Raw genomic sequence first — 57,671 nt, 5'->3', positions numbered from 1 at the left:
ACATCGATCGGCTTTTAGTGCTGCAAAGGTGGGGTTAGTGTCACTAACGAAATCGATTAGTATAGAAGAAGCAGAGTTTGGAATAACAGCTAATATGATATGCCCAGGTAATATAATAGGCGAAATGAAAGAAGCAACCATAGATCATTCTAGAAGAATAAGCGATATCCAAACACCTATTGGACGTTCAGGAACTGGTGAAGATATAGCTAGAACAATTTCCTTTTTATGTGAAGAAAACTCTGATATGATAACTGGTTCAATAATCGAGGTAACAGGAGGTGCTAATGTTATACATCGTTATAATGTTTAATTAGCTTACTATGGGAAAGATCTAAGGGATATTTTTTGAGAAGAACATCCTTTTTCCACTATAGATTTAAGTAGACTTTAAGCAACTATCAATTTTTTTATAAATTTTAATAAAACTCCTCGGACCTGTCTGTTTTCGTAATCATATAATAAATTACGGCAATACTGATAAGGATTAATAGTTTGAAACGATTGCTAAGGAGGAGTTATTATGAAAATTGGCATTCCTGCAGAAATTAAAAATAATGAAAATCGTGTTGCTATGACCCCTGCAGGTGCTTTTCATCTCGTAAACTCTGGACATGAAGTATATATTGAAAAAAATGCAGGGGTAGGTTCAGGGTTTACAGATGAACAGTATATTGAAGCTGGTGCGCAAATTGTTGAAACAGCTCAACAAGCATGGGCGATGGATATGGTTATGAAGGTAAAGGAACCTTTAAAAGAAGAATTCCGTTATTTCCGAGAAGGGCTCATTTTATTTACGTATTTACATCTTGCACCTGAGCCTGAGTTAACTGTTGCTTTAATTGATCATAAAGTAATTGCGATTGCTTATGAGACAGTTCAGCTTCCAAACGGTACTCTCCCACTGCTAACACCGATGAGCGAAGTTGCTGGTAGAATGGCCTCGCAAATTGGTGCGCAATTTTTAGAAAAGCCAAAGGGAGGTAAGGGGATATTATTAGCAGGAGTTCCTGGGACAAGGAGAGGAAAGGTTTCCATTATTGGTGGTGGTGTTGCTGGAACAAATGCGGCGAAGATTGCAATTGGACTAGGTGCAGAGGTAACAATCTTAGATGTGAATTCTGAGCGATTAAGACAGCTTGATGATATTTTTGGTAGTGACATTTCAACATTAATGTCAAATCCTCTTAATATTGCAGAAGCTGTTCGTGAATCTGATTTGGTTATAGGAGCAGTGTTAATTCCTGGTGCAAAAGCTCCAAAGCTTGTAACAGAGGATGTTGTAAGTTCTATGTCAGATGGATCTGTTATTGTTGATATTGCGATTGATCAAGGTGGGATTTTTGAAACAACTGATAAAATAACAACTCATGATAATCCAACGTATGAGAAACATGGGGTATTACATTATGCTGTTGCTAATATGCCAGGCGCTGTTCCACGCACTTCAACATTCGCTCTAACAAATGTAACTGTCCCTTATGCTGTTCAAATTGCTTCCAAGGGCTACAAAAAAGCATGCTTGGAAAATGAAGCTCTATTAAAAGGTATCAATACATTAGATGGATATGTCACTTACGAAGCGGTAGCAGCAGCACACGGCTTATCCTACTCAGATGCACGTACTCTGTTACTTGGGGTTTAAATACGTTACTCCAACAAAAGAGGCTGAACCATTTTTATTTTGTCAGCCTCTTTTGAGTATAACGTTTAAAAAAACGGTGAAAAAGGGTAAAACGAATTATAGATACTGATTACCATTTTCGTGTAAATATAAAGAAAGCAGGTGAATAGAATGCATGTATCTTATCATGGTCATTCAGTCGTACAAATTTCAACAGGGAATAAAAAGATTATTATTGATCCATTTATTAATGGTAATGGTTTAACCGATTTAAAAGTAACTGACCTTGAAGTTGATGTGATTATTTTAACACATGGTCATAATGATCATGTCGGTGATACAGTCGAAATTGCTAAGAAAAACAATGCATTAGTTATTGCTCCGTATGAGTTAGCGGTTTACATAGGTAAAAATGATATTGACATTCATCCAATGAATATTGGTGGAGCTTATAAATTTGACTTTGGTACAGTCAAACTAACACAGGCTTTTCATGGATCAAGTTATGAAGAAGCAGACGGAACTGTTGTATATACAGGGATGCCTTCAGGAGTTCTGTTAACAGCTAATGGCCAAACGATCTATCATGCCGGGGATACTGCGTTGTTTTCTGATATGAAGATGATTGGGAATAGAAATACTATTGATCTAGCATTTTTACCAATAGGGGATAATTTAACAATGGGTCCAGAGGATGCAGTAGCTGCAGCTGATTGGCTAAAAGCTAAAAGGGTCGTTCCTATTCATTACAATACGTTTCCTGCAATAAAACAGGATCCTAAAGAATTTACAAACATGCTGCCAAAAGGGATAGGCTATCCATTAAAGGTTGGAGAAAAACTAGAATTATAAGGTAAAATATCATTTAATGTGATTGTTTTAAAACCCCACTAATTAATATTGAAACATCTGATTTTAATACGAATGGGCAATCAATAGATGGAAGTAGATGATTCATATCAACTACTTCTTTTTTTTATGGTACATGCATAAAATAGAGCAATAATTAATTTGAAAGGGTGATTTGATTGAAAAATTTAATTTATACATTAGTTACTCTTGCAATGCTCTATTACGGACTTCAGCAAATTACTTTATCTGGTGATCAATTACAAACTGTGTTTGCTATGAGTTGGTTGTGTCTAGCGATATTTGTAATTGGTGGGAACTTTGCATATTATCTATATCGTCCTAAGAAACAGGTTCAAGCAAAACAAATTAAATCCTACAAAACAAAAAGAACCTATGCACGTCAACGTTTGAAATGAAGAGATAAAGCAGTTCTAAACCATGCGTTGATATATATATGCACCACCCTTATAATAAAAGAAGATAAGACGAATAACGTACTATTAGATTGTTATATATAAAGGGTGATGCAGCTTGGCTACGAAGCACGAGCAAATTTTACAATATATTAATTCACTTCCTGTCGGTGAAAAAATTTCAGTTCGTCAAATTGCTAAGGATATTAATGTTAGTGAAGGAACAGCCTATAGGGCGATTAAAGAAGCCGAAAATAAAGGGTATGTTAGTACGATTGAACGAGTAGGAACAATTAGAATTGAAACAAAAAAGAAGGAAAACTTCGAGAAATTAACCTATGCAGAGGTTGTTAACATTGTTGATGGGCAGGTTTTAGGTGGACGAGCTGGTTTACATAAAACGTTAAATAAGTTTGTAATCGGTGCAATGAAGCTAGAGGCAATGATGCGTTATACCGGTGCAGGTAACTTATTAATAGTTGGAAACCGTACAAATGCTCATCAATACGCTTTAGAGGCTGGTGCAGCTGTTTTAATAACAGGTGGCTTTGATACAGAAGATAGTGTGAAGAAATTAGCAGATGAGCTTGAATTGCCGATTATCTCTACTAGCTATGATACGTTTACTGTTGGTACAATGATTAATCGTGCTATCTATGATCAGCTTATCAAAAAGGAAATTGTTCAAGTTGAGGATATATTAACACCTCTTGAAAAAACAATTTACTTAAAAACAACAGATACTGTAGCAACCTGGTATCAGAATAACTATGAAACAGGACATGGACGATTTCCTGTTATTGACCAAAATATTAAGGTGCATGGAATCGTAACATCAAAGGATATAATGGGACATGATCATTCTACAATAATTGAAAAGGTAATGACAAAAAGTCCAGTTACAGTTATGGGCAAAACGTCAGTTGCATCTGCTGCCCAAATGATGGTTTGGGAAGGGATTGAAGTGCTTCCGGTAGTTGATCAACATAATCGTTTACAAGGGATGATTAGTCGTCAGGACGTTTTAAAAGCATTGCAAATGATCCAGCGTCAGCCGCAAATTGGTGAGAAACTTGACGATATTGTGACCAATCAGTTTATAACGATTGAAGATGAATCAAAGCGGAGTAGTATTTTTAGATGTGAAGTAAGTCCGCAAATGACAAACCATCTTGGAACAATTTCTTATGGTGTGTTTACGACACTTGTTACAGAATCAGTAAATCGATATTTAAGAGCGCAAAAAAAAGGTGATATCATTGTCGAAAATATCACGATTTACTTCATTAAGCCAGTGCAAATGGAATCAATGCTTGAACTTCACCCGAAAATACTAGAAGTAGGGAGAAAGTTTGGAAAGATTGATATTGAAGCATACAGTGAAGGTATGGTAGTAGGGAAGGCGATGATGATGGTTCAATTGATAGAAAGATAACCTCGAAGCTACTTTATTAGTATCGATCAAATGGGCAACGTCTTTTCACAAAGTTGGACTGTTGAAGTAAATTACAAAAACTAAATAAAAAAACGATATTTAACTTTAAAAATAAGAAGAGGAAGACACAATCCCCTTCTTATTTTTGTTCTTGAGCTTCTTTTACTACTTGTGGTAAATAATGCTTATAGGCACGGAATCCTGCCCAACTACTACTTATTCCAATAAGTACAAAGATTATTCCCACGATTAACGACAAGGTGGAACGATATAGGAATAATTGGTTAAGGCCAAAAGATGCAACAAATAATCCTAATGCAATACTAGATTTTGCAGCTATCCACCGTTTTTCGATCGACTTAGTGGATCTAAATGCTTTTACCTTAAAATATGCATAAAAAGCTAAAGAAATAACGATGATCACAACTAACACTGGCATATTTAAAAACCTCCACAATAAATCATATTTCAGCTGTTATTTTAAAATTGACCATAAAGATCTGAAAAGTCTCGCTTTATTTTAACATGACTTTCATTAAATTGTACTTATTTCCTATTTGCTGATTATTCTTTCTTTTTAAATACATGTATTTATGATTTAATAACTAATAAAGAACTTTAAAGGAGATTCAAATGAAACAGCAGATCTTAGAAGAAATACATCAAAATAATACGATTATTATTCATCGCCATGTTCGTCCAGATCCAGACGCTTATGGATCACAATGTGGGTTAGCTGAAGTGTTGAAGGCATCTTATCCAGAAAAGAATATCTTTGTTGTTGGTGAAAGTGAGCCATCTTTGGAATTTCTTTATAAAATGGATCTAGTAGATGATGACGTTTACCAGGAAGCGTTAGTTATTGTCTGTGATACTGCGAACCAAGCTCGTGTAAGTGATCAACGCTATAAAAATGGTAAAAAACTGATAAAGATTGATCATCATCCGAATGAGGACAAGTATGGAGATCTGCTATGGGTTGATACAACAGCAGCTGCAACAAGTGAAATGATTTATGAATTATTTTTAGAAGGTAAAGAACAGGGGCTTGTACTTTCTAAAAAAGCTGCACAGTTATTATATGCCGGTATTGTTGGTGATACTGGGCGCTTCCTTTTCCCTAGTACAACTGAAAAGACTTTTGGTTACGCTAGTGCACTAATATCTGAAGGAATTGAGTTTACTCCATTATATAATGAACTTTACAAAACAAAGCGGAATGTTGCAAAGCTAAGTGGCTATGTGCTGCAAAACTTTACGTTAACTTCATCAGGTGCTGCAAGTATGAATATTTCAAGGGAGATCTTAACTGAGTATGAAGTAACGCCCTCAGAAGCATCTCAGTTGGTTGGTATTCTCGGAAATATTGAGGGAGTTATATCTTGGGTGTTTTTCGTTGAAGAGGAAAATCAAATTCGAGTCAGATTGCGATCAAAAGGGCCTGTGATAAATGAATTAGCAAGGAAATATAATGGTGGTGGACATCCTTTAGCATCAGGAGCATCCATTTATAACTGGGAAGAAGCTGTTCAGGTGCTTAAAGATTTGGAAGAGCTTTGTCAAGATTATTAAATAGTTATGAAAAAGGTTATGTAGTGGTTCGGAATTGTGATAGGGTTCCGAACCTTTTTTTATAGGGTATGGACTTTTTGAAGATTTCAAGAAAAAAAGAATAGTAATGTCTCATACAATAAAGAAATTATAAAGTTGAGGGGGTATGATAACGCTTACTAATCTCTGTTTGGGATAAACCAAACCCCGATATCAGTGGCATCCTCATATACATCGAGATTTAATACTTGTATTTCTTTTTTTATTAACTTTGCTAGTTCGGCAGATTCAACATATGCTGAAAAGCCATTTTTAATATGCTCTAATTTTTCTTGAGCAATTTTTTTTGAATTAAAAATGTCCATTTTAATCCCTCCATTAATATGTCATTACAAAATCAATATTGACGAGTGTGACATTTCCTTTTTTTGTCAGTTTCGTCTTAAAATGATTTGTGAAACATTGAACGGAATGTCATGATGGTAAAAGGTAAAATAAATATTTTGCTTTTTGCCATCAAACTGTTTGTGCATTACACTTACTTTAGGTAGTTGATATAGAATCAGTAGGCAGGTGTTTATCAAAAAAGATATCATAGGATTTCACAAGTTTTTTACCCTTGAGGTGAGTAGAGAGAGGTGAACATTGTAGTAATTCTTGATGAAAGTAAAAAATAAATCATTTACTTGTTTTTCCTATTTCTATTTTATCGGATATTTGAGTTAAATGCGATTCATTTTTGCATATTCCATAAAATTTTTTATTCTAAGGCTCTGTTATACTTGTTTCTTTATTTCCGCTGCAGGTGAATGCTTTCCGGGGCGGTCCTGGAGCCTCGTCGGTGCTATGCACCTGCATGAGTCTCTCATATCCGTTCCAATCAACAAAGTACAAAAATCACCAGTGAGCTTTAACAGAGCCTATTCTAAAAATGAGATCTCAACCTCAATATAAATAGTTGTTAGTAACATGAATTTTGTCATCTCAAGTTTATATTCTTTTCCATCTCTCTTAAAAACCTTATTCTCAATCGTTCTTTCGATTAATAAATGACTTGAAGAAACGCTCTCGATATCTTTTGCAATTAAATCAGATAAATCTTTTTCTACCTCATCCTCTATATTTTTTATCATAAAATCCTTAAAAAGATATTTGTCACCGTTTGTTAGATGGATATTTATTTCTTGAACAGTAATTTTTTGTTGCGCTTCTTTATTTAATTTTATATATTCTTCTTGATAAATTTCTTTGTCTTTTCTTAACTTTTGAATAGTTAACTCTTGTTCATCGATAATGGTCTTATGCTTTTCTTGGATCACTCCAAAGATAAATAAAAAAACGCCCCAGCTAATAATTGCCCCAATCGCTGCACCGGCAAAAAAACGCTGCCATGAAGGTTGTTGATAATGTGGTGGAATTCTCATGAAATATGCTCCTGTGTTAACCAATGAATTAGAAGCCAGCCTGTTTGTGCTCCACCCATTCCAGAAATAATTAGTAATACTTGTTTTATGATGTCTCTTGTTTCTCCTTGGAAAATACCACGTTCAAAACTGTAGAAAGCATCAAATGTTCCACCTATTGCAGCAACAAGTGCCCATATTTTTAAGCGATTTGCAAACTCAAACATTTTCGTTAAAGGAGGCTCACCTGCCAAGAAAGCTCCAATTGCACCTATAAGTGTACCACCTAAAATAACCCCTAATGCAATAAAATAGCTATGAATAAAAGCCGGTATAAAGGCTTCGTTGTCCATAAACATCATCCTCCTCTATATAATGTATATGGACGACCCTTTTTAAGTATGTTTTGTTTTACATGTAAAATAGAAAATAGATTAGCTTTATACATCTTATGAACAGAGCATGTATCTTTCTATTTGTATCGAAAATAATCTCGGAATATAATGAAGGATATACATTAGTGAATTTAAATAATAGAAATTTACATAAATTAGTTCAAGAAAGGAGGAATTTGTTTGCCTTTCGTACATCTACAAGTAAAAAGTGCATACAGCCTGTTAACGAGTGCTGCAAGGTTGGACAGGCTTGTAAATAAAGCGAAAACACTTAAATTTAAAGCATTGGCATTAACCGATGATCAAGTCATGTATGGTACTGTTGCGTTTTATAAGCTATGCAAACAACATGGTATTAAGCCAATTATCGGTTTAACAATAAACATTCTAGATGAACAAGGAGAGGGAGAGTCTACCTCACTTATTTTATTAGCAGAAAATAATAATGGATATCGAAATTTATTAAAGATTAGTAGTGCACTGCAGACGAAAACTCCTGAAGGATTACCTGAAAGGTGGCTTAAGAGCTATAGTCAGGGTCTAATCGCCATTAGCCCAGGAATGGACGGAATCATTGAGAAAAATTTATTAGAAGGAAATCGTGTAAAAGCAAAAGAGCTAACGAAAAAATATGAAACTATATTTGGTCAAAAATCTTTTTATCTGGGGCTCCAAAATCACTTGTTAGAGCAGGAAAAGCATTTATTAACCGAACTAGTCTCTTTGAGCGAAGAAACGAAGGTACCCGTTGTTGCAACTAATAATGTTGCCTACCTAGAGCAAGACGACTATATGGCTTATAAATGTTTATCAGCAATAAAAAACGGTGATAAGCTTTCAGATGAGCACATTGATTTACACACACCGAATGAATATTATTTAAAATCGCAGGAGGACATGGTCTCACTATTTGATCAATATCCTGATGCGTTAGAAAATACTTTGTTAATAGCGGAGCGGTGTCAAGTTGATCTTGAACTTGGAGTTACACATTTACCAAAATTCCCAACACCAAACAGTGAAAGTGCGAATGAATATTTAGAACAACTTTGTATGGAAGGATTAAAAGACCGTTTTGAGGAACCTAAGAAAAGCTATCTAGATAGACTTACATATGAACTAAGTGTCATAAAGAAGATGAATTTTAGCGATTATTTTTTAATTGTTTGGGATTTTATGAAATATGCACATGAAAATAGCATTCTTACGGGTCCGGGGCGTGGATCGGCAGCAGGATCACTAGTTTCTTATGTGTTAAAAATTACCGATGTTGATCCGATTAAACACCGCCTCCTTTTTGAACGTTTTTTAAATCCAGAACGAATTACAATGCCTGATATTGATATTGATTTTCCAGATACAAGACGAGATGAAGTCATTCATTATGTTGCGAACAAATATGGGAAAATTCATGTAGCGCAAATTATCACGTTTGGAACTTTGGCTGCAAAAGCTGCAATCCGTGATATTGGTAGAGTAATGGGAGCTTCACCGAAGGAAACCGAATTACTTTCTAAACAAATTCCAACACGTCCTGGTATTACTCTTACAAAAGCCATAACAGAATCGCATGTTTTACAAAAAATGATTCGTGAAAATGAGTTATATAAAAAGATAATCGATACAGCATTAAAAATAGAAGGGCTTCCAAGACACGCGTCAACACATGCAGCAGGTGTTGTTCTAAGTGACCAACCTTTAACTAATATTGTCCCGATTCAAAATGGGCAGCATGAAGTATATTTAACTCAGTTTTCAATGGATTATTTAGAGGATCTAGGCTTATTGAAAATGGACTTTTTAGGTCTAAGGAATTTATCATTGATAGAAAATATAACAAAATTAATCCAGCGTGAAGAAGGATATTCTGTTAACTTACCGAAAATATCTTATCAGGACGAAAAAACATTTTCTCTACTTTCAAGTGGGGATACAACAGGTGTATTTCAGTTAGAGTCTGAAGGTATGAGAAGTGTTTTAAAACGACTTAAACCAACAAGCCTTGAAGATATCGTTGCAGTTAATGCATTGTATCGTCCGGGCCCAATGGAAAATATCCCTCTCTATATTGAAAGAAAACATCAGAAAAGCTCTGTGCATTACCTCCACCCTGCGCTTGAGCCCATCTTACATTCGACCTATGGAGTCATTGTTTATCAAGAACAAATCATTGAAATTGCCTCGACTATTGCTGGATTTACTTTAGGTGAAGCTGATTTATTAAGAAGAGCTGTAGGTAAGAAGAAGAAAGATGTACTTGATAAAGAGCGGGAGCATTTCGTGAAGGGTTGTAAGTCTAATGGTTATAATGAACAAGTTGCAAATAATGTTTATGATTTAATTGTGAAATTCGCCGATTATGGCTTTAATCGAAGTCATGCAGTGGCATACAGCATGATTGCTTATCAATTAGCATATCTTAAGGCGAATTACCCACTTTATTTTATGACGGCTCTATTGACAAGTGCGAGTGGAAATGACGATAAGGTTTCACAGTATATACGTGAAGCAAAACAGAAGGGAGTTACAATTTTACCTCCTTCTGTAAATTATAGTGCATACCCATTCTTAGTTGAGAATGGTAATATTCGATATAGCTTAACTGCAATAAAAAATGTTGGGATTGCAGCGATAAAAGAAATATTCCATGCCCGCAAAAAGAAACCATTTACAGACTTATTTGATTTTTGCATAAGGGTATCAATGAAGATTATTAATCGTCGGATAATGGAACAGTTAATTTTTTCAGGAGCTATGGATGATTTTGGAGTGGAGAGAGCAACCTTGCTAGCCAGCTTAGATGTTGCTATTGAGCATGCAGAATTGCTTACACCGACTGATGAGAATCAGATTGATTTTTTTGAGGAAGAAGCCTTTGCACTCAAGCCTAAATACATCGAGGTAGAACCATTCAAAATTGAAGAAAAGTTGAAATTTGAAAAAGAAACACTTGGCTTCTACTTTTCTTCCCATCCAGTCGAACTGTATCGGGAAAAATTTCAATCAGTTAATGCAAGTAATATATCAGATATGGGTTTGAAAATAGATAAAAAAGCCATGATAGGTGCAATGATCGTGAGTATTCGAACAATCCGCACGAAAAAAGGTGACGTAATGGCATTTTTAGTCATTGCTGATGAGACAGGTGATATTGATGCTGTTATGTTTCCACAAATTTATACTAAATTTAGTGAAAAGATATCAATTGGTGACACCTTCCTTTTAGATGGGAAAGTAGAGAGACGTCAAGATAAGGTCCAATTTATTATCCAAAAAGTCGTATCACCAGAAGAACTATCTAGTCTTGATGACAAATCAAAGCTTTTTATAAAAATTGAAAGACAATCTATGGAACCAAAAAGATTATTTGAAGTGAAGAATTACCTTAAAGAGTTCAGTGGGGATACTCCAGTATTTCTCTATTATGAATCTGAAAAAAGAACTGTTCAACTTCCATCAGAATTCTTTATTTCTCCAACTGAAGAATGTATGGATGCATTAATTAAATTACTTGGTAAAGAAAATGTTGTTTTAAGGAACCATCAATAATTATGAAAATTACTTTTTTACAATAATTAATTAGACATAAACAGTCAATTACTTATGAATGGAAGGAATAAACTCATAATTTGTCGTTAAATATGTCTTATCAGACACCCAAAGATAAAAATAACGATAGGACTAATTAAAAGTAACCTGTTTTCCTTCCAACCTACGACAAGTCCTACTTTACAAACAGATGAATTATGTTATCATTTAATAATGATTATTAGTGGTCAGACCACTGGGGGATTGTAAAGAATATTTTTTTATAGGTCTTAAAACTTTACAAGGTACAAAGGGGATGTTAATGATGTCATTAAGAGAAGAAGCTTTACATATTCACCGAGTAAATAAGGGAAAGCTTGAGTCAAAATCTAAAATACCTGTGAGAAATGCACACGATCTTAGTCTCGCTTATTCACCTGGTGTTGCTGAACCTTGTAAAGATATATATGATGATAAAAACAAAGTATACGACTATACAATGAAAGGTAATATGGTTGCAGTTGTTTCCGATGGAACTGCAGTTTTAGGTCTAGGAAATATTGGTCCAGAGGCTGCTCTGCCTGTAATGGAAGGAAAAGCGGTCTTATTTAAAAGCTTTGCAGGAGTAGATGCTTTTCCAATTTGTTTAAATACAACAGATGTTGACCAAATCGTAAATACAGTTAAGCTTCTTGAACCAACCTTTGGTGGTGTAAACCTCGAGGACATTGCAGCTCCGAACTGCTTTGTTATAGAAGAGCGTTTAAAAAAGGAAACGAATATTCCTATTTTTCATGATGACCAACACGGAACAGCAATTGTAACAGTTGCAGGACTTGTTAATGCCTTAAAATTGGTTGGGAAAAGCATGTCAAATATTCGTGTTGTTGCTAATGGCGCTGGTGCAGCTGGCATTGCAATTATTAAGTTGCTTTATACTTACGGTGTTAGAAATATTATTATGTGTGATTCTAAAGGGGCTATTTACGAAAATCGTAAAGCAGGTATGAATGAGGTAAAATCAGAAGTAGCGAAATTTACGAATAGAGATCAATTAGAAGGCTCGCTTGCTGATGTAATAAAAGAAGCAGATGTGTTTATTGGAGTTTCAGTTGAAGGTGCACTAACAAAAGAAATGGTTCAGTCAATGAACCCCGAACCAATCATATTTGCGATGGCAAATCCAGTCCCAGAAATTATGCCAGAAGATGCAAGAGAAGCTGGTGCAAAGGTTATTGGAACAGGTCGTTCAGATTTTCCGAACCAAGTTAATAATGTACTAGCTTTCCCTGGAATCTTCCGAGGCGCATTAGATGTTCGAGCAACTCACATTAATGAAAAGATGAAAATAGCTGCAGTAGAAGCAATTGCATCACTTGTTTCGGAAAGTGAATTAACTTCAGATTATGTTATTCCAGCTCCATTTGATCCACGTGTTGCCCCAGCAGTAGCATCAGCAGTGGCAAAGGCTGCTATGGAAACTGGTGTGGCTAGAATAAAAGTTGACCCAGAAGAAGTTGCAGAAAAAACGAGGCAGCTTGCTATTATTGAGTAGAAGTGAGTGATTTGTCTTTGACAACCGCACAATCAAAAGTTTATATAGAAATTCTTCGTCATATTAGAGCTTATATTGCAGAAAAGCAGCTTTCATATGGTGATAAAATCCCTTCCGAAAGAGAATTTGCAGAAAAGCTTAAGGTTGGTAGATCATCTGTAAGAGAAGCATTGCGTGCCCTTGAGCTTTTAGGGATGATTGAAACGCGAAGAGGAGAAGGCACATTTCTTAAAGATTTTCGAGAGCATAATCTTATTGAACTTTTAGGAACGTTTATATTAGAGGATTCAAAAGCGGTTGTTGATATTATCCAAATGAATTCTCTATTGGAATATAATGCATTGCAATTGGTTTTGCAAAACAATCCTGAAGCAGAACTTAAATTGATAGCAGAAAAACTTTCAAAGAATACAGTAACAAGATATGAATGTATGAGGGAGATTATTCAACTCTCTAATAACCATCTTCTTTTTCGTATATGGATGGTGTTAAATGATTATGTTACCTTTGTTTGTAAGAGTGATCAAGTGAAGGTTTATTCAAATGAAAAATTAGAAATGCTAGTTAATGCCTTATTAAACAAGGAACAAGAAAAGGTTTTTGCTGCTTACGAAGAGGTATCACTTAAGGAATATGTCGAATAGATACTGACAAGCTTCAACAACATGCTTATTCATCATTCTATAAAGTATAGATAACTGATAAATAATAGTATTCTTGATGATAGTTTTACTAGTAAATTAGCTTAGTTCAACCTCAATACTTTCAATATGAAAAAGAAGAATTGTAGAGAAACAGCTTTAGAAAAGGGGAGGTACCGTTTTGTTAAAAGATTTGTTTACGAAACCGAAACCGAAGAAAAAAAAATATGCACAGGTTCCGTCTGAGCAAGCAAAACAAGATGTTCCTGAAGGAATTGTCATTAAATGTCCGAGTTGTAAAAAAATTATGTATACAAAAGAATTAATAAAAAATGAGAAGGTTTGTATGAATTGTGGTTACCATCATCAAATGAACGCTATGGAACGCATTAAGAGCTTATTTGATGAGCATAGTTTTATTGAATATGATAAAGAAATGATTTCAGAAAATCCACTGCAATTTCCAGGCTACGAAGAAAAGCTAGAAAAGGACCGTCAAAAAACACAACAAAATGAAGCTGTTGTTACAGGTGAAGGTACCATAAATGGCTTTAAAACAACATTTGCCATCATGGATGCTAGCTTTAGAATGGGAAGTATGGGGTCAGTTGTTGGTGAAAAAATTACTCGTACAATTGAAAAAGCTAATGAAAAGAACTTACCCTTTATTATTCTAACTGCATCAGGTGGTGCAAGAATGCAAGAGGGTGTATTAAGTTTAATGCAAATGGCTAAAACTAGCTCTGCACTTAAGCTTTATAGTGATAATCAAGGCTTAATTATTTCTGTTATGACACATCCTACAACAGGTGGGGTGTCAGCAAGCTTCGCATCGTTAGGTGATTATAATTTTGCTGAGCCAGGAGCACTTATTGGGTTTGCTGGAAGAAGAATTATCGAGCAAACAATTAGAGAAGAACTTCCTGAAGATTTTCAAACTGCTGAATTTTTATTAAAACATGGTCAGCTTGATGCTGTTATAAATCGTCAAGAGTTAAAGGAAACGCTAAGTAATATTCTTGACATTCATCAATCAGGAGGTGAATTAACATGGTAGGCGAATTAGAGTTTGAAAAGCCTGTAACCGAGCTTAGAAAAAAAATTAGTGAATTAAAAGAATTTACAATAGGTTCAGATGTTGATTTATCATCCGAAATTGAAAAGCTTGAAGCAAGATTAGAAAAGCTAGAAAATGAGATTTATACAAATATAAAGCCTTGGGACAGAGTTCAAATTGCAAGACATCCTAGTAGACCCACAACTTTAGATTATATCGAACACATTTTTACTAATTTCTTTGAATGTCACGGTGACCGTTATTATGGTGATGACGATGCGATTGTAAGTGGAATTGCAAAGTTTAAAGGTCTTCCTGTTACTGTTATTGGGCATCAACGAGGTAAGGATACGAAGGAAAACATTCGTAGAAATTTCGGTATGCCTCATCCTGAAGGCTATCGTAAAGCTTTAAGATTAATGAAGCAAGCGGATAAATTTAATCGTCCAATTATTTGCTTTATTGATACAAAAGGTGCTTACCCTGGAAAAGCTGCAGAAGAGCGTGGTCAAAGCGAAGCAATTGCTAAAAATTTGTTTGAAATGGCTGGGTTGTCAGTACCAGTAATTTGTATAGTGATTGGTGAAGGTGGGAGTGGAGGTGCACTTGCTCTAGGTGTGGGTAACTATATTCACATGCTAGAAAACTCTACTTACTCTGTTATCTCACCAGAAGGTGCTGCAGCATTATTGTGGAAGGATGCTGGATTAGCAAAAAAAGCAGCAGAAACAATGAAAATAACTGCACCAGACCTAAAAGAACTTGGTGTTGTTGATGAAATAATCCCTGAAGTGAAGGGTGGAGCACATAAAGATATCCCTCAACAAGCAGGTTATATTGAAGAAATATTAGCAACCTCTTTAAAAACTCTATCAGCAATGACTGGTGAAGAACTCATTCACCATCGTTACGAAAAGTTTAAAAGAATCGGGCAAGTATCATTTACAAATGAATTACTTGGGGTAAAATAAGAACGTGTGGCCTTCAAGGTCCACGTTTCTTTTGGTGGTAATGAAAAATATGGTTTGTTTAGACTTAATTTGGGTATCTTGCTTTCTATGGACTAGTCACTATGGAAGGTAATGAAGGTTTTATTTTCAATAGAGGCTAATTAGCTTAGAGGCACTCATGCACTGCTGCTTTACTAGCATGCAAGGAAAGACAATAATTTTGCAAAATTATATAATTCTTTAAACACAGAGGTTAATTTATTGTATAATGATAGAGGCTCTTAAAAAAGGTTATTCGACAAAAGTTGCACGTTTGATCTTGTTGTTTTGACTTTTCTTTCATGTTATTTTTAAAGTAAATCAATGTGCTATATTATTATAGTGGGGTGAAGAAATTTGAAAAAAATTGGTGTTCTAACAAGTGGAGGAGACGCTCCAGGTATGAATGCTGCTGTACGAGCAGTTGTACGTAAGGCAATTTTTCATAATGTTGAAATTTATGGTATCTATCATGGATATACGGGTTTAATTGAAGGTCAAATTGAAAAATTAGAATTAGGATCTGTAGGAGATATTATTCACCGTGGTGGTACGAAACTATATTCAGCAAGATGTCCTGAATTTAAGACAATTGAAGGACAGAAAAAAGGGATTGAACAACTAAAAAAGCATGGTATTGAAGGGTTAGTAGTAATTGGTGGAGACGGCTCATATATGGGAGCTAAAAAACTAACTGAACATGGATTTCCATGTGTTGGAGTACCTGGCACGATAGATAATGATATTCCAGGAACTGATTTTACAATTGGATTTGATACTGCACTTAACACAGTAATTGATGCGATTGATAAAATTCGTGATACAGCTACATCACATGAACGTACATATGTAATTGAAGTAATGGGTAGACATGCAGGTGATATCGCTTTATGGTCAGGTTTGGCAGGCGGAGCAGAAACAATATTAATTCCAGAAGAAAATTATGATATGGACGATATTGTTGCACGCTTAAAGCGAGGGAATGAGCGAGGCAAAAAACACAGTATAATTATTGTGGCAGAAGGTGTTGGAAGTGGAGTAGACTTTGCAAAACAAATTGAAGAAGCTACTACTTTTGAAACACGTGTATCTGTGTTAGGTCACGTTCAACGCGGTGGATCACCAACTGCATCTGACCGTGTATTAGCTAGTCGATTAGGTGCTTTTGCTGTAGAATTACTTCTAGAAGGTAAAGGCGGACGCTGTGTAGGTATTCAAAAGAATGAACTCGTTCATCATGACATCATTGAAATACTAGATCAACCACATACAATTGACAATGATATGTACCGCTTATCAAAAGAATTATCAATCTAATATATAAATGTTGGGATCGTTTTCATACAGGATGCCTACGCACTAATTGGGGTGTTTCAACCCTTGATGTGCTGTATTCAAATGCATTACCCTGATATGAAGTTGCGGGGAATTAGCTAAGATTATAAAAAACCATAATAGTTGTGGAATCTAAAGGAAGACAATCTTTAATTTAGATCTGTCCCCTTTTCCACAAAAATGGTAGGAGGAACGTAAATGCGTAAAACTAAGATTGTATGTACAATTGGACCAGCTAGTGAATCGATTGAAAAATTAACAGAGTTAATGGAAGCAGGTATGAATGTTTCCCGTTTGAATTTTTCTCATGGTGACTTCGAAGAACATGGTGCTAGAATTATAAACATCAGAGAAGCTTCAGCAAAGTTAAATAAAAATGTTGCAATTTTATTGGATACTAAAGGTCCTGAAATTCGCACAAACACAATGGAAAATGGAGCAATTGAGCTTGTTGCTGGAAATGAAATTATTATTTCTATGACTGAAGTTGTAGGTACATTAGATAAATTTTCTGTCACATATGATGGCTTAATAGATGATGTACATATCGGCTCAACTATTCTTTTAGATGATGGCCTTATCGAACTTGAAGTAATTGGTTTAGACCATTCAAATGGTGAAATAAAAACAAAAATTAAAAACAGTGGTACATTGAAAAATAAAAAAGGTGTTAACGTACCAGGTGTGAGTGTTAAACTTCCGGGTATTACCGAAAAAGATGCGAAAGACATCGTATTTGGTATTGAGCAAGATGTTGACTTTATTGCAGCATCATTTGTTCGCCGTGCATCAGACGTTCTTGAAATTCGCGAGCTACTTGAAGAACATAATGCTAGCCACATTCAAATCATTCCTAAAATTGAAAATCAAGAAGGCGTAGACAATATCGATGAAATTCTTGAGGTTTCAGATGGTTTAATGGTTGCACGTGGTGATTTAGGTGTTGAAATTCCTGCTGAAGAAGTACCTTTAGTTCAAAAGGAATTAATCAGAAAATGTAATGCATTAGGAAAACCTGTTATTACAGCAACACAAATGCTCGATAGTATGCAACGTAATCCTAGACCAACACGTGCAGAAGCAAGTGACGTAGCCAATGCCATTTTTGATGGTACAGATGCAATCATGCTTTCAGGTGAAACTGCTGCGGGATCATATCCAGTGGAAGCGGTTAAAACAATGCATAACATTGCTTCAAGAGCTGAAGAAGCACTTGATTATAAATCAATTCTTTCAAAGCGTAGTGCACAAGTAGGTACTACAATTACTGATGCAATTGGTCAATCAACATCATATACGGCATTGAATTTAGGTGTATCAGCAATTGTTACACCAACAGAGAGTGGACATACTGCAAGAATGATATCAAAATATCGTCCAAAAGCTCCGATTGTAGCTGTAACGGTTTCTGATTCAATTTCTCGTAAATTAGCTCTAGTATGGGGTGTTTATCCAAGAAGTGGAAACCACTCAACGTCGACAGATGAAATGCTAGATAACTCTGTTGAAGAAGCAATAAACAGTGGTTTTGTTTCACATGGTGACTTAATTGTCATTACTGCAGGAGTACCTGTTGGTGAAGCAGGAACAACAAACTTAATGAAAGTACATGTAATTGGTGATGTACTTGCAAAAGGACAAGGGATTGGACGTAAATCTGCCTTCGGTAAGGTTGTTGTAGCAAGCACAGCTAGAGACGCTAAAGAAAAGATGACAAAAGGCGCTATTCTAGTTGCTCAAAGCACAGATCGCGATATGATGGGGGCACTTGAATTAGCTTCGGCTCTTATAACTGAAGAGGGTGGATTAACTAGTCATGCTGCAGTCGTTGGATTAAGCCTTGGAATCCCTGTTATTGTCGGAGTAGAAGGTGTAACAACTCTATTAAAGGATGGTCAAGATATTACTGTGGATTCTGTTCGTGGCGTCATTTATGAAGGCCACGCGAGTGTACTGTAATAAATAGGCTAGGGTTAATTATTCTTGTTTAAAATTAATTTTTCTTGTCTCAGACTTTATCAATTTGAAGTTTGAGGTGAGATGTGAGGGAATCGGGGACCACCGATTCCTTTTTGTTTATCCACTAAAAAGGGGGAAGAAGGGAATTCCTTCTCTTTTTTTAATCAATCGAATAAAATAGAAGAAAGTACACAGTGAGAACAAAGCTTTTCATGCCTATATTTTAAAGAGGTGAGATAATGAGGTTATTAGTATTTTTGATTATTGTCATACCAGCATTAGAAATTGGGTTTCTACTTCTTTCTGGAAAAACGATAGGTGTACTTCCAACTATTTTACTGATTGTTTTAACTGGTGTGGTTGGGGCGTGGCTTGCAAAAAAACAAGGAACCGAAGCATTAAGAAAAGCACAGCAACAAATGCAATACGGACAAATTCCTAATGAGGCTATATTAGATGGATTATGTATTTTAGTTGGTGGCCTATTGCTACTTACACCGGGTTTTATAACGGATGTAACGGGATTTTTATTGTTATTTCCGATAAGTAGGAATAAAATTAAACCGATTCTTTTATCCATTATTCGAAAAATGATAGACAAGAATCAATTTACAATTATTCGTTAATTTTTCTTGGAAAGACGAAGGAGCTAGATGTTAAAGTGGTATCCACAGTTCAATAATTTTTTATTTTCAAAAAAGTACAAAGGCTGATTCTTCGAAATGGAGTCAGCCGATTTACTTTTCTTTCCCAACAATAAACTTCCACAAACCCATATATACACCTGCGCTGTGTAAGGTTTTTAAAATTACCAGAACAACGGGCCCTGCAATAAGTCCTAAAAATCCAATTAACTTATAGCCGATAAAAAGAGACACTAGGGTGGCGAGAGGATCTAATCCAATACTTGAAGAAAGTACTTTAGGCTCCATTATTTGTCTTTGCAATAATACGATGAGATACAGAACGCCAATCCCAATTGCGAGTGGGAGACTGCCGCTAAACGCTAAGTAAACAATCCAAGGAACAAATACTAACCCTGTACCTAGATATGGTAGGATATCAACTAATCCAATTAGCAAAGCAATTGTTATCGCATAATCAACACGTAGAATCAGAAGGCCGATTAATACAATCGTCGTTGTAATGGATATAAGTGTCGCTTGCGCCCGAATAAACCCAATAAGCGCTTTTTTTAGTTCTTCAAAAATTGTTTTCCCACTTTTCCTTGCTTTAGGAGGAAGGATTTTTTTAAGTGTGGTCTTAAATTTATACCAATCTTTACTGATGAAGAATGTAGATAATAAGGAAAAGATAATAACAGTAGCTGCATTTGGGAGCCAACTAATCATCATTGGTATATTTTCTAAAAAGCTTTTTATGAAATTTCCCACGCTTGAAGATACCTGCTCACCTATGTTTTGGATATTTATAATAATGGATTGTTGTTGATTTGATTCAAGATTATTAAAAAGATAGGTTAATTGGTTGTATAAAGGCATGATCTTCTCGACAAAAAATGTTTCAATATACATAGCTAGCAATGTTAAATGCCCTGGTAAAACCTTAGCTAAGTATGTTGTACCTGTGACTATTTCGGCAACTAATAGGATAAGTATCCCGGCAATGATACAGATTAATAATAAAATTGCGATGATCACGGATAAACCTCTAGGGACTCTGCCTTTTTTCTCCATAAAATTAACAAATGGGTTAATTAGCAGTGAGATGAAAATGGCAATAATAAAAGGATATGTCAAAGTAGATAAATAATAAGTGAAAAAGATACCGAGGATTGATAAGCTAACAATTATTAAAAGTCTTAACATGCTATAAACATAATACAAATTCAACTTGTCTCCTCCCGTAATAGTATCGCGTCTTATAGATGTTTATTACACCACAGGCTTGTTTATACTATCTGAATTTATATTATAAGGATGTAGGATCTAGAAATGGTCAGTTTGGAGGTTAACAACATGTTCAGTCAACCAATGTTATTTTTACTTATATTGCTAGGTATCGGAGTGTTAGCAAAAAATCAATCATTAATTATCGCTGTTTCATGCTTAATTATCATTAAGGTAATTGGTTTGGATTCAAAAATACTTCCAACAGTCGGATCAAAAGGGATAAATTGGGGAGTTACGATAATTACAATAGCTGTACTTGTTCCAATTGCCACAGGGGATATCGGGTTTAAACAGCTTTTAGAAGCAGTAAAATCTGCTTATGCATGGATTGCTTTAGGAGCGGGCATTGCTGTGGCCTTAATCGCTAAAAATGGTTTAACTCTATTAGCTGAAGATCCTCATATTACTACTGCACTTGTTTTTGGAACGATTTTAGCTGTGGCATTATTTAATGGAGTTGCTGTTGGTCCACTAATAGGTGCAGGTATTGCTTATATCGCAATGCAGATTGTTAAGCTTTTTAGTTCATAATCTGTAAACAAGTATATTAATTATTGTTAAACCAAAACTATTATATCTTCAAACTATTTTATAGACATAATAACTAGTAAAAGTGAGCTAAATTCCCTTTTCTTTATCTAGATATCAGGTAATATTTACAAGTGGAAATATACACTAATATAACAATTTTATTGTATAGTTCTATATGTGTGGTAGAATGAAGTGGAATAATTCCTAAAAAAACATTTTTCTAACAAATTTTTGTCCTTATTGAATTGTTTTCATTCACAAAAGTCTGATAATTGTTTATAATAGGAATAGGTACTTTTATAATGCCTACAATAGGAAGTCAGTAATGAAAGAAAGATCATTTTGACTTTTCTCTAAACATGAAAAATGTAAGCATTTTCTTTTTTTGTGCTTCAATGTGAGCAAGCGCTCAATCGTCTAAAAGTTTAAAAGAAAGAGCATTTTGTATTTTAACATAGATAGAAGAATCTACATTTTTTTGCTCATACTATAAAGAAATATCTCTTTCCTCAGATATTTTTCTTACATATTTCAAACGATGAGAAAAATGGTGATGCTTTTTTAGACTTTTTTGAGGTTTAAACTTTTAAACTTTTAAGATGAATGGGGAATAAAAGGTAAAGGAGAGGTTTTTTATGACAGCAACACGCGGTCTTGAAGGAATCGTAGCGACTACTTCATCTGTAAGTTCGATTATTGATGATACATTAACATATGCGGGCTTTAACATCGATGATTTAGCAGAAAACGCTAGCTTTGAAGAAGTGGTATATTTACTATGGCACCGAAAGTTACCAAATGCAGAACAACTCAATGAAATTAAGAAACAACTTGCGGAAAATGCAAAAATTCCACAGCAAGTAATTGACCACTTCAAAACATATCCTATCAATAGTGTGCACCCAATGGCAGCTCTTCGTACAGCTGTATCATTACTTGGCTTATTTGACGCAGAAGCTGATGTGATGGATACTGAAGCTAACTATAGAAAAGCAATCCGTCTACAAGCACAGCTTCCAATCGTCGTAACTTCTTTTGCGCGAATTCGTAAAGGTTTAGAGCCAGTAGAACCAAGAACAGACTTATCAATGGCTGCAAACTTCCTATATACATTATCTGGTGAAGAGCCAAATGAAGTAGCAGTTGAGGCAATTAATAAAGCGTTAGTTTTACATGCCGATCATGAATTAAATGCGTCAACTTTTACTGCACGTGTTTGCGTTGCAACATTATCTGACGTTTATTCTGGTGTAACAGCAGCAATTGGAGCTTTAAAAGGTCCATTACATGGTGGAGCAAATGAAGCTGTTATGAAGATGCTTTCTGAAATTGGTGAAGTAGATAATGCGGAAAGCTATATCAATGAAAAATTAGCAAACAAAGAAAAGATTATGGGCTTTGGTCACCGTGTATATCGACAAGGTGATCCAAGAGCTAAACACTTAAAGAAGATGTCTGAAAAGCTTTCGAAATTAACTGGTGAACCAAAATGGTATGAAATGTCTCTAAAAGTTGAAGAGTTAGTGAGATCACAAAAGCCATTACCACCAAATGTTGATTTCTATTCTGCGTCAATGTACCACAGTTTAGGAATCGACCATGACCTGTTTACACCGATTTTTGCGGTTAGTCGTGTATCAGGATGGTTAGCTCATATTCTAGAGCAATATGAAAATAATCGTTTAATTCGTCCACGTGCTGATTATATTGGTCCTGATAAGCAAGCTTATATCCCATTAGAACAACGTGGTTAATTATTTATAATTTGGAAATGGTATAAATAGAACTCTATTCTTATCATGTGATCCTCCCTGTTAAATCGGGAGGATTGCTGTGCGAATTTTTTATATTCATAAAAATCTTAAAAATTTTATGTAATTCTCTGCAAAAAAGTTAGAAAACTACTATACTAAATAGTGAGCATATCTATCCTTTGGATAAATATAGATAATACATAATCTGGGAGGTTATTTTTTTGACACAAGGTGAAAAAATTTCAGTAACAAATGGAGTATTAAACGTACCAAGCAATCCAGTTATCCCATTTATTGAAGGAGACGGAATTGGTCCAGATATTTGGGCTGCAGCTTCACGTGTATTAGAAGCAGCTGTCGAAAAAGCATACAATGGTGAAAAAGGTATCGTTTGGAAAGAAGTATTAGCTGGTGAGAAAGCATTTAACCAAACTGGCGAATGGTTACCAAATGAAACATTAGATGTTATCCGTGAGTACTTAATTGCAATTAAAGGACCTTTGACAACACCAATCGGTGGAGGTATTCGTTCCCTTAACGTTGCGCTTCGTCAAGAGTTAGATTTATTTACTTGCTTACGTCCTGTACGTTATTTCCAAGGTGTACCTTCACCAGTTAAGCGTCCAGAAGACACAGACATGGTTATCTTCCGTGAAAATACTGAAGATATTTACGCTGGTATTGAATATGCAAAAGGTTCTGAAGAAGTAGAAAAGCTAATCAACTTCTTGAAAAATGAATTAGGTGTTAATAAAATCCGTTTCCCAGAAACATCAGGTATCGGTATCAAACCAGTTTCTGAAGAAGGTACAAGCCGTCTTGTAAGAGCTGCAATCAATTATGCAATTGAGCATGGTCGTAAATCTGTAACACTTGTTCATAAAGGTAACATTATGAAATTCACTGAAGGTGCCTTCAAAAACTGGGGTTATGAGCTTGCTGAAAAAGAATTCGGTGATAAAGTATTTACTTGGGCAGAGTACGATCGCCTAGTAGAAACAGAAGGAAAAGATGCTGCAAACAAAGCACAAGCTGATGCAGAAGCTGCTGGAAAAATTATTGTAAAAGATTCAATTGCTGATATCTTCTTACAACAAATTTTAACACGTCCTCGTGAATTTGACGTTGTTGCAACGATGAACTTAAATGGTGATTACATTTCTGACGCGTTAGCTGCACAAGTTGGAGGAATTGGAATTGCACCTGGAGCAAACATCAATTATGAGACAGGACATGCAATTTTTGAAGCAACTCATGGTACAGCTCCTAAATATGCTGGTCTTGACAAAGTAAATCCTTCTTCAGTGCTTCTTTCAGGTGTACTTATGCTTGAACATTTAGGATGGACTGAAGCGGCTAATTTGATTACGAATTCAGTTGAAAAAACAATTGCTTCTAAAGTTGTAACATACGACTTTGCTCGTTTAATGGATGGAGCTACAGAAGTGAAATGTTCTGAATTTGCTGATGAGCTTATTAAAAACCTGGGTTAATTACTAGTCATAAACTGAATTTTACTGACCTTACATGCTATTAAATTTAACTAGTTGGTAGAAGGAACTTCTCCTTCTACCAATCCTATACATATTAAGGGGATGTTAATATGGCAATTAAGCGTAAAAAGGTTTCTGTCATTGGTAGTGGATTTACTGGTGCTACTACAGCTTTTCTATTAGGTCAAAAGGAACTTTCAGATGTCGTATTAGTAGATATTCCGCAAATGGAAAACCCTACTAAAGGAAAAGCTTTAGATATGCTAGAAGCAAGTCCTGTTCAAGGATTTGATGCAAATATTATTGGTACATCAAACTACGAGGATACAGCAAATTCAGATATCGTTGTTATTACTGCAGGTATAGCTAGAAAGCCCGGGATGAGCCGTGATGATCTTGTTTCTACAAATGCTGGAATTATGAAAAGTGTTACAAGGGAAGTTGTTAAGTATTCTCCTGAGTGCACAATTATTGTGTTAACAAACCCTGTTGATGCAATGTCATATACAGTATTTAAAGAATCTGGTTTCCCAAAACATCGTGTAATTGGACAATCAGGTGTACTAGATACAGCTCGTTTCCGTACATTTGTTGCTCAAGAACTTAATCTTTCAGTTAAGGATATAACAGGATTTGTATTAGGTGGACATGGCGATGACATGGTACCTCTAGTACGTTATTCGTATGCTGGAGGTATCCCATTAGAGACGTTAATCCCTAAGGATCGTTTAGATGCAATTGTTGAAAGAACGCGTAAAGGCGGCGGAGAAATCGTTAACCTATTAGGAAACGGAAGTGCATACTATGCACCAGCTGCATCTTTAGTAGAGATGGTTGAGGCAATCTTAAAGGACCAACGTCGTGTGCTTCCAACAATTGTATACTTAGAAGGTGAATATGGATTCAACGGTATTTACCTAGGTGTTCCAACTGTTCTCGGTGGCAATGGTTTAGAGCAAATCATCGAACTAGAACTAACTGAGGAAGAAAAAGCAGCATTACAAAAGTCTGCAGACTCTGTTAGAAATGTAATGAAGGTCTTATCATAAGAGTAACAATTTTATAATAAATAACGATATAAACAAAAAGAAAGTTGGGGATATCCTCAATTTTCTTTTTTATACTATCAAAATTATAACTTTTCTTACTCAGTTTTGGTGTCTAGCTCCAGCGCCTAGCCCCTCTTAGGCCAACAGCCACTCAGGAATTGAAGACAAAGAACGTCTTCTATTCCTGAGCGTCTTATGCCTGTCGGGTCTATTCAAGGCGCCCTGAGCTTTTCTTATATTCTTCTTCAAATAAATGAAGGTGGTGCAAAGATGCTCCTTGGTAAAAAGAGAAAGCTAGGTAGGCTTATTAATGAGATTACAGTTGGAGAAAAATTATCATTAACTGAAAAAATTGAAGATAAAGATCTATTGCTTTATCTTGGATTAACAAATGACGCCAATCCGCTCTATATACAGCATGATTATGCATCACAAACTCCATATGAAAAACCGCTCGTTCCTAGTTTAATGCTAACAGGGATTATTACTTCTGCAGTTTCTAAATATTTACCAGGTCCAGGTAGTCACATTGTTAAGCAAGATATAACCTTCCTTAAGCCACTTTATCATTATAGTATCGTACAATTCCTATTTGAAGTTAGTGAGATATTTGTTTCAGAAAATAAAATTGTCGTGGAAGTCCATGCAGTTAATGCCGAAGAAGAGGTTGTCTTAGAAGGAAGGATTACTGTTTGTCCACCTAGTAAACTGACACCTATTGAAGGGAAAGCTTTAGATAATTTTTAATCATCACCATTTTAACGATAGTTAAAAAAACTGACTCAATTTGAGTCAGTTTTTTTTGATTATCAGAATTTATATTCTAATGAGGTATAATAGAAGGGAGTCTAAGGGTAATAAATACATTTTCAGGAGCAGTTTGAACATTTAATAAAGCAATAGTTGCCCTTTTTCACTACTATTCGCTAGAATAGAAACAATAGAGAAAATTCATTTATAATGAATAAAATAAAAAATTGGTTCAATTGAAGGGAAATACAATCCTTGGAGGCTTATATGAGTAAGAAGATATTAGTAGTAGATGACGAGCAATCGATTTCAACATTGTTAAAGTATAATCTAGAACAAGCAGGTTATAGTGTGATAACGGCAATGGATGGGGAAGAGGGATTGCACAGTTGTTTAAATGAAGAGCCAGATTTACTTGTTCTTGACCTGATGCTACCTAAAATGGATGGTATCGAAGTGTGTAAGCAGCTTCGTCAAAGAAAGATCATGGTACCTATTTTGATGTTAACTGCAAAAGATGATGAATTTGATAAAGTACTAGGACTTGAACTAGGGGCTGACGATTATATGACAAAGCCATTTAGTCCAAGAGAGGTAGTAGCAAGGGTAAAGGCAATTCTCAGAAGAACACAATCACATACAGAAGTTGAAATTAAGGAATCTGATGAATCAGAGCAGGTAATGATCGGTGATTTGAAAGTATTACCTGAACATTATGAAGCGTATTATGGAAAGGAACGTTTAGACTTAACACCTAAGGAATTTGAGTTGCTTGTTTATTTAGCTAAACATAAAGGGCGTGTCCTTACACGTGATCAGCTACTTAGTGCAGTTTGGAATTATGATTTTGCAGGTGATACAAGAATAGTAGATGTTCATATAAGTCATTTGCGTGAAAAAATTGAAAGAAACACAAAAAAACCTTTATATATTAAAACAATTAGGGGATTAGGATATAAGCTCGAGGAGCCAAAAGTGAATGAATAGGTTTCGTTCACGATTACTTTTTGCGTTAATTACTTTAGTAATAACAGTCCTTGTTGGATTAGGGTTATTACTTGGACAAATTTTTAATAGTTATTATATCAATTCTTATAAGGATATTATGCAAAGAGAAACAAAATTAATGAAAACATTATTATTTGAGAGAGGGTTAACTGCTGAGGAGTCGTCAGATCTTGTTTTTGAACTAAGTAGCTCCTTTAAAACACATATTACTGTTTTAAATGCAGAAGATCAGATTATTTATGATGAAGGTGAAATATCAAAAAAGCATAATCATGACCATATGGTAGAAGACGTACTTCCAATTATGAAAAATAAGTCAGATGGTTACTTTTTTATTGATCAAAAGGAACAATTAGCATATTACGGGCTCCCTATTAGTGAAGGTGATTCATATAAAGGTATTGTTCTTGTCAACTCATCAATTGAACAAGTAAAAAAGGTAAACCAACAAACTTGGATGGTACTAATTGTTAGTTTAAGTTTGGCTTTTATTATTATGGTTTTTATAGGAATTAGGATAACATCTCGATATACACGTCCTATTGAATCAGCCACCAAAGTAGCGATGGAGCTTGCGAAAGGAAATTATAAGGCTCGAACATATGAAGAGCATATAGATGAAAGTGGAATGCTTAGTCAATCTATTAATATACTAGCGAGAAATCTCCAAGATATGACTAGAGCACAGGAAATGCAGCAGGACCGCCTCCAAACATTAATTGAAAATATGGGAAGTGGTTTAATCCTTATTGATGGACGGGGCTATATTAATTTAGTGAATCGAGCTTATAAGGAGCTTTTTGAGGTAGACTCTGCTGAATTTCTATACCAGTTATATTATGATGCTTTTACACATAAAGAGATTATTGAACTTGTTGAAGAAATTTTTATGACAGAGGTAAAGGTAAGGAAGCAGCTGCACTTACCGCTGAAAATAGAACGAAGACATTTTGAGGTTTATGGTGCACCGATTATCGGCACAAATGATGAATGGAAGGGTATTGTCCTTGTATTTCATGATATTACTGAACTAAAAAAGCTAGAGCAAATGAGAAAAGATTTTGTAGCAAATGTATCCCATGAATTAAAAACACCGATAACTTCAATAAAAGGGTTTAGTGAAACTCTTTTAGATGGAGCCCTAAATGACAAACAGACAGCAGAGTATTTTTTATCGATCATTCTTAAGGAAAGTGATCGTCTTCAGTCATTAATTCAAGATCTGCTTGATCTATCTAAAATTGAACAGCAAGGATTTCAATTGTCTATACAGCCGTGTGATGTAAAAGAGCTTTTAGAGGATATTGGTGTCATCCTTCAAGGTAAATCAATAGAAAAAGAAGTAGAGTTATCACTAGCTATCCCAGACGGGTTGTTATTAATAGAAGGTGACTTATATCGCTTAAAGCAGATTTTCATAAATTTAATTAACAATGCATTAACCTATACTCCTAAGGGTGGATCTGTTCAAGTAACCGTAGAAAAGCATGAACAGTATCTACTTATCGTTGTGTCTGATACTGGAATTGGTATTAAGACTGAAGAAATTCCAAGGATTTTTGAACGGTTTTATCGAGTTGATCGAGCAAGAAGTAGAAATTCTGGGGGAACTGGACTTGGATTGGCAATTGTAAAACATTTAGTTGAAGCGCACAAGGGGCAAATAAGTGTTTCGAGTAAACTAGGAGAAGGGACATCTTTTACTGTAAAGTTAAATAAAAAGTATCAAGATGGCCATATTACATAAAAAAGATAAAGAAATTTTAGTAATTTCGACATACTTTACAATTAATTTACATCTAATTTATTCTATCTTAATAAAAAGTTGATATGATACTAAGTGAAAACCCCTTCATCCAAGGAGCCAATCTTTTGGACGAGAGCATAACGCTCTCGTCCCTTTTTTTGTTTTCCTGAATACGGTTGCGAATAAAAGAGAAATAACTATGAAACCTTTTCGTAACAAAACCGTATTAAAGGTAGATCAAAAATTTTACATTTACAAATGATCTTGTTGAGTTCAAAAGGAGGTAGGGGATTAGATGTTAAGCATGAAAAGAGTTTTTACCATTATCGGTTTTTCCTTTTTAATTTCAATTTTGGCGATTGTTGCTTTTACATCTTGGTACACTGTTGATGAGTCAGAACAAGCTGTCATGATTACTCTTGGAGAGGTTGAGGAAGGTGTTAGTGAACCAGGACTACATTTTAAATACCCGTGGCCAATTCAATCCGTAGAGGTTCTTTCCAAGGAAACATTTAGCTTACAGTTTGGATACGAGGAATCAGAAGATGGAGATGTTAAGGATTTTCCTAAAGAAACAAAAATGATTACAGGTGATGAGAATATTGTTTTAGCGGATATGGTAGTCCAGTGGAAGATTATAGATCCTGGTAAATACTTATTTAATGCAGAAAATCCAACGGAAATGTTAGAAGATGCAACTTCCGCAAGTTTAAGAAGTATTATAGGAAGTTCGACAATTGATGATGCATTAACTTCAGGTAAAGTTGAAATTGAAAAGCAAGTACAAGAATTATTATCAACTCTAATTGGAGAATATGATATTGGAATCTCTATTTTAGCGGTTAAATTACAGGATGTGGATCTTCCAAATGAAGAGGTTAGAAAAGCATTCACAAATGTTACAGATGCCCGTGAAACGATGAACACAAGAAAAAATGAAGCAAATAAATACAGAAACAAACGTACGGAGGAAGCACAAGGGGAGAAGGATGCGATTATGTCTGCTGCCCAAGGAGACAAAGCTGCGCGTATGGAAGTAGCACGTGGCGATGTAGCCCAGTTTAATGCCATTTATAATGAGTATAAAAATGCAAAAGACATTACACAAAAGCGTTTAGTATTAGAAACGATCGATCAAGTGCTACCAAATGCAGAGATTTATATTATGGAGGATAACGGTAATACAATGAAGTATTTACCGATTAAGGATGCTACAACCAAGCCTGTAGCACCAGTAGAACAAGAAGGCAATGAAGGGGAAGGGAGTGAAACAAATGGACAATGATAATGTAGTGAATATGGAGGAGAAAAAGCCTGCATTTTCATTCAAAGGCTACCTTCGTGGAGGTATCATTTTACTTATTACGATCCTATTACTAGTACTTGTCTTAACAAACTTGTTTATTGTAAAAGAAAACGAATACAAAGTTGTCCGCCAATTTGGCGAAGTCGTTAGAATAATTGAAGAACCTGGACTAAATTATAAAATCCCTTTTATTCAATCTGTAACAACTCTGCCAAATTATCAAATGACATACAATGTTCAAGAGGCAGAAATTAATACAAAAGATAAAAAAAGGCTAATTATTGATAACTACACAGTTTGGAGAATTGAAGATCCAAAAAAAATGATCACAAATGCACGAACCATGGTAAGTGCTGAGACAAGAATGGCGGAGTTTGTTTTTTCAACTGTGCGCTCTGAACTCGGTCAATTAAATTATGATGAAATTATCAATGATGAGAAATCCTCTCGAGGAAGCTTAAACGACAAGGTTACAAATATCGTAAATGATTTATTAGAAAAAGACGATTACGGTATCGTCGTAACTGATGTCCGCATGAAACGGACAGATTTACCAGCAGAAAATGAACAATCTGTTTTTACGCGAATGATTTCTGAACGGGAATCAACTGCACAAGGTTATTTATCTAAAGGTGATGCCGAAAAAAATAGAATTATTGCTGAGACAGATAGAGAAGTAAAAGAGATGCTAGCAAAGGCTAAAGGAGATGCAGAGGTTATTCGAAGTGAAGGTGAGAAGGAAGCAGCTAAAATGTATAATACAGCTTATTCAAAGGATCCTGAATTTTATGAACTGTATCGAACATTACAATCATATAAGCAAACGATTGATGAAGAAACGGTTATAATTATTCCATTTGATTCTCCATATGCAAGTCTACTTAAAGGGGAACGCTAGGAGTTTACAATCGCGGCTTTTGAAGATATAACCTATAAAATCAAAGAACCAGAGTTTTCCTTTCTATTTGTAGTCGTGATAGAATAGAGAAGGAACTTATGGTTCTTTTTTTTGAATTTTGACTTCGTTTAGTGTCTAGTTCCGAGATCCATTGGTCTAGGCCAACTTTGTTTGCATGGGCTGTTACAGCGATAAACGTTAAGATCGTATGCACCTATAAGGTCTAGATTACCAAAAGGCTAAAACAAAAGCTTGTTCGTTAGGCTATGAGCTAAAGATAGGTGCTATTAATAGATGTAGGAGGAAGAAATAGTGACTAAAAAGATCGTTTTAATTGATGGAAATAGTATTGCCTATCGAGCATTTTTTGCGCTTCCATTATTGAATAATGATAAAGGTGTACATACGAATGCGATTTATGGTTTTACAATGATTTTAATGAAAATATTAGAAGATGAAAATCCATCACATATGATTGTTGCATTTGATGCAGGAAAGACAACATTTAGACATGAAACGTTCCAGGAGTATAAAGGGGGACGCCAAAAAACTCCACCTGAATTATCAGAGCAATTTCCTTTTATAAGAGAGCTTCTTGATGCTTATCAGGTATCACGCTATGAGCTTGAAAATTATGAAGCAGATGATATTATTGGTACGCTTTCTAAACAGGCTGAAAAGGACGGCTATGAAGTCAAGGTCATCTCAGGTGATAAAGATTTAACACAGCTAGTGACAGATAAAATTACTGTTGATATCACTCGAAAAGGAATAACAGATGTAGATTCCTACACACCTGATTTTGTTAATGAAAAATACGGCTTAACACCAGAACAAATTATTGATATGAAGGGTTTAATGGGGGATGCGTCAGATAATATCCCAGGAGTACCAGGGGTAGGCGAGAAAACTGCCATTAAGCTTTTGAAAGAATTTCAAACTTTAGAGAATGTGTTAGATTCTATTGATCAAGTGAGTGGTAAAAAACTAAAAGAAAAATTAGAGGAAAACCGTGATCAGGCGCTAATGAGTAAAAAGCTTGCCACAATTGATTGCAATGCACCAATAACAATTTCAGTTGATGATGTTCATTATGAAGGCTTTGATATAAAAAAGGTTACAGATATCTTTAAAGAGCTAGGATTTAACACATTATTAGAAAAGCTTGGTGAAGAAGTCGTTCAAGAAGAAGTGGTTGTTGAAGACATTAGCTTTGAAAAAGTCTCTGAACTTACAAGTGAACTATTGACTGACGAAGCAGCGTTATATGTAGAGGTTCTTGAAGAAAGCTATCATAACGCAGATATTATCGGATTCTCTATAACTAATGAGAATGGTCAATATTACATCCCTGTTGAAGTTGCGTTAGCATCAGAGCAATTTAAAAAATGGGCTGCTGATGAAACGAAACAAAAGATTGTTTATGATGGAAAGAAAACAAGTGTTGCGCTTAGCTGGAAAGGGATCACTTTAAAAGGGGTCGACTTTGATGTACTTATCGCCGCTTATTTATTAAATCCTTCACAAGACTTCGATGATGTTGCAAGTGTTGCGAGAACAAATGGTTTATCAATTGTTCAATCAGATGAGTTAGTGTACGGTAAGGGAGCGAAGCGAGCAATCCCTGATGAAGAAAAGCTTAGTGATCATATTGTTCGAAAAGGACAAGCGATATTCGCTTTAAAAGAAAAGCTAGTGAATCAACTGGAGAAAAATGATCAAACATCATTATTTTATGATTTAGAGCTACCACTTTCGGTCATTCTTGCTGAAATGGAAGCAACAGGTGTGAAAGTTGATGTTGATCGCTTAAAAGATATGGGTAAGAATTTAGCAGAACAATTAAAATCGCTTGAGGAGAATATATATGAGCATGCTGGAGAAGAGTTCAATATTAATTCACCGAAACAACTAGGAGTAATATTATTCGAAAAATTAGGTTTACCAGTGATAAAAAAAACGAAGACAGGTTTTTCAACCTCTGCAGACGTATTGGAAAAGCTTGAAGAAAAGCATGAAATTGTAAGAGGAATTCTTCATTATCGTCAGCTCGGAAAATTACAATCAACCTATATTGAAGGATTATTAAAGGTTGTACATGAAGACACACATAAAATCCATACCCGTTTTAATCAAGTTTTAACAACAACCGGACGACTTAGTTCAATTGATCCAAATCTACAAAACATCCCGATTAGACTTGAGGAAGGTAGGAAAATTCGCCAAGCATTTGTTCCATCAAAAAATGATTGGGTCATGTTTGCAGCTGACTACTCGCAAATTGAATTAAGGGTCTTAGCTCATATTGCAAATGATAAAAACTTAGTAGAAGCATTCCGTAATGATTTAGATATTCACACGAAAACGGCAATGGATGTTTTTCATGTTGCAAAAGAAGATGTTACATCGAATATGAGAAGACAAGCAAAGGCGGTTAATTTTGGTATTGTCTACGGAATAAGTGATTACGGACTTTCACAAAACCTAGGAATCACTCGTAAGGAAGCAGGAGAATTTATTAAACGTTATTTGGAGACTTTTGTCGGTGTTCAAGAATATATGGATGACATTGTCGCTGATGCGCGGGAAAAAGGGTATGTGAAAACACTTCTACATAGAAGAAGATATATTCCAGAAATCACAAGCCGTAACTTTAATTTACGTAGCTTTGCAGAACGAACAGCAATGAATACTCCAATTCAGGGAAGTGCTGCAGATATTATTAAGAAGGCAATGATCGATATGGCTGATCGATTAAAACAGGAAAATGTTCAAGCGAAATTATTATTACAAGTACACGATGAACTAATTTTTGAGGCACCAAAAGAAGAAATTTCAATTCTTGAAAAAATTGTTCCTGAAGTCATGGAAAATGCTGTAGAGTTAAACGTTCCATTAAAGGTGGATTACTCTTATGGTGCTTCTTGGTATGACGCGAAATAAACCCCATCAAGTGGCCTGTTTTGAAGCTCACTTAAGAGTTACCGTTAAACCGAATAAAAAGGAAGTGATGGAATGCCAGAGCTACCAGAGGTTGAAACAGTACGCCGTACATTGCTTCAGCTAGTACAAGGAAAAAAGATACAAAAGGTAACAATTCATTGGCCTAAAATAATTAAAAAACCTGAAGAAAGTGAACAATTTCAGGATGCCTTAGTTGGGCAAACAATACAAGATGTAAACCGTAGAGGGAAATTTTTGAAATTTATCCTTGACGATTATGTTCTAGTTTCACATTTACGAATGGAAGGTCGATATGGATTGTATAATCCAGAAGAAGAGTATGATAAGCATACACATGTTATTTTTTCCTTTGTAGATGGCACTGAATTGCGCTACCGAGATGTAAGAAAGTTTGGTACTATGCACTTATTTTCAAAGGGTGAAGAAGATAATGAGCTGCCACTTTCTCAGCTAGGACCTGAACCTTTCTCTAAAAGCTTTACAGTAGATTATTTACGTGAACGTTTAAAAAAAACGTCACGAAAAATTAAAGCCGCTTTATTAGATCAAACCGTTGTGGTTGGTCTTGGAAATATATATGTTGATGAAGCATTGTTCCGGGCTGGGATAAACCCAGAGCGCATTGCAAATCAAATAACATTAGCAGAATGCAGGGTTTTACATAAGGAAATCATTGCAACTCTTGGGGAAGCTGTCGAAAAAGGCGGTAGCACTATTCGATCCTATGTAAATACTCAAGGTGAAATGGGGATGTTCCAACTTCAATTATTTGTATACGGAAGAACAAATGAGCCTTGTAAAAAATGTGGAACAACTTTAACAAAATCAGTCGTTGGTGGAAGAGGAACACACTTTTGTGATAAATGTCAAAAGTAATCCAAAAGGTAAAGAGTACTTTATGTGCTTTTTACCTTTTTTTATTTGCATTAAATCCTTAATTTTTAGTACTATTCGAATTCCTTAAAGCCACTCTATGCCAATTATTTAAAATTGAGTGATTTACTTTCCCAAGGTTTCAAGAATACAAGAAGTCAGCAAAACTTTTATAAAATTTTTCATCGATCTTTAACACTAACTAGGCGACTATCATACACTATGTTAGCAATCAGAAGGAAGGGGCTAGGCTTTTATGTTTCAATTTGCATCACTATTATTATTAGCGCTCGCAGTAAGCTTAGATAGCTTTTCTGTAGGTTTTACGTATGGTATGAGAAAAATGAGAATCCCTTTTAAGTCAATATTTATTATTGCTTGCTGTTCTGCCGCAACATTGTTAGTGGCAATGCTAGTTGGCGATTTGCTGACAAGAATTTTTCCGGTGTATGTAACAGAAAAGCTTGGAGGATTCATTTTGGTCCTAATTGGTGCATGGGTGTTATATCAATTTTTTAGACCTGAAAAGGAAACGTCTGAGGATGAGATGGAGTCAGAAAAAACATTAATTAATTTTGAGATAAAAACACTTGGAATTGTTATCAATATCCTTAGAAAACCAATGTCAGCAGATATTGATAAGTCAGGAACGATCACAGGAGTGGAGGCATTTTTACTTGGTGTTGCATTGTCATTAGATGCCTTCGGTGCTGGGATTGGTGCTGCATTATTAGGGTATTCGCCAGTTATTATGAGTATTTTAGTAGCGTGTATGAGCTCATTATTTGTATTTGTTGGGATTAAATCAGGGAATATTTTTTCGAAATTTACTTGGATAGATAAATTTTCTTGCCTACCGGGGATCATTCTAATTATGATAGGTATATGGAAACTATAAACTGAGACTTCATTCAGTGGTCAAATTCTTAAGAAATAATGGGGGCAAGTCATTGTGACAGTGGTAATTGGTTTAACAGGTGGTATTGCAAGTGGAAAAAGTACAGTTTCTGATATGTTACGCAAACAAGGAATCCGAGTGATTGACGCTGATCAAATTGCAAGAGAGGTAGTTGAGATCGGAAAACCAGCATATGAGCAAATTGTTAAAACGTTTGGCCAGGATATTTTACATGAAGATAAAACAATTAATCGCGAAAAGCTAGGAACGCTAATTTTTTCTGAGGAAAATAAACGTCAGCAATTAAATAAAATTGTCCATCCTGCTGTTCGAAAGGAAATGTTAAAACAAACTGAGGAAGAAAAAGCACATCAAGCTAAAATAGTTGTGTTAGATATTCCTTTATTATTTGAAAGTAAATTAACGTATATGGTGGATGAAATAATAGTAGTGTATGTTGATGAAGAAACACAATTGAAGCGGTTAATGAAAAGAAATAGTTATAGTGAAGAGGAAGCGAAAATAAGAATTGGCTCACAGCTTCCTTTGAAGGAAAAAGCTGAGCTCGCAGATGAAATCATTCATAATCAGGGTTCAATAGAAGAAACAAGAGCACAGGTACACGAGTTGATCAGTAAGTTGATAGGAAATGAGGAGACTAATTAAATTGGTCTCTTTTTTTTGTGATCGAAAAAAATATTCTGTGCTCTAAGCGGTATATATGGAACAAGCCAAGTTAAACCCAGCATAAAAATAAATGAAATATGCCTAAATTAAAAAAATGTAATAATATATATCGCTTTTAAAAATAAATGTGTTATACTAAATTAAAATAAATAATTAATTAGTATGACATATATAAAACGAGAGGGGAAATATGATGAGAGCCAATATTGCGATAAATGGTTTTGGTCGTATTGGGAGAATGGTATTTCGGAAAGCGATTAATGAGGACTTGAATATAAAGGCCATAAATGCAAGTTATCCTGCCGAAACACTAGCACATTTGATTAAATATGATACAAATCACGGTAAATTTGATGGTGAAGTGATAGCACATGATGATCATTTAATTGTAAACGGAAACAAAGTTTTACTTATAAATGAACGTGACCCTAAAGAATTACCCTGGAAATCTCTAGGGGTGGATATTGTAATTGAAGCAACAGGGAAGTTTAATCAAAGAGAAAAAGCGATGTTGCACATTGAAGCTGGAGCAAAAAAAGTGATACTAACAGCACCTGGTAAAAATGAAGATGTTACAATTGTTATGGGGGTTAATGAGGAGCAATACGATCCTGAAAAACATACGATTATTTCAAATGCCTCATGTACAACAAATTGTCTTGCACCTGTTATCAAAGTTCTTGACGAATCATTTCGAATTAAAAATGGCTTAATGACAACAGTTCACGCCTATACAAATGATCAAAAAAACATAGATAATCCACATAAGGATTTACGTAGAGCTAGAGCTTGTGGCCAATCGATTATTCCGACAACTACAGGAGCTGCAAAGGCGCTATCATTGGTATTGCCTCATCTAAAAGGTAAACTACACGGCATGGCATTACGAGTTCCAACTCCGAATGTATCGTTAGTAGATTTAGTAGTCGATGTTGAGGAGAAGGTAACTGTTGAAGAAATCAATATGTCGTTTAAACTAGCTGCAAATAGCTCTTTAAGTGGCATACTCGATTATACAACTGAACCTTTAGTATCAATCGATTTCAATACAAACCCTTATTCTGCAATAATTGATGGATTATCTACGATGGTAATTGGTAGTCATAAAGTAAAGGTGTTAGCGTGGTATGATAATGAATGGGGTTATTCATGTAGAGTAACAGAATTAACGAAGTTTGTTGCTGAAAAAATGACAAATTTATTAGAGGTATAAAATGTAACGTTAATTCGGGATATTAAATAATGCAAAGGAAATAATAAACCGTGTATCACCACATTAAAACTCCACCCTTTAACTATTAACAAACTTTTTTGAAAAAGTTTGTTGCAAAACATAAATAAACAAAGTATACTATTTTTCGTGAACTTCTTATAAAAGCCATGGTGTTAAGGCTACTTAAAGGGTTAGGACCTCTCTGGACTAACTTTCCCCCGTGGTAGTTGTTATATATCACCTGAGCGAAGAATTCATGTGAAAAAATAGTTAAAGGGGGATCCATGAATATGGAAACAATGGGTAGACACGTAATCCAAGAATTATGGGGTTGCGATTTTGATAAGTTAAATGATATGGATTACATTGAAAAAACATTCGTAAATGCTGCGTTAAAATCTGGTGCTGAAATTAGAGAGGTTGCTTTTCACAAATTTGCTCCTCAAGGAGTAAGTGGTGTAGTCATCATTTCTGAATCACATTTAACGATCCACAGCTTTCCAGAGCATGGCTATGCAAGTATTGATGTTTACACGTGCGGTGATTTAGATCCTAATATTGCTGCAGATCACATTGCAGAATCTTTAGGTGCTCAAACTCGTGAAAATATTGAAATTCCAAGAGGAATGGGACCAGTACAAGTAAAGCAAGCTCAAGCAAAAGCTCTTTAATATTAAAACAAATATCCCGAGGTGCTGATTATTTAATCTGCACCTCTTTTTATTATCGGGAATTTTCAGTATGATAGAGATAGAATAACATTGGACACTTTCCGATAAAATATAACAAAAGGGGAAAAGAGCGCATGAGTTTTATAAATAAGTTAAAAGATTTCTTTAGTACACACCAAGAAACACGTGAAAATCATTATAATCCAGATTTGAAAAGTCATTATTATAAAACTACATATAAGAATGCTTTACAATCAGTAAATTCATTGATTGAACAAATACCTGGTATGACGGTAACTTCGATTTCAGAAGAACGTGGTGAAATGAGTGTAACGATTGACAAACCGAGAAAAGGTTTTTTAATCGTAACCGTAATTTCTGTTCGTCCATATGAAACAGCCGTTGATTTTACAGCAACAACAAATACTTTTTTACCAACAGACTTTGGGTTTAGTAAAAAAATTATCCTTCAGCTTTATAAAAAGCTTGATGAGAAAGAAACGTTAGTTGGTACAGGGAAAAGTGGAAGATAAGGTCGGTCTTCATTAATTGTGCGGAAGGCTATTACAGCCCGTTATAAACGTGATTAATAGCCTTATTCATATGAATTTGACGTTTTGATTGGAGTTGGTTATATGAAATGTCCTTCGTGTCAGCATAATGGTACAAGAGTTCTTGACTCAAGACCTGTAGATGACCTCAGATCGATAAGAAGACGTCGTGAATGTGAGGAATGTCAATACCGTTTTACAACGTTTGAAAAGGTGGAGGAATTCCCTTTAATTGTTGTGAAAAAAGAAGGAACAAGGGAAGAGTTTAGTCGGGATAAAATATTAAGAGGACTAATCAAGGCCTGTGAAAAGCGTCCCGTACCCTTGCAAAAATTAGAGGATATTGTTCATGAAATCGAAAAAGAACTAAGAAATCAAGGAGTCTCAGAAGTAAATAGCGAGCTTGTAGGAGAAATGGTGATGGACAGGCTTGCCAGAATTGATGAGGTTGCTTATGTTCGATTTGCGTCCGTTTATCGCCAATTCAAAGATATTAATGTTTTTATTGAAGAACTAACTGATTTAATAAAAAAAGTACGATAAGTATGGAAAAGAGAGCTAATGAAGAAACATTTCTTCAAGCTCTTTTTTCATCGTTTAGGATAAAATTCTTAAACTGTGGATAAGCGCACGACATCCAGCTCCAGCGCCTAGCCCCTCTAGGGTCTAGCTAATTTAGAATTGAAGGCAAAGAACGCTTTCTATTCTATATCATCTTATTTGCCTGAGGCTGTTCAAGGCGCTTGCGCTTTTGTTTTTGAAATGGCAGTATCTCAAATGCTATGAAAAATGTGCATTAGATTTAGTGTCCAGTTACAGCGTCTCCTGAGCAAGGCGCTTCCGCATTTTTAAATGGAAGGTTTGAAAGGGATGGATCAGCAGCATTGGAAGGAATTACTAGCAATTGATCGTTATACAGTAAAAAGCAGCTCTGTTCTACAGGACTTAGATAGAAAAATCCTAACTTTACTTTATCAGCCGTTAATTGGTACTAAATGCTTTAGCCTTTATATGACATTGTGGGGGGAGCTAGAGCAAAGTCGGTTATGGGGTGAGGAAACGACACATCATAGTTTACTGACGATCATGCAAAGTAATTTACGTGATATTTATCGAGAACGTTTAAAACTTGAAGGGCTTGGACTATTAAAAACCTTTGTTATTGAAACAGAAGAGTTTAAACGATATGTATATGAACTACAAGCGCCACTCCGACCAGATGAGTTTTTTCAAGATGGTGTGTTGAATATTTATCTCTACAATCGAGTAGGTAAAAATAAATTTTTACAATTAAAACGATTTTTCTCAGACAAGCAAATGGATGAAGGGATGAAGGATATTACGAGATCTTTTAATGATATCTTTGATTCTGGACAATCCGCTGATATGATTGCCAGAGTAAATCATGAAACATTAGAAGATTTATCTTTAGTATCTAATCGGGAGTATATGCAAACGAATAATCGTGCAACGATGGAAATATCGGATAATGTATTTGACTTCGACTTGTTTATTACAGGACTTTCTGATGCCATTATTCCAACAAAGGCAATTACGCCAACTGTACGCGAAGTAATTAAAAAGCTTTCTTATTTGTACGGAATAAGTGCGATAGATATGAAAAATGTCTTAATGAACAGTATTGATCAGGATGATAATATTGACATCGAGCTACTCAGGAAATCTGCAAGAGATTGGTATCAATTTCAACATGGTGATGAATTACCTGGTTTGCTAGATAAGATTCAACCACTTTCATTGCGTTCAGTCACAGACAAAAAACAACTTACACAAGAAGAAGAACTTATTTATCAATTAGAAACCATCTCACCAAGACAATTTTTAACTGATGTTTCCGGAGGGGTTCCACCAAGTGCTGGTGATTTACAAATCATCGAAGAAGTGATGCTTCAGCAAAAGCTTGAGCCAGGAGTCGTGAATGTACTTATTTATTATGTTATGTTAAAAACCGATATGAAGCTTACTAGAGCCTATGTACAAAAGATTGCAAGTCATTGGATAAGAAAACAAATCTCAACAGTGAAGGCTGCAATGGATCTAGCAAAACACGAACACAGACAATACCAACAATGGGCCGAGGAAAAAACAACGAAAAAATCCTCAACCTATAAAAAAGCCCCTATTCGTAAAGAAATGCTGCCTTCTTGGTTAAATGAAGATGAGAACAATAAGCTAAACAATGATGAACAAGAGCAAACAGATGGTCAATCAACACTTGATCGTGAACAATTTGAGTTGGAAAAAAAGAAATTATTTGATCGAATAAAAAAATACAAGGATAATAAAACAAATGACTAGTTCAATCTAAATAGGGGGTGAAAACAAATGGAACATATGAAGAATTCTTTTAAGAATCTTACAAGCAGACCTGACTTTAACGATAGATTTAACGACTTAAAAAATCAGGTGTTAAATCACCCGGAAATAAAAGCCTTTATTACAAATCACGCTTCAGAGATTGAAGATGGTATGGTTGAAAGAAGTCTTGGGAAGCTTTTTGAGTTTATGAATCAAAGTAAAAACTGTGAGCAATGTCCAACCTTATCAGAATGCAAAAATCTTCTGGAGGGTTACCATCCACGCTTAGTGATTCAAGGACGAATCATTGATCTTCAATATGACAAATGTCCAACGAAGGAAGCGCATGATGAACGAAAAAAACATGAGTCACTTATTAAAAGCATGTATATACCAAAGGATATTTTAGCAGCTCAGTTTGATCAAATTGATGTTGAAATGGATGAAGCGAGCCGCTTTAAGGCAATAAGTCTAGCTCAGGATTTTGTTGAACAATACAATAATGGTAAACGTCCAAAAGGTATATATTTATATGGATCTTTCGGTGTCGGTAAAACATATATTTTAGGTGCGATTGCAAATGAACTTGCAGCACATAAAATATCGTCCATGCTTGTGTATGTACCAGAATTTATGAGAGAGCTGAAAGGTTCATTTCAAAATTCATCTTTAGATGAAAAATTAGATGTTGTTAAAAAGATACCAGTCTTAATGCTAGATGATATTGGGGCGGAATCGATGTCAAGCTGGATGAGAGACGATATACTAGGGACGATTTTACAATTTCGAATGCTTGAAAACTTACCAACGTTTTTTTCGTCAAATTTTAATCTGAAACAGCTTCAACACCATTTAGCCTTTTCGCAACGTGGTGAAGAAGAGCCAGTTAAAGCAGCGAGAATTATGGAGCGGATTAAACATATGGCCATACCTATTGAGTTAATTGGACGAAATAGACGAGGATAGTTTCTTTTTGAGTACCTTTGCCTACAATTAGGTGAGGTACTTTTTTATATTAAAAAAGGGGCAAGGAATTTTTTGAACTACCTTTAGATAAAATCTATGTGTGTATAAATAGTTTGTCTTTAAAGTTTTTCAATTGGGTTACAATCCCATATTCTTGTTTACTTTACTTCTATTTAGTTGTGTTCCCCCATATACATTAATCATGTATTGGTAAATAGGGGGGACAAACATGCTTGAGATTTTATTTGGGTCTCCGAAAGAGGCAAAATGGATCTATTCGATTTTTCGTACTTTATGTAAAGGATATGAAACAGAATTATATTTAGTAAATCAACAATGTATACAAATCATCCCAAAATCATGGGATATTTCCTTAGAAAAGTTAGTCATCCCTGGGCTTGTTCAATTTGTTATTGACCATAAAGAACACCAAATTATGTTAACTTTGCTAGAGGAGAATTATTTTTTTCTAGAGGAAGAGGAACAGCAACAAATCATACATATCGCGCAATCGATTATTGAGGGAGAACGAACAGAAATACCTAGAGTTCAACAATTATTACCACGTCATGATATTTTAAAAGATGCTCTTGAAGAATTTTTACGTCCTGATTTGTATTTTTCGTTTACTTCCTTTCAGAAGTTTCGCTTGCATGAATATACTGCAAGATTAAGAGAGTATGTCGAGATAGCGATTGAGGAATATAAGCTTGAACAAGACTACCAAAATTTTATTCAGAGTTTACGTGACTTTCTCTTAAAGAGAGAAAGTCGGATGGATGGTATTTCAATTGTCCATGATAATGGATTTTTTGTTTATAATCCAGACAAACAAGAGGTTTCTGAACAGGAGTTAAAATCCTATATAGATCATACCTTTGTCAATAAACATCCAATGTATATTGATTCTAAACTATTAGCACCGCTTGTATCAATCGCTCCTAAATGGATCTGCCTCTATACAAATGATCCATTTGATGGAATGGTTCAAACGGTTCAAAATGTTTTTCAAGAAAGAGTGAGATTACATAATCTTAGTGATTTTCAATTTGCAACACATCAATAAGTGAACTTGTACGAAAACCGATCTTGATTTTCACAAAAAAACACATTATAATACGATTAATTGCAAAAGTATCAGTAATGATAAGGATATGAGCTTGTTTTTACGGTTTCCAGAGAGGGAAGGAGTGCTGAAACCTTCCTAACACGGAAAACAATCTTACCACCTTTAAACTTCAGTTGTGAAAAGTACTCTTAGTAATAACTGACGGACTTCCCGTTATCGATGTTAAGCCAATCCTACAGTCTTTCACAAAGGTGTATATTGAATATGTGAAGGGGTAGTTATCGTGTAATTATTTATATGTAATTAACGGAATTGTAGGTATTGGGAATAAGGGTGGAACCACGATCCATTGACTAGAGTTTAACTCGTCCCTTTTTTAGGGGACGAGTTTATTTATTTTGGGGCAAATTTATTGACAATAAGCGACGGACCTCTTAGTGCCGTGTCTAGCTCCAACGCCTTAACAAGGTGTTTCCGCTTTTATATAAGGAGAGAACAAGGATGTCAGACGTTATAAAAATTGCGTTTCCCGACGGAGCTGTGAAGGAATTTGCAAAAGGAACTACTACTGAGGATATTGCGGCATCCATTAGCCCTGGTTTAAAAAAGAAATCTCTTGCTGGGAAGCTAGATGGACAATTAATTGATTTACGTACACCTATACTTGAGAATGGTACGATTGAAATTGTGACTCAGGATAGTAATGAAGCTTTAGAAATTATGCGCCATTCAACAGCGCATTTAATGGCACAAGCAATAAAGCGCCTATATAAAGATCAATCAATTAAGCTTGGAATTGGACCAGTTATTGAAAATGGTTTTTATTATGATATCGATATGGAACTTGCAATCACACCTGAAGATTTACCAGCTATCGAAAAAGAAATGAAAAAAATTGTGAATGAAAACATCGAAATCGTTCGTACAGAAGTTAGTCGAGAAGAAGCAAAACGCCGTTTTGAGCAGTTACAAGATCCGTTAAAGTTAGAACTTCTTGACGTAATTCCTGAGGGTGAAGTTGTTTCAATTTATGAACAAGGCGAATTTTTTGATTTATGCCGTGGGGTGCATTTGCCATCAACAGGTAAAATTAAAGAATTTAAGTTACTAAGTGTTGCAGGTGCATACTGGCGTGGGGATAGCAACAATAAGATGCTTCAACGTATTTATGGAACAGCTTTCTTCAAGAAGAGTGATTTAGATGAGCATCTTCGAATTCTTGAAGAAGCGAAAGAACGTGATCATCGTAAATTAGGGAAGGAATTAGGTTTGTTTACTTCCTCTCAAAAGGTAGGACAAGGTTTACCGCTTTGGTTGCCAAAAGGTGCAACAATACGTCGTATCGTTGAGCGTTACATTGTTGATAAAGAAGAGCGTTTGGGCTATCAACACGTATACACTCCTGTTTTGGGTAGTGTAGAACTATATAAAACATCTGGTCACTGGGAGCACTACCAAGAGGATATGTTCCCTAAAATGGAAATGGATAATGAAGATTTAGTTCTTCGTCCAATGAACTGCCCGCATCATATGATGGTGTACAAAAATGATATTCACAGCTATCGTGAGTTACCAATACGAATTGCAGAGCTTGGTCTAATGCACCGATATGAAATGTCAGGAGCATTAACTGGCCTACAGCGTGTACGTGGTATGACTTTAAATGATGCACATATTTTCGTTCGCCCTGATCAAATCAAAGAAGAATTCATTCGAGTTGTCCGATTAATTGAAGCTGTTTATAAAGATTTCGGAATTGATAAGTACTCGTTTAGATTGTCTTATCGAGATCCAGAGGACAAAGAAAAGTATTTTGATGATGATAGCATGTGGGAAAAAGCTCAGAGCATGCTAAAAGATGCAATGGATGAACTAGGTCATGACTATTTTGAAGCAGAAGGTGAAGCTGCGTTTTATGGTCCAAAGCTTGATGTTCAGGTTAGAACAGCACTTGGAAAAGATGAAACACTTTCAACTGTTCAATTGGATTTCTTACTTCCTGAACGTTTTGACTTATCCTATGTTGGTGAAGATGGTAAACAACATCGACCGGTTGTTATCCATCGTGGTGTCGTTTCAACGATGGAACGTTTTGTTGCCTTTTTAATTGAAGAGTATAAAGGAGCATTTCCAACTTGGTTAGCACCAGTACAGGTTCAAGTGATTCCTGTTTCACCTGCCATTCACCTTGATTATGCAAAGCAGGTACAAGAACAGTTGCAAGATGCCGGTTTACGAGTTGAACTAGATGCGCGTGATGAAAAAATCGGATATAAAATCCGTGAGTCACAAATGCAAAAAATTCCTTATATGCTTGTAGTAGGTGATAATGAGATAGCAGAAAAAGCAGTAAATGTCCGTAAATACGGTGAACAAAAATCAGAAACTGTTTCGTTTGATCAGTTTTTACAGGATATTAAGCAAGAAGTAATCAGATAGATCCTTGTTGCTAACTCTTTAATACATGAACGACTTGAGCTTGTCGTAGCAGAGTAGGTTCATTTCGCTTTTATGCAAAGGCTCTTTTCTAAAAGATTGTTGTTTTTGAACAGAACTGATTAGGTTGATTGGAACGGATATGCGAGACTCCTGTGGGAGTAGCGGGACAGATGATACCCCGCAGGCGCTTCGCGCTGAGGAGGCTCATCGCCCGTCCCACGGAAAGCGAGCATCCTGGAGTGCCAATCAACCAACCCCATACTATTTTAAAAGCAACAAAGTTTACGAAAATAGCCTATGCAAAAAAAACTGTTGCAACAAAGTAAAGCATTTGATAGAATAACATATGTTGTTAAAACATATATAACTTACTTGCAATATCTTTGTTGTGATGTTATAATATACAAGGTAATTGAATAGTCTTTTATTTAAACAAGTAGAGGCACCCGCTTCTCACCTGATTGACACATCCGTTTGTAGTTGGCAGGTTACGATGATCTTTTATGTATACAATCGTAGTGTGGGTGTCTAAGGCATCCACACTTTTTTATTTTCAGAAAATAAAAAAACCAGTTCTACAAAAATTCGGATTTGAAAAACTACTATTCAGTTTTTAAAAAACCTTGGAGGTGGCTAATTATTAGCAAAGATATGATGGTAAATGACGGAATCCGCGCACGTGAGGTTCGACTGATCGGTGCCAATGGAGATCAGCTTGGAATTAAATCTCGTCAAGAGGCTTTAGAAATTGCTACAAGAGCTAATCTTGATTTAGTTTTAGTAGCACCAAATGCAAAGCCTCCTGTATGCCGCATCATGGATTACGGAAAATTCCGTTTTGAACAGCAAAAGAAAGACAAAGAGGCGCGTAAAAATCAAAAGATCATCAATTTAAAAGAGGTTCGTTTGAGCCCAACAATTGATGAGCATGACTTTAACACTAAGCTTCGAAATGCACGCAAGTTCCTAGAAAAAGGCGATAAAGTAAAAGCTTCAATTCGCTTCAAAGGACGTGCAATTACACATAAAGGTATTGGTCAAAAGGTGCTTGATCGATTCTCAACAGAATGTGCGGACTTAAGTACGATTGAATCACATCCAAAAATGGATGGACGTAGCATGTTCTTAGTTTTAGCACCGAAAAATGAAAAGCAATAATACTTAAGGAGGAATACCTTATGCCAAAAATGAAAACTCACCGTGGAGCTGCAAAGCGTTTCAAAAAGACCGGATCTGGTAAACTTAAACGCTCACATGCTTACACTAGTCACTTATTCGCTAACAAATCTACAAAAGCAAAACGTAAATTACGTAAATCTACTGTAGTAAGCAAAGGCGATTTCAAACGTATTCGTCATTTATTAGACAACATCAAATAATCGGAAACACCGTAATATAGGAGGGAATTTACATGCCAAGAGTAAAAGGCGGTATCGTTTCACGTAAACGTCGTAAAAAGGTATTAAAATTAGCTAAAGGTTATTTCGGATCTAAACATACATTATACAAAGTTGCTAACCAACAAGTAATGAAATCATTAATGTATGCTTACCGTGACCGTCGTCAGAAAAAACGCGACTTCCGTAAGCTTTGGATTACTCGTATCAATGCAGCTGCACGCATAAATGGTCTTTCTTACAGCCGTTTAATGCATGGCTTAAAGCTTGCTGGTATCGAAGTAAACCGTAAAATGCTTGCTGATTTAGCTATCGCTGATGAAAAAGCATTTGCTCAATTAGCAGACGCTGCTAAAGCAAAACTTAACAAATAATTGAACGTTCAAAAAAGGGTTGACTCATTAATGGGTCGGCTCTTTTTTTTGTTAGATACATGATATAGTATTTATAGATTATTCATGAATAGGAGATCGAAATTGTGAAATACATAATCATCTATTGTCTTTTAATAAATGTAATTAGTTTTATTTTTATGAGAGTTGATAAAATTCGAGCTAAGCGAGGAGAATGGAGAATTAAAGAAGCAACATTGTGGTGGCTAGCAATTGTCGGTGGTGCAGTAGGTGGTTTTGCTGGAATGAGAGTATATCGTCATAAAACAAAGCATACGTCGTTTAAAATCGGATTTCCAGTCATTTCTATTTTGCAGCTGATTCTTTTTATCTATTTAATAAATCAATTAGCATAAAGTAAATAAATTCTCGTAAAATGTAATCGAACACTACTATCCTCAGGAGATGACAACAAGAAAGTGGTGATGACAATTGAACTCGCAACATCATCTGTGATGACAGCTATACAAACAACTGGATATTTTGCACCTCTTTTCTTTATTTTGTTCCACCTTTTTAGGCAATTTCTATTGATTCCTGTAGCTGTTGTTTGTATTGCTGGTGGAGTATTATTTGGAGCTGAATTAGGGTCCATGTTTTCAGTGCTAGGTCTTACAGGTTCAAGTATCCTTTTTTATTTGATCTCAAAAGGATTTCCGACATTATTGCACCGATTTGAGAAAATGAAGGTCAAATGGTTAGGGACATATACCAATTTATCAATTGGTCAGATCATTATATTGCGCATGATTCCATTTGTTAATTTTTCACTTATTTCGTTATGTATTTTAGACAAAACAAAAACATTTCGAGGTTACACGAAGCTTTCATTTTTGACTCATATTCCTTCTGCAATTTGTTTTACATTTTTAGGTGCAGCCATTCAATCATTATCACCTATAATTTTGGCAATCATTTTGGTCTTGTTAGTTGTACTTGTTTATTTTTTCAGAGAAAAGCAGGTTTTGATTAAATGGAATGATTTCTTTGCAAGAGAAAAGGCATGAATGATAATGCGTACAAAAGCAAAGGTACAGCATCTCGCTGTACCTTTTGCTTTCAACCTTAATGTTCGCGTTTTTTAATTAATAGTTCTTTGATCGGACTCTTCCAATCAATCTTAGCATATGGGTAATGCTTCTTAATTTGATCTTCGATATGAGAAAAATCTGCTAAGGTTAATCCTTGTAATTTGCTTGTGGATTTTGCCCATATGAAAATAGAAACAACTTCAAATGCATTTGTGGTAGTGCCTAAATATTTTTCACCCTCAAATAAAACACCCTTATAGGTTAATAAAAAGTTTTTACGTACATTTACTTTATCATCTAAGAGGTAAAATTGTTTTTGTTCATTTGCTAACTCAAGCTTTCGTTTTGGATTAAATAAATATTTAAATCCTGTGTAAACGAGAAAAAGAATGAGCGCAATTAATAGTATTCGCAATAATAATACAATCATGGTAAAACCCCTCCTGAGGGCAATTTTCCTTATATACGACTCAGAATAGAAAAAGGTTTCAAGTTTTTTAAAATTTGTTATACTTTTTTAGAACAAATCTTAGGAACGGAGGCATAATTGTATGAATCTAACAAATTTATTTAATATGCAGCAACAATTAGATACTAAAATTGAAACACAGCACCAGCTACAAAATGAAGCTCTAACTGAAAGGAAAATTCTTGCTCTATTAGTAGAAGTAGGAGAACTTGCTAATGAGACAAGATGCTTTAAGTTCTGGAGTTTGAAGCCACCTGCAGCGATTGACGTCATATTAGAAGAATATGTAGACGGTGTCCACTTTATCCTATCACTAGGTTTAAAAATCAAGGTTAACCCAGCATTATCTATAGAGGACAAGCAAGATGATCGTAGTATGACAGAACAATTTTTAATCGTATATGAGACAATAACTGCATTTAAAAATAATCAATCCATTAGTCAGTATAAAAAAATGTTTGAGGAATATTTGTATTTAGGTAAACTTCTAGGCTTTTCTAATGAGCAGGTAGAAAAAGCGTATGTTTCAAAAAATGAAGTTAATCATGAAAGACAGCAACAAGGGTATTAATTTCCTTTATAGGACATTATTTCGTTTCGTTTAGCCTTTATTGTATAATAATAAAGATATTGTTAATTGAAGGAGGCTATATAATGACAAAGCTAGATGAAACATTAACAATGCTTAAGGATTTAACAGATGCAAGAGGTATTCCTGGTAATGAGCGTGAAGTTCGTGACGTCATGAAAAAATACATAAAAGACTATTCTGATGAAGTATTTACAGATAATTTAGGTAGCTTGGTTGCAAAAAAGGTTGGTAATGAAAGCGGTCCTAAAGTTATGATTGCTGGCCATTTAGATGAAGTCGGTTTTATGGTTACGCAAATTGATGACAAAGGGTTTCTTCGCTTTCAAACAGTAGGTGGCTGGTGGTCACAGGTCATGCTGGCACAGCGCGTAACAATTGTAACGAAAAAAGGTGATGTGACAGGAATCATTGGTTCCAAGCCGCCACATATTCTTCCAGCAGAAGCTCGTAAAAAACCGGTTGATATTAAGGATATGTTTATTGACATTGGTGCATCAAGCCGAGAAGAGGCAAAGGAATTTGGTGTAATGCCAGGTGATCAAATTGTTCCTTATTTTGAATTTACCGTTATGAAAAATGAAAAAATGTTACTTGCAAAAGCCTGGGATAATCGAATTGGCTGTGCGATAGCGATTGACGTCCTTAAACAATTACGTGGAACAGATCATCCAAACGTTGTGTATGGAGTAGGTACAGTTCAAGAGGAAGTTGGTTTACGTGGAGCCCGTACATCTGCTAACCTTATTCAGCCTGATATTGCATTTGGGGTGGACGTTGGTATCGCTGGAGATACTCCTGGTATTTCGGAAAAAGAAGCGGCTAGCAAAATGGGTGATGGTCCACAGATAATCCTTTATGATGCATCGATGGTATCACATAAAGGTTTACGCGATTTAGTAACAGATACAGCAGACGAACTAAATATACCCTATCAATTTGATGCAATTGCAGGCGGGGGAACAGATTCAGGGGCTATTCACATTTCTGCAAATGGTGTACCAGCACTTTCGATTACAATTGCTACTCGTTACATTCATTCACATGCTGCTATGCTTCATCGTGATGATTATGAAAATGCGGTTAAATTGATCACAGAAGTAATAAAACGCTTGGATCGTGAAACAGTAGATAAAATTACATTTGAATAAAAATGAAAAATGCTGGGAGATTTAACCCAGCATTTTTCATTATTTTTTTAATCCTTGCTCTAACGTTGTTAACATCTCTTGCTTATCTTGTTCATTGGCATTTTGCCAAATAACCTCAAAAAGAACTCCAAGACCTGGAAGCATTTTTTCTTCACCGCTTTGAATCGCATCAACAATTGTATCCTGTAGTTGATCTTGGCTATTGCCTGTTACGTTTGAAATAACTGCATGACGTAAATTTAAATTCATCTATACACACTCCTTTGTTATTTTTAACTGCTTATGATTAGCGTTTGTTATTCGGCGAAGAATTATGTATGATTGGTAAGAGATATTGGAAATAGGCAAAAGGAGATTTACTGTGGATCGAATAGAATCAGTTAAAAATCAAAAAGTAAAGCAATGGCGAAAACTACATACAAAAAAAGAACGTGAAGCAACAGGGACGTATATCATAGAAGGTCTACATTTAGTCGAGGAAGCATTAAAAACAAAAGAAATTATAAAAGATCTAATTGTTTCAGAAGATGTAACACTTCCTACACATTGGAATGTCGATCAACTGAATATAACGCTTATCACAAAGGAAATAATGAAAGCTATAAGTGATACGGAAACTCCACAAGGGGTCGCGGCAATTTGTGAATTTCAATTACAGCATTCAGCAGAGGCATGGAAAAGAATTCTTCTAGTGGATAGTGTACAAGACCCAGGTAATTTAGGAACTATTATTCGCACAGCAGATGCTGCTGGCATTGACGGTATTATTTTAGGTGAAGGTACTGTTGATCACTACAATTCAAAGTGTATTCGATCTAGCCAAGGATCTATTTTTCATTTACCAATTGTAAAAGGAAATTTACTTGAGTGGCTAGAAATTTACAACGAAAAGCAAATTCCTACCTATGGGACTTCCTTACAAAATGGAGTAAGCTATCGCGAGGCTTCACCATCTGAGCAATTTTGTCTTATTATTGGCAACGAGGGTAGTGGTGTTAACAATAAATTACTGAATAGTACTAGTAAGAATTTGTATATTCCGATATATGGAGAAGCAGAATCATTAAACGTTGCGATTGCAACAGGAATCCTTCTTTATCATTTAAAAGGATAGGTTGCGGGAACATATCGTTTTGATTATAATAAGATAGAAATTACATATGAATGAAACGATGACAGAGACTAGTAATTTACAGTTCGTCCATCCAGGGAAAAAATGCCTTAGACTGCAAGCATTTTTAGGATTGAAGTAAATGAATTCACCTCTTGAGTTGACACTTGGACCGCAATAGAGTAAAGAGAAGAAAGGTTTTACCAACTTCTAACCTCCCACTCCGACCTCTAGAACGTAAAGGTGCTCCGGTTTTTACCGTTATGGAAATGAAGTGAGCTGTATGAGGACTATGTATATACAGTTAACAAGGGTGGTAACGCGAATTCAAACTCGTCCCTTTTAGGGGCGGGTTTTTTATTTTGCAAGAAAACTATTAAAGCATAATGAATAAAGGAGGAATTACAAATGCAGGAGCAATTAAAACAGCTTCAACAAGAAGCGCTTGAAAAGGTTGAACAAGCGCAGGATTTAAAAGCATTAAATGACATTCGTGTAGCATATTTAGGGAAAAAAGGCCCGATTACTGAGGTTTTAAGAGGGATGGGTAAGCTTACAGCTGAAGAACGCCCTGTAATGGGGGCACTTGCAAATGAAGTGCGTGAAACAATTGCTACTTCGATATCAGGAAAACAGGACTATTTAGAGCAACTAGCTGTTGAACAAAAGCTAGCAAAAGAGACAATTGATGTTACATTACCAGGTAGTCCAGTAAGGGTTGGAAATCATCATCCTTTAACAGCAGTAGTCGAGGAAATCGAAGATCTATTCCTTGGTATGGGGTATCAAATAGCTGAAGGTCCTGAAGTAGAAACAGATTATTTTAACTTTGAGGCATTGAACCTTCCTAAAGGGCATCCAGCACGTGATATGCAGGATTCTTTCTATATAACTGAAGAATTGCTGTTACGTACACATACTTCTCCTGTACAGGCAAGAACGATGCAAAAGCATGAAGGGAAAGGACCTGTGAAAATTATTTGTCCTGGTAAGGTGTATCGTCGTGATAATGATGACGCTACACACTCCCATCAATTTACCCAAATTGAAGGTCTTGTTATAGATGAAAACATTAGCATGAGCGACCTGAAAGGTACACTAGAAGTTTTTGCGAAAAAAATGTTCGGTGATGAGCGTGAAATACGATTACGTCCAAGCTTCTTCCCATTCACAGAGCCATCTGTTGAGGTTGATGTTTCTTGTTTCTCTTGTGGTGGAAAAGGCTGCAATGTTTGTAAGGGTACTGGTTGGATCGAAATATTAGGAGCTGGGATGGTACATCCAAATGTATTGGAAATGGCTGGATTTGATTCAAAGAAATACAGTGGCTTTGCATTCGGAATGGGACCTGAACGAATTGCGATGTTAAAATACGGTATTGATGATATCCGTCATTTCTATACAGATGATGTACGATTCTTAAAACAATTTAAACGAGCTTAAGAACAAAAGCGCAAGCGCCTTGACCAGCCCCGACAAGCATAAGCTGGAGCTGAATGTCGAGCACTTATCCATTGTGCAAAATTAATATAGTTCTTAACAATATAAGGAGGCTTTTAACATGTTTGTTTCATATAAATGGTTAGCAGAATATGTTGATTTAACAGGAATCACACCTGATGAATTAGCTGAAAAGATTACACGGAGTGGAATTGAAGTAGAGGGTGTTGACGTATTAAACGAGGGCATGAAGGGTGTTGTTATCGGTCATGTCGTTGAAAAAGAGCAGCATCCAGATGCTGATAAACTGAATAAATGTCAAGTGGATCTTGGAAAAGGTGAAATTGTTCAAATTGTTTGTGGTGCAAAGAATGTGGATAAAGGACAGAAGGTTGCTGTTGCAACTGTAGGTGCTGTTTTACCGGGGAATTTTAAAATTAAGAAAGCAAAGCTTCGAGGGGAAGTATCAAATGGGATGATTTGCTCATTACAGGAGCTTGGCATTGAATCAAAGCTAGTTGCGAAAGAATACTCTGAAGGTATTTTTGTCTTCCCAAGTGATGTAGAAGTTGGTGCTGATGCACTTGAGCAACTAAACCTTGATGATGCTGTCCTTGAGTTAGGCTTAACACCAAATCGTGCAGATGCATTAAGTATGCTTGGCGTTGCACATGAGGTTGCTGCCATATTAAACCTTGAAGTGAAATATCCTGAGATTTCTTATGAAAGGACTGCAGATAAAGCATCGAATGCAGTGACAGTAAAGGTTGAAGCAACAGAAGACAACCCATTATACACAGCAAAGGTTATTAAAAATGTAACAATCTCACCATCACCATTATGGATGCAAACTCGATTAATGGCTGCAGGTATTCGTCCTCATAATAACGTAGTCGACATTACAAACTTTGTATTGTTAGAATATGGTCAGCCATTGCATGCATTTGATTATGACCGCTTAGGCTCGAAGGAAATTCTTGTCCGTCGTGCAAAAGATGGTGAGAAGATTGTGACATTGGACGATCAAGAGCGCACATTAACTGTAGATCATTTAGTGATAACAAATGGAACTGAGCCAGTTGCTCTTGCAGGTGTTATGGGTGGAGCGAATTCTGAAGTACAATCTGATACAAAAACTGTTTTACTAGAATCTGCATTATTCGACGGGCAAACAATCCGTAATGCATCAAAAGATCACGGACTAAGAAGTGAAGCAAGTGCTCGCTATGAAAAGGGTGTTGATCCAAACCGTGTTCTTCCAGCAGCTGAGCGTGCAGCTGAGCTAATCTCCTTATATGCAGGTGGCGAGGTGTTAGAAGGAACTGTTGAGGTACAATCTACAACCTTCGAACCAGTTATAGTTCAAACAACTGTTGAGAAAGTGAATCGTGTACTTGGAATGAATATTTCAGCAGAAGAAATGAAGACGATATTTGAGCGTCTGCAATTCGGTGTAAAGCTTGATAATTCAACAATCACTGTAACTGTTCCTACTCGACGTGGTGATATTACAATTGAAGAGGACTTAGTAGAAGAAGTTGCAAGACTTTATGGTTATGACAATATTCCAACAACTTTACCTATCGGGCAAGCATTCCCAGGTAAATTAACCGATTATCAGGAAAAGCGTCGTAAAGTACGTCGTTACTTAGAAGGTGCTGGTTTAAATCAAGCAATCACCTATTCATTAACAAGTGAAGAAAAAGCAGCAAAGTATGCACTAGAAGCATCTGAATTAACAAAGCTTGCGCTACCAATGAGTGAAGAACGCAGTGTATTACGTTTAAGCCTACTTCCACATTTATTAGATGCGTTAAAATACAACTTAGCAAGACAAATCGATCAAGTATCACTTTATGAAATTGGATCAATCTTCCTTACGCAAGGTAAAGATCTTCAACCGCTTGAGAAAGAACGTTTATCTGCTGCTGTTACAGGATTATGGCATTCACATTCATGGCAAGCAGAAAAGAAACCTGTTGATTTCTATGTTGTAAAAGGAATAGTTGATGGACTTGTTGATCTTCTTGGTTTAACAAAGCATATCCAATATAAACAAGCAAATCGTGAAGGAATGCATCCAGGAAGAACTGCTGAGCTATTCCTAGGCGAAAAGCTTGTTGGGTTCATTGGTCAGATACATCCAACTGTTCAAAAACAATTAGATTTAACCGAAACATATGTTTTTGAGCTATCTCTAGTAGATCTTTTAACAGTTGAAGTAGCTGAAACTCGTTTTGAAGTCATTCCTCGTTTCCCTTCAATCACAAGAGACATCGCTCTTGTTGTTAATAAGGATGTTGTTGCGGGAGAAATTGAACAGATTATTACTGAAGCAGGTGGTAAAATGCTAAAAAATGTATCTGTTTTTGATCTTTATGAAGGAGATCGTCTTGAAGAAGGTAAGAAATCTGTTGCATTCTCCCTTCGTTATTTCGACCCTGAGCGCACGCTAACAGATGAAGATGTAACTAAAGCACATGATAAAGTGTTAAAAGCAGTAGAAGAGAAAGTTGGAGCAACATTACGCGGGTAATAGTATTGATAAAAGGGTAAGCACATAAACTAGTGCTTACCCTTTTGTTTTTATTTTTTCGCTAACTTCATTGCTTTGTCAGTATTAGCAAAATGCTTTTTAGTGATAGTAGCTAAAAACTGACTTCCGCTTTTTTTAATAATCTTAGCAGCTGCTACATCAACCTGTGCTCCCGCTCCTTTTGGAATCGTAACTCCGACTTTTTCAGATAAACGCTCAAATTCTTTTACAAAAGAATATCTTGCAATAATCGATGCAGCGGCAACTGCCAAGTGAACGCCTTCTGCTTTTGTTGAGAAATAAACGTTCTCTTTCACAACTTTTTTCCCCTGTAGGTGCTTAAAATATATGAGTGGATCAACAAATTGATCAATTAATAATCCATCAGGTTTTTCAGGAGCTATTTTCTCAAGGAGTTTATTGATCGCTTGATTATGTAATAAGGCTTTCATTTTTCCCTGTGACATGCCTTGCTGTTGAAGCTCATTGTATTTTTCGTTATGAAGCACGAGTAGGCTGTATGGAATTGTATTAATTAGATCTTTAGCAATCGCAATTATTTGCGGATCTTTTAAATTTTTAGAATCCCTAACTCCGAGCTCTTGTAGTAAAGGAATTTGTTCCTTTTTAACAAAAGCCGCAACAACTGTAATTGGACCAAAAAAGTCGCCGGTCCCAACCTCATCAGAACCAATAATCGATAAACTTGAAATATTGGAGGGTGTTTTAAATTCGGTTGGAGTTTTGCTAGAAGAAGATTGTGCAGGTTTCTTCATAGTTGGAGTTTGAGTCCCCCACCTTGAAGCCTCGGCATCTGCAGTCCCACCTTGAAATAAAACCTTTCCGGATTTATATGCAGTAATGGTACAGCCATTTGCTTTTGCAGAAAAATAAGCACCTGGTGGTATTTTGTCCGTTTTATTAGCTGCATAATGAACTTCCATTTTTTTTATAGTAGCTAAATTTACCTTAATTACTGAATTTGCCAATGGAGACATCCTTTCGCATTACAAAATTGGATACAAAGTGTTTGAAAAATTGAACTTCTTCCCATATCCTTTATTCTCATGTTATGATAGTGAGTAGGATTTGCAAGAAATGGAGGATTCATCGTTGTCAAATCGCCCTAAATCGAAAACGATAGTAGATATATATGGTCAACGATTTTCAATTATAGGTACAGAAAGCACAAGTCATATTCGTGCAGTTGCTTCAATTGTTGATGATAAAATGAGAGAGATTAATAGTAAGAACCCTTCTCTTGATATAAATAAACTTGCTGTATTAACAGCAGTAAATATAGTTCATGACTATTTAAAGTTAAAAGAAGATTATGAAAAACTAGAGAAACAAATCATAGAAAAGGATTGAAGCATACAAATGCTAGATTTAGTATTATTTATTATTCTATTATTCGGAATACTAGTTGGCCTAAAACGCGGTTTTATCCTGCAATTTGTTCATTTGACAGGATTTATCGTCGCATATATTGTAGCATACCAGTATTTCGATGATCTTGCACCGAAATTAAAGCTATGGGTTCCGTATCCTGTGACAAATGAGGGACCGGCAATCCTTTCTTTGATAAACGGTGATAATTTAGAAGGTGCATATTATCGTGCAGTTGCGTTCGTTATATTATTTATAGGTACAAAGATTGTTATGCAAATAATTGGTTCTATGTTAGATTTTGTTGCTTTATTACCAATTTTAAAACAA

At 35.5% G+C, this 57,671-nt stretch carries 55 protein-coding genes and 2 other annotated features (2 of these 57 cut by a window edge); of the genes, 47 read left to right on the top strand and 8 right to left on the bottom strand.

Annotation, left to right across the window (positions count from 1 at the left end):
* From HUW50_RS02280 to HUW50_RS02260, 5 genes are all read left to right on the top strand, one after another.
* On the top strand, positions 1-313 hold the final stretch of the coding sequence (locus tag HUW50_RS02280) for an SDR family oxidoreductase (RefSeq protein WP_066326758.1). It extends 449 nt beyond the left edge of the window; only the last 313 of its 762 coding nucleotides appear in the window; its start codon lies beyond the left edge, outside the window; its stop codon occupies positions 311-313.
* Positions 314-523: 210 nt separating this feature from the next.
* A complete protein-coding gene (ald, locus tag HUW50_RS02275; protein WP_066326760.1) occupies positions 524-1,645 on the top strand; it encodes an alanine dehydrogenase in 1,122 nt (373 codons plus the stop codon).
* 150 nt (positions 1,646-1,795) lie between these two features.
* Positions 1,796-2,476 carry a metal-dependent hydrolase gene (locus HUW50_RS02270; protein ID WP_066326762.1) on the top strand — a complete coding sequence of 227 codons (681 nt, stop codon included), beginning with the start codon at positions 1,796-1,798 and terminating at the stop codon, positions 2,474-2,476.
* A 176-nt stretch (positions 2,477-2,652) separates the two neighbouring features.
* Positions 2,653-2,892 carry a hypothetical protein gene (locus HUW50_RS02265; protein ID WP_083964457.1) on the top strand — a complete coding sequence of 80 codons (240 nt, stop codon included), beginning with the start codon at positions 2,653-2,655 and terminating at the stop codon, positions 2,890-2,892.
* Between the two features lie 115 nt (positions 2,893-3,007).
* A complete protein-coding gene (locus tag HUW50_RS02260; protein WP_066326774.1) occupies positions 3,008-4,324 on the top strand; it encodes a CBS domain-containing protein in 1,317 nt (438 codons plus the stop codon).
* A 139-nt stretch (positions 4,325-4,463) separates the two neighbouring features.
* Here HUW50_RS02260 and HUW50_RS02255 read toward each other — a convergent pair whose 3' ends face one another.
* Positions 4,464-4,763 carry a YtpI family protein gene (locus tag HUW50_RS02255; RefSeq protein ID WP_066326776.1) on the bottom strand — a complete coding sequence of 100 codons (300 nt, stop codon included), beginning with the start codon at positions 4,761-4,763 and terminating at the stop codon, positions 4,464-4,466.
* Positions 4,764-4,957: 194 nt separating this feature from the next.
* Here HUW50_RS02255 and HUW50_RS02250 point away from each other — a divergent pair, with 194 nt between their 5' ends.
* Positions 4,958-5,896 carry a DHH family phosphoesterase gene (locus tag HUW50_RS02250; RefSeq protein ID WP_066326779.1) on the top strand — a complete coding sequence of 313 codons (939 nt, stop codon included), beginning with the start codon at positions 4,958-4,960 and terminating at the stop codon, positions 5,894-5,896.
* 158 nt (positions 5,897-6,054) lie between these two features.
* Here the strand turns inward: HUW50_RS02250 and HUW50_RS02245 are convergent, their stop codons facing one another.
* The 3 genes from HUW50_RS02245 to HUW50_RS02235 form a co-directional block, all read right to left on the bottom strand.
* On the bottom strand, positions 6,055-6,240 hold the full coding sequence (locus HUW50_RS02245) for a YtzJ family protein (protein WP_066326785.1): 186 nt from the start codon (positions 6,238-6,240) through the stop codon (positions 6,055-6,057).
* A 555-nt stretch (positions 6,241-6,795) separates the two neighbouring features.
* Positions 6,796-7,299 carry a sporulation membrane protein YtrI gene (gene ytrI, locus HUW50_RS02240; protein WP_066326789.1) on the bottom strand — a complete coding sequence of 168 codons (504 nt, stop codon included), beginning with the start codon at positions 7,297-7,299 and terminating at the stop codon, positions 6,796-6,798.
* Positions 7,296-7,631, bottom strand: a complete 336-nt coding sequence (locus HUW50_RS02235; RefSeq protein WP_066326792.1) for a sporulation membrane protein YtrH — start codon at positions 7,629-7,631, stop codon at positions 7,296-7,298. The genes ytrI and HUW50_RS02235 overlap by 4 nt, the downstream gene beginning before the upstream one ends.
* A 222-nt stretch (positions 7,632-7,853) precedes the next feature.
* Here HUW50_RS02235 and dnaE point away from each other — a divergent pair, with 222 nt between their 5' ends.
* The 8 genes from dnaE to HUW50_RS02195 all read left to right on the top strand — a co-directional run bounded on the left by dnaE (position 7,854) and on the right by HUW50_RS02195 (position 19,363).
* On the top strand, positions 7,854-11,222 hold the full coding sequence (gene dnaE / locus HUW50_RS02230; protein ID WP_185653659.1) for a DNA polymerase III subunit alpha: 3,369 nt from the start codon (positions 7,854-7,856) through the stop codon (positions 11,220-11,222).
* A 304-nt stretch (positions 11,223-11,526) separates the two neighbouring features.
* Complete coding sequence (locus HUW50_RS02225) at positions 11,527-12,756, top strand: NADP-dependent malic enzyme (protein WP_066326798.1); 1,230 nt, start codon at positions 11,527-11,529, stop codon at positions 12,754-12,756.
* 11 nt (positions 12,757-12,767) lie between these two features.
* Positions 12,768-13,400, top strand: coding sequence for a FadR/GntR family transcriptional regulator (locus tag HUW50_RS02220; RefSeq protein WP_066326799.1), 633 nt, complete (start codon positions 12,768-12,770; stop codon positions 13,398-13,400).
* Positions 13,401-13,578: 178 nt separating this feature from the next.
* Positions 13,579-14,454, top strand: coding sequence for an acetyl-CoA carboxylase, carboxyltransferase subunit beta (accD, locus tag HUW50_RS02215; RefSeq protein WP_066326802.1), 876 nt, complete (start codon positions 13,579-13,581; stop codon positions 14,452-14,454).
* The gene (gene accA / locus HUW50_RS02210) at positions 14,448-15,425 is read left to right on the top strand and encodes an acetyl-CoA carboxylase carboxyl transferase subunit alpha (RefSeq protein ID WP_066326804.1); all 978 of its coding nucleotides are present in this window, start codon (positions 14,448-14,450) and stop codon (positions 15,423-15,425) included. Before accD ends, accA begins: the two co-directional genes overlap by 7 nt.
* 375 nt (positions 15,426-15,800) lie before the next feature.
* The gene (gene pfkA / locus HUW50_RS02205) at positions 15,801-16,760 is read left to right on the top strand and encodes a 6-phosphofructokinase (protein ID WP_066326806.1); all 960 of its coding nucleotides are present in this window, start codon (positions 15,801-15,803) and stop codon (positions 16,758-16,760) included.
* A 216-nt stretch (positions 16,761-16,976) separates the two neighbouring features.
* The gene (gene pyk / locus HUW50_RS02200; RefSeq protein WP_066326807.1) at positions 16,977-18,737 is read left to right on the top strand and encodes a pyruvate kinase; all 1,761 of its coding nucleotides are present in this window, start codon (positions 16,977-16,979) and stop codon (positions 18,735-18,737) included.
* A gap of 239 nt (positions 18,738-18,976) precedes the next feature.
* Complete coding sequence (locus tag HUW50_RS02195) at positions 18,977-19,363, top strand: FxsA family protein (RefSeq protein WP_066326810.1); 387 nt, start codon at positions 18,977-18,979, stop codon at positions 19,361-19,363.
* A 111-nt stretch (positions 19,364-19,474) separates the two neighbouring features.
* Here HUW50_RS02195 and ytvI read toward each other — a convergent pair whose 3' ends face one another.
* Positions 19,475-20,590, bottom strand: a complete 1,116-nt coding sequence (gene ytvI / locus HUW50_RS02190) for a sporulation integral membrane protein YtvI (RefSeq protein WP_185653658.1) — start codon at positions 20,588-20,590, stop codon at positions 19,475-19,477.
* Positions 20,591-20,716: 126 nt separating this feature from the next.
* Here ytvI and HUW50_RS02185 point away from each other — a divergent pair, with 126 nt between their 5' ends.
* The 26 genes from HUW50_RS02185 to HUW50_RS02060 all read left to right on the top strand — a co-directional run bounded on the left by HUW50_RS02185 (position 20,717) and on the right by HUW50_RS02060 (position 48,632).
* A complete protein-coding gene (locus tag HUW50_RS02185; RefSeq protein WP_066326813.1) occupies positions 20,717-21,181 on the top strand; it encodes a DUF441 domain-containing protein in 465 nt (154 codons plus the stop codon).
* A 635-nt stretch (positions 21,182-21,816) separates the two neighbouring features.
* Complete coding sequence (gene citZ, locus HUW50_RS02180; RefSeq protein WP_066326815.1) at positions 21,817-22,935, top strand: citrate synthase; 1,119 nt, start codon at positions 21,817-21,819, stop codon at positions 22,933-22,935.
* A gap of 221 nt (positions 22,936-23,156) precedes the next feature.
* Positions 23,157-24,428 (top strand): NADP-dependent isocitrate dehydrogenase, encoded by a 1,272-nt coding sequence (icd, locus tag HUW50_RS02175; protein ID WP_066326822.1) that lies wholly within the window; start codon positions 23,157-23,159, stop codon positions 24,426-24,428.
* Between the two features lie 110 nt (positions 24,429-24,538).
* Positions 24,539-25,477 (top strand): malate dehydrogenase, encoded by a 939-nt coding sequence (gene mdh, locus HUW50_RS02170; RefSeq protein ID WP_066326826.1) that lies wholly within the window; start codon positions 24,539-24,541, stop codon positions 25,475-25,477.
* 270 nt (positions 25,478-25,747) lie between these two features.
* Positions 25,748-26,224: a MaoC/PaaZ C-terminal domain-containing protein gene (locus tag HUW50_RS02165; RefSeq protein ID WP_066326833.1), complete on the top strand. Its 477-nt coding sequence runs from the start codon at positions 25,748-25,750 to the stop codon at positions 26,222-26,224.
* Between the two features lie 270 nt (positions 26,225-26,494).
* Complete coding sequence (locus HUW50_RS02160) at positions 26,495-27,214, top strand: response regulator transcription factor (protein WP_066326835.1); 720 nt, start codon at positions 26,495-26,497, stop codon at positions 27,212-27,214.
* Positions 27,207-28,982, top strand: coding sequence for a two-component system histidine kinase PnpS (pnpS, locus tag HUW50_RS02155; protein WP_185653657.1), 1,776 nt, complete (start codon positions 27,207-27,209; stop codon positions 28,980-28,982). The genes HUW50_RS02160 and pnpS overlap by 8 nt, the downstream gene beginning before the upstream one ends.
* 295 nt (positions 28,983-29,277) lie before the next feature.
* Complete coding sequence (hflK, locus tag HUW50_RS02150; protein WP_185653656.1) at positions 29,278-30,267, top strand: FtsH protease activity modulator HflK; 990 nt, start codon at positions 29,278-29,280, stop codon at positions 30,265-30,267.
* The gene (hflC, locus tag HUW50_RS02145; RefSeq protein ID WP_185653655.1) at positions 30,257-31,186 is read left to right on the top strand and encodes a protease modulator HflC; all 930 of its coding nucleotides are present in this window, start codon (positions 30,257-30,259) and stop codon (positions 31,184-31,186) included. The genes hflK and hflC overlap by 11 nt, the downstream gene beginning before the upstream one ends.
* 312 nt (positions 31,187-31,498) lie before the next feature.
* Positions 31,499-34,129 (top strand): DNA polymerase I, encoded by a 2,631-nt coding sequence (gene polA / locus HUW50_RS02140; protein ID WP_066326845.1) that lies wholly within the window; start codon positions 31,499-31,501, stop codon positions 34,127-34,129.
* Positions 34,130-34,201: 72 nt separating this feature from the next.
* Positions 34,202-35,026: a DNA-formamidopyrimidine glycosylase gene (mutM, locus tag HUW50_RS02135; RefSeq protein ID WP_185653654.1), complete on the top strand. Its 825-nt coding sequence runs from the start codon at positions 34,202-34,204 to the stop codon at positions 35,024-35,026.
* Positions 35,027-35,279: 253 nt separating this feature from the next.
* The gene (gene ytaF, locus HUW50_RS02130) at positions 35,280-35,921 is read left to right on the top strand and encodes a sporulation membrane protein YtaF (RefSeq protein ID WP_185653653.1); all 642 of its coding nucleotides are present in this window, start codon (positions 35,280-35,282) and stop codon (positions 35,919-35,921) included.
* A 54-nt stretch (positions 35,922-35,975) separates the two neighbouring features.
* Complete coding sequence (gene coaE / locus HUW50_RS02125) at positions 35,976-36,587, top strand: dephospho-CoA kinase (RefSeq protein ID WP_066326865.1); 612 nt, start codon at positions 35,976-35,978, stop codon at positions 36,585-36,587.
* Positions 36,588-36,801: 214 nt separating this feature from the next.
* Positions 36,802-37,821, top strand: a complete 1,020-nt coding sequence (locus HUW50_RS02120; RefSeq protein ID WP_066326871.1) for a glyceraldehyde-3-phosphate dehydrogenase — start codon at positions 36,802-36,804, stop codon at positions 37,819-37,821.
* A gap of 290 nt (positions 37,822-38,111) precedes the next feature.
* The gene (gene speD, locus HUW50_RS02115) at positions 38,112-38,492 is read left to right on the top strand and encodes an adenosylmethionine decarboxylase (protein WP_066326873.1); all 381 of its coding nucleotides are present in this window, start codon (positions 38,112-38,114) and stop codon (positions 38,490-38,492) included.
* A 134-nt stretch (positions 38,493-38,626) separates the two neighbouring features.
* Positions 38,627-39,025 (top strand): cytosolic protein, encoded by a 399-nt coding sequence (locus tag HUW50_RS02110; protein WP_066326875.1) that lies wholly within the window; start codon positions 38,627-38,629, stop codon positions 39,023-39,025.
* Positions 39,026-39,127: 102 nt separating this feature from the next.
* Positions 39,128-39,586, top strand: coding sequence for a transcriptional regulator NrdR (nrdR, locus tag HUW50_RS02105; RefSeq protein ID WP_066326877.1), 459 nt, complete (start codon positions 39,128-39,130; stop codon positions 39,584-39,586).
* Positions 39,587-39,913: 327 nt separating this feature from the next.
* A complete protein-coding gene (locus HUW50_RS02100; RefSeq protein ID WP_066326878.1) occupies positions 39,914-41,362 on the top strand; it encodes a replication initiation and membrane attachment family protein in 1,449 nt (482 codons plus the stop codon).
* A 27-nt stretch (positions 41,363-41,389) separates the two neighbouring features.
* A complete protein-coding gene (gene dnaI, locus HUW50_RS02095) occupies positions 41,390-42,328 on the top strand; it encodes a primosomal protein DnaI (protein WP_185653652.1) in 939 nt (312 codons plus the stop codon).
* A gap of 229 nt (positions 42,329-42,557) precedes the next feature.
* Positions 42,558-43,394 carry a putative sporulation protein YtxC gene (gene ytxC / locus HUW50_RS02090; protein ID WP_185653651.1) on the top strand — a complete coding sequence of 279 codons (837 nt, stop codon included), beginning with the start codon at positions 42,558-42,560 and terminating at the stop codon, positions 43,392-43,394.
* A gap of 504 nt (positions 43,395-43,898) precedes the next feature.
* Positions 43,899-45,836 carry a threonine--tRNA ligase gene (gene thrS, locus HUW50_RS02085; RefSeq protein ID WP_066326883.1) on the top strand — a complete coding sequence of 646 codons (1,938 nt, stop codon included), beginning with the start codon at positions 43,899-43,901 and terminating at the stop codon, positions 45,834-45,836.
* A 428-nt stretch (positions 45,837-46,264) separates the two neighbouring features.
* Positions 46,265-46,391: a sequence feature (ribosomal protein L20 leader region), on the top strand.
* An 81-nt stretch (positions 46,392-46,472) separates the two neighbouring features.
* Positions 46,473-46,994, top strand: coding sequence for a translation initiation factor IF-3 (infC, locus tag HUW50_RS02080; protein WP_221629147.1), 522 nt, complete (start codon positions 46,473-46,475; stop codon positions 46,992-46,994).
* A 20-nt stretch (positions 46,995-47,014) separates the two neighbouring features.
* On the top strand, positions 47,015-47,215 hold the full coding sequence (rpmI, locus tag HUW50_RS02075; protein WP_066326889.1) for a 50S ribosomal protein L35: 201 nt from the start codon (positions 47,015-47,017) through the stop codon (positions 47,213-47,215).
* Between the two features lie 32 nt (positions 47,216-47,247).
* Entirely contained in the window at positions 47,248-47,607 is a 360-nt protein-coding gene (gene rplT / locus HUW50_RS02070) for a 50S ribosomal protein L20 (protein ID WP_066326890.1), read from the top strand.
* A 104-nt stretch (positions 47,608-47,711) separates the two neighbouring features.
* Entirely contained in the window at positions 47,712-47,981 is a 270-nt protein-coding gene (locus tag HUW50_RS02065) for a DUF1294 domain-containing protein (RefSeq protein WP_311774036.1), read from the top strand.
* 69 nt (positions 47,982-48,050) lie between these two features.
* On the top strand, positions 48,051-48,632 hold the full coding sequence (locus HUW50_RS02060) for a TVP38/TMEM64 family protein (protein WP_066326942.1): 582 nt from the start codon (positions 48,051-48,053) through the stop codon (positions 48,630-48,632).
* 58 nt (positions 48,633-48,690) lie between these two features.
* Here HUW50_RS02060 and HUW50_RS02055 read toward each other — a convergent pair whose 3' ends face one another.
* On the bottom strand, positions 48,691-49,086 hold the full coding sequence (locus HUW50_RS02055; RefSeq protein WP_066326892.1) for a sigma-w pathway protein ysdB: 396 nt from the start codon (positions 49,084-49,086) through the stop codon (positions 48,691-48,693).
* Positions 49,087-49,207: 121 nt separating this feature from the next.
* On the opposite strand from HUW50_RS02055, the gene HUW50_RS02050 reads away from it, so the two are divergent.
* Together HUW50_RS02050 and HUW50_RS02045 are read left to right on the top strand one after the other, a co-directional pair.
* On the top strand, positions 49,208-49,696 hold the full coding sequence (locus tag HUW50_RS02050; RefSeq protein WP_185653650.1) for a dUTP diphosphatase: 489 nt from the start codon (positions 49,208-49,210) through the stop codon (positions 49,694-49,696).
* An 83-nt stretch (positions 49,697-49,779) separates the two neighbouring features.
* Positions 49,780-50,865, top strand: coding sequence for a M42 family metallopeptidase (locus tag HUW50_RS02045; RefSeq protein ID WP_066326895.1), 1,086 nt, complete (start codon positions 49,780-49,782; stop codon positions 50,863-50,865).
* A gap of 39 nt (positions 50,866-50,904) precedes the next feature.
* Here the strand turns inward: HUW50_RS02045 and sspI are convergent, their stop codons facing one another.
* The gene (gene sspI, locus HUW50_RS02040) at positions 50,905-51,114 is read right to left on the bottom strand and encodes a small acid-soluble spore protein SspI (RefSeq protein WP_066326898.1); all 210 of its coding nucleotides are present in this window, start codon (positions 51,112-51,114) and stop codon (positions 50,905-50,907) included.
* Positions 51,115-51,226: 112 nt separating this feature from the next.
* Between sspI and HUW50_RS02035 the strand changes: the two genes are divergently transcribed.
* The 3 genes from HUW50_RS02035 to pheT all read left to right on the top strand — a co-directional run bounded on the left by HUW50_RS02035 (position 51,227) and on the right by pheT (position 55,952).
* Positions 51,227-51,979 carry a TrmH family RNA methyltransferase gene (locus HUW50_RS02035; protein ID WP_066326900.1) on the top strand — a complete coding sequence of 251 codons (753 nt, stop codon included), beginning with the start codon at positions 51,227-51,229 and terminating at the stop codon, positions 51,977-51,979.
* A gap of 49 nt (positions 51,980-52,028) precedes the next feature.
* Positions 52,029-52,320: a binding site (T-box leader), on the top strand.
* Positions 52,321-52,384: 64 nt separating this feature from the next.
* Complete coding sequence (gene pheS / locus HUW50_RS02030) at positions 52,385-53,419, top strand: phenylalanine--tRNA ligase subunit alpha (RefSeq protein WP_066326904.1); 1,035 nt, start codon at positions 52,385-52,387, stop codon at positions 53,417-53,419.
* A 118-nt stretch (positions 53,420-53,537) separates the two neighbouring features.
* Positions 53,538-55,952 (top strand): phenylalanine--tRNA ligase subunit beta, encoded by a 2,415-nt coding sequence (gene pheT / locus HUW50_RS02025; protein WP_066326906.1) that lies wholly within the window; start codon positions 53,538-53,540, stop codon positions 55,950-55,952.
* A gap of 50 nt (positions 55,953-56,002) precedes the next feature.
* Here pheT and rnhC read toward each other — a convergent pair whose 3' ends face one another.
* Complete coding sequence (gene rnhC / locus HUW50_RS02020; RefSeq protein ID WP_066326907.1) at positions 56,003-56,941, bottom strand: ribonuclease HIII; 939 nt, start codon at positions 56,939-56,941, stop codon at positions 56,003-56,005.
* 109 nt (positions 56,942-57,050) lie between these two features.
* Between rnhC and zapA the strand changes: the two genes are divergently transcribed.
* Together zapA and HUW50_RS02010 are read left to right on the top strand one after the other, a co-directional pair.
* Positions 57,051-57,323 carry a cell division protein ZapA gene (gene zapA, locus HUW50_RS02015; protein WP_396652579.1) on the top strand — a complete coding sequence of 91 codons (273 nt, stop codon included), beginning with the start codon at positions 57,051-57,053 and terminating at the stop codon, positions 57,321-57,323.
* A 9-nt stretch (positions 57,324-57,332) separates the two neighbouring features.
* On the top strand, positions 57,333-57,671 hold the 5' portion of the coding sequence (locus HUW50_RS02010; RefSeq protein ID WP_066326911.1) for a CvpA family protein. The gene runs 201 nt beyond the window's last position; the window shows 339 of its 540 coding nt (coding positions 1-339); it begins with the start codon at positions 57,333-57,335; the stop codon falls past the right edge of the window.

It is taken from the genome of Metabacillus sp. KUDC1714, from assembly GCF_014217835.1.
Lineage (GTDB): Bacteria > Bacillota > Bacilli > Bacillales > Bacillaceae > Metabacillus > Metabacillus rhizosphaerae.
The sequence above is the reverse complement of the archived record's forward strand: the minus strand, read 5'-3'. Positions and strand labels throughout refer to the sequence as shown.

Excerpts from the sequence above, each read along its gene's own strand:
- ald (WP_066326760.1), top strand. The coding sequence starts at position 524 with ATGAAAATTGGCATTCCTGCAGAAATTAAAAATAATGAAAATCGTGTT.
- HUW50_RS02270 (WP_066326762.1), top strand. The coding sequence starts at position 1,796 with ATGCATGTATCTTATCATGGTCATTCAGTCGTACAAATTTCAACAGGG.
- HUW50_RS02255 (WP_066326776.1), bottom strand. The coding sequence starts at position 4,763 with ATGCCAGTGTTAGTTGTGATCATCGTTATTTCTTTAGCTTTTTATGCA.
- HUW50_RS02250 (WP_066326779.1), top strand. The coding sequence starts at position 4,958 with ATGAAACAGCAGATCTTAGAAGAAATACATCAAAATAATACGATTATT.
- HUW50_RS02245 (WP_066326785.1), bottom strand. The coding sequence starts at position 6,240 with ATGGACATTTTTAATTCAAAAAAAATTGCTCAAGAAAAATTAGAGCAT.
- ytrI (WP_066326789.1), bottom strand. The coding sequence starts at position 7,299 with ATGAGAATTCCACCACATTATCAACAACCTTCATGGCAGCGTTTTTTT.
- HUW50_RS02235 (WP_066326792.1), bottom strand. The coding sequence starts at position 7,631 with ATGGACAACGAAGCCTTTATACCGGCTTTTATTCATAGCTATTTTATT.
- HUW50_RS02225 (WP_066326798.1), top strand. The coding sequence starts at position 11,527 with ATGTCATTAAGAGAAGAAGCTTTACATATTCACCGAGTAAATAAGGGA.
- accA (WP_066326804.1), top strand. The coding sequence starts at position 14,448 with ATGGTAGGCGAATTAGAGTTTGAAAAGCCTGTAACCGAGCTTAGAAAA.
- pyk (WP_066326807.1), top strand. The coding sequence starts at position 16,977 with ATGCGTAAAACTAAGATTGTATGTACAATTGGACCAGCTAGTGAATCG.
- HUW50_RS02195 (WP_066326810.1), top strand. The coding sequence starts at position 18,977 with ATGAGGTTATTAGTATTTTTGATTATTGTCATACCAGCATTAGAAATT.
- HUW50_RS02185 (WP_066326813.1), top strand. The coding sequence starts at position 20,717 with ATGTTCAGTCAACCAATGTTATTTTTACTTATATTGCTAGGTATCGGA.
- citZ (WP_066326815.1), top strand. The coding sequence starts at position 21,817 with ATGACAGCAACACGCGGTCTTGAAGGAATCGTAGCGACTACTTCATCT.
- mdh (WP_066326826.1), top strand. The coding sequence starts at position 24,539 with ATGGCAATTAAGCGTAAAAAGGTTTCTGTCATTGGTAGTGGATTTACT.
- HUW50_RS02165 (WP_066326833.1), top strand. The coding sequence starts at position 25,748 with ATGCTCCTTGGTAAAAAGAGAAAGCTAGGTAGGCTTATTAATGAGATT.
- HUW50_RS02160 (WP_066326835.1), top strand. The coding sequence starts at position 26,495 with ATGAGTAAGAAGATATTAGTAGTAGATGACGAGCAATCGATTTCAACA.
- pnpS (WP_185653657.1), top strand. The coding sequence starts at position 27,207 with ATGAATAGGTTTCGTTCACGATTACTTTTTGCGTTAATTACTTTAGTA.
- hflK (WP_185653656.1), top strand. The coding sequence starts at position 29,278 with ATGTTAAGCATGAAAAGAGTTTTTACCATTATCGGTTTTTCCTTTTTA.
- hflC (WP_185653655.1), top strand. The coding sequence starts at position 30,257 with ATGGACAATGATAATGTAGTGAATATGGAGGAGAAAAAGCCTGCATTT.
- mutM (WP_185653654.1), top strand. The coding sequence starts at position 34,202 with ATGCCAGAGCTACCAGAGGTTGAAACAGTACGCCGTACATTGCTTCAG.
- ytaF (WP_185653653.1), top strand. The coding sequence starts at position 35,280 with ATGTTTCAATTTGCATCACTATTATTATTAGCGCTCGCAGTAAGCTTA.
- HUW50_RS02120 (WP_066326871.1), top strand. The coding sequence starts at position 36,802 with ATGAGAGCCAATATTGCGATAAATGGTTTTGGTCGTATTGGGAGAATG.
- speD (WP_066326873.1), top strand. The coding sequence starts at position 38,112 with ATGGAAACAATGGGTAGACACGTAATCCAAGAATTATGGGGTTGCGAT.
- HUW50_RS02110 (WP_066326875.1), top strand. The coding sequence starts at position 38,627 with ATGAGTTTTATAAATAAGTTAAAAGATTTCTTTAGTACACACCAAGAA.
- nrdR (WP_066326877.1), top strand. The coding sequence starts at position 39,128 with ATGAAATGTCCTTCGTGTCAGCATAATGGTACAAGAGTTCTTGACTCA.
- HUW50_RS02100 (WP_066326878.1), top strand. The coding sequence starts at position 39,914 with ATGGATCAGCAGCATTGGAAGGAATTACTAGCAATTGATCGTTATACA.
- dnaI (WP_185653652.1), top strand. The coding sequence starts at position 41,390 with ATGGAACATATGAAGAATTCTTTTAAGAATCTTACAAGCAGACCTGAC.
- ytxC (WP_185653651.1), top strand. The coding sequence starts at position 42,558 with ATGCTTGAGATTTTATTTGGGTCTCCGAAAGAGGCAAAATGGATCTAT.
- thrS (WP_066326883.1), top strand. The coding sequence starts at position 43,899 with ATGTCAGACGTTATAAAAATTGCGTTTCCCGACGGAGCTGTGAAGGAA.
- rpmI (WP_066326889.1), top strand. The coding sequence starts at position 47,015 with ATGCCAAAAATGAAAACTCACCGTGGAGCTGCAAAGCGTTTCAAAAAG.
- rplT (WP_066326890.1), top strand. The coding sequence starts at position 47,248 with ATGCCAAGAGTAAAAGGCGGTATCGTTTCACGTAAACGTCGTAAAAAG.
- HUW50_RS02060 (WP_066326942.1), top strand. The coding sequence starts at position 48,051 with ATGACAATTGAACTCGCAACATCATCTGTGATGACAGCTATACAAACA.
- HUW50_RS02055 (WP_066326892.1), bottom strand. The coding sequence starts at position 49,086 with ATGATTGTATTATTATTGCGAATACTATTAATTGCGCTCATTCTTTTT.
- HUW50_RS02050 (WP_185653650.1), top strand. The coding sequence starts at position 49,208 with ATGAATCTAACAAATTTATTTAATATGCAGCAACAATTAGATACTAAA.
- HUW50_RS02045 (WP_066326895.1), top strand. The coding sequence starts at position 49,780 with ATGACAAAGCTAGATGAAACATTAACAATGCTTAAGGATTTAACAGAT.
- sspI (WP_066326898.1), bottom strand. The coding sequence starts at position 51,114 with ATGAATTTAAATTTACGTCATGCAGTTATTTCAAACGTAACAGGCAAT.
- pheS (WP_066326904.1), top strand. The coding sequence starts at position 52,385 with ATGCAGGAGCAATTAAAACAGCTTCAACAAGAAGCGCTTGAAAAGGTT.
- pheT (WP_066326906.1), top strand. The coding sequence starts at position 53,538 with ATGTTTGTTTCATATAAATGGTTAGCAGAATATGTTGATTTAACAGGA.
- zapA (WP_396652579.1), top strand. The coding sequence starts at position 57,051 with ATGGAGGATTCATCGTTGTCAAATCGCCCTAAATCGAAAACGATAGTA.